Annotated in this window: 53 protein-coding genes, 1 tRNA gene and 3 pseudogenes (1 of these 57 running past the window's edge); 19 read left to right on the forward strand and 38 right to left on the reverse strand. The window is 61.5% G+C overall.

Going from position 1 to position 57,671, the window contains the following annotated elements:
* The 6 genes and pseudogenes from QF629_00005 (at position 1) to QF629_00030 (ending at position 7,482) form a co-directional block, all read left to right on the forward strand.
* Positions 1-526: pseudogene (locus tag QF629_00005) on the forward strand (uracil-DNA glycosylase family protein).
* A 36-nt stretch (positions 527-562) separates the two neighbouring features.
* A tRNA-Ser gene (locus QF629_00010) sits at positions 563-655 on the forward strand.
* 235 nt (positions 656-890) lie between these two features.
* Positions 891-1,568, forward strand: a complete 678-nt coding sequence (locus QF629_00015) for a CDP-alcohol phosphatidyltransferase family protein (protein ID MDP6011923.1) — start codon at positions 891-893, stop codon at positions 1,566-1,568.
* Between the two features lie 55 nt (positions 1,569-1,623).
* On the forward strand, positions 1,624-2,967 hold the full coding sequence (locus tag QF629_00020; GenBank protein ID MDP6011924.1) for a DNA repair exonuclease: 1,344 nt from the start codon (positions 1,624-1,626) through the stop codon (positions 2,965-2,967).
* Positions 2,964-6,434 carry an AAA family ATPase gene (locus QF629_00025; protein ID MDP6011925.1) on the forward strand — a complete coding sequence of 1,157 codons (3,471 nt, stop codon included), beginning with the start codon at positions 2,964-2,966 and terminating at the stop codon, positions 6,432-6,434. The genes QF629_00020 and QF629_00025 overlap by 4 nt, the downstream gene beginning before the upstream one ends.
* Positions 6,435-6,507: 73 nt before the next feature.
* A complete protein-coding gene (locus QF629_00030; protein MDP6011926.1) occupies positions 6,508-7,482 on the forward strand; it encodes a nitrilase-related carbon-nitrogen hydrolase in 975 nt (324 codons plus the stop codon).
* A 77-nt stretch (positions 7,483-7,559) separates the two neighbouring features.
* Here QF629_00030 and QF629_00035 read toward each other — a convergent pair whose 3' ends face one another.
* The 5 genes and pseudogenes from QF629_00035 to hemN all read right to left on the reverse strand — a co-directional run bounded on the left by QF629_00035 (position 7,560) and on the right by hemN (position 13,723).
* On the reverse strand, positions 7,560-10,082 hold the full coding sequence (locus tag QF629_00035; GenBank protein MDP6011927.1) for an MMPL family transporter: 2,523 nt from the start codon (positions 10,080-10,082) through the stop codon (positions 7,560-7,562).
* 158 nt (positions 10,083-10,240) lie between these two features.
* Positions 10,241-10,486, reverse strand: a pseudogene (locus QF629_00040) (transposase).
* Positions 10,487-10,733: 247 nt separating this feature from the next.
* On the reverse strand, positions 10,734-10,871 hold the full coding sequence (locus QF629_00045; GenBank protein MDP6011928.1) for a hypothetical protein: 138 nt from the start codon (positions 10,869-10,871) through the stop codon (positions 10,734-10,736).
* Between the two features lie 381 nt (positions 10,872-11,252).
* Positions 11,253-12,374: an epoxyqueuosine reductase gene (locus QF629_00050; GenBank protein ID MDP6011929.1), complete on the reverse strand. Its 1,122-nt coding sequence runs from the start codon at positions 12,372-12,374 to the stop codon at positions 11,253-11,255.
* A complete protein-coding gene (hemN, locus tag QF629_00055; protein MDP6011930.1) occupies positions 12,374-13,723 on the reverse strand; it encodes an oxygen-independent coproporphyrinogen III oxidase in 1,350 nt (449 codons plus the stop codon). The genes QF629_00050 and hemN overlap by 1 nt, the downstream gene beginning before the upstream one ends.
* A 337-nt stretch (positions 13,724-14,060) precedes the next feature.
* On the opposite strand from hemN, the gene tcuA reads away from it, so the two are divergent.
* The 6 genes from tcuA to QF629_00085 all read left to right on the forward strand — a co-directional run bounded on the left by tcuA (position 14,061) and on the right by QF629_00085 (position 21,095).
* The gene (tcuA, locus tag QF629_00060; GenBank protein ID MDP6011931.1) at positions 14,061-15,548 is read left to right on the forward strand and encodes an FAD-dependent tricarballylate dehydrogenase TcuA; all 1,488 of its coding nucleotides are present in this window, start codon (positions 14,061-14,063) and stop codon (positions 15,546-15,548) included.
* Positions 15,545-16,450 carry an NAD(P)-dependent oxidoreductase gene (locus QF629_00065; GenBank protein ID MDP6011932.1) on the forward strand — a complete coding sequence of 302 codons (906 nt, stop codon included), beginning with the start codon at positions 15,545-15,547 and terminating at the stop codon, positions 16,448-16,450. Before tcuA ends, QF629_00065 begins: the two co-directional genes overlap by 4 nt.
* 92 nt (positions 16,451-16,542) lie before the next feature.
* Positions 16,543-17,523 carry an NAD-dependent epimerase/dehydratase family protein gene (locus QF629_00070; protein MDP6011933.1) on the forward strand — a complete coding sequence of 327 codons (981 nt, stop codon included), beginning with the start codon at positions 16,543-16,545 and terminating at the stop codon, positions 17,521-17,523.
* Between the two features lie 2 nt (positions 17,524-17,525).
* Complete coding sequence (locus QF629_00075) at positions 17,526-17,753, forward strand: hypothetical protein (GenBank protein MDP6011934.1); 228 nt, start codon at positions 17,526-17,528, stop codon at positions 17,751-17,753.
* Complete coding sequence (locus tag QF629_00080; protein MDP6011935.1) at positions 17,750-18,613, forward strand: CoA ester lyase; 864 nt, start codon at positions 17,750-17,752, stop codon at positions 18,611-18,613. Before QF629_00075 ends, QF629_00080 begins: the two co-directional genes overlap by 4 nt.
* A 214-nt stretch (positions 18,614-18,827) precedes the next feature.
* The gene (locus QF629_00085; GenBank protein MDP6011936.1) at positions 18,828-21,095 is read left to right on the forward strand and encodes a xanthine dehydrogenase family protein molybdopterin-binding subunit; all 2,268 of its coding nucleotides are present in this window, start codon (positions 18,828-18,830) and stop codon (positions 21,093-21,095) included.
* 171 nt (positions 21,096-21,266) lie between these two features.
* Here QF629_00085 and sucD read toward each other — a convergent pair whose 3' ends face one another.
* The 13 genes from sucD to QF629_00150 form a co-directional block, all read right to left on the reverse strand.
* On the reverse strand, positions 21,267-22,142 hold the full coding sequence (gene sucD, locus QF629_00090) for a succinate--CoA ligase subunit alpha (GenBank protein ID MDP6011937.1): 876 nt from the start codon (positions 22,140-22,142) through the stop codon (positions 21,267-21,269).
* Positions 22,139-23,311, reverse strand: a complete 1,173-nt coding sequence (sucC, locus tag QF629_00095; GenBank protein ID MDP6011938.1) for an ADP-forming succinate--CoA ligase subunit beta — start codon at positions 23,309-23,311, stop codon at positions 22,139-22,141. Before sucC ends, sucD begins: the two co-directional genes overlap by 4 nt.
* A gap of 135 nt (positions 23,312-23,446) precedes the next feature.
* Positions 23,447-24,490 carry a malate dehydrogenase gene (gene mdh, locus QF629_00100; GenBank protein ID MDP6011939.1) on the reverse strand — a complete coding sequence of 348 codons (1,044 nt, stop codon included), beginning with the start codon at positions 24,488-24,490 and terminating at the stop codon, positions 23,447-23,449.
* Positions 24,491-24,563: 73 nt separating this feature from the next.
* Entirely contained in the window at positions 24,564-25,700 is a 1,137-nt protein-coding gene (gene zapE, locus QF629_00105) for a cell division protein ZapE (protein ID MDP6011940.1), read from the reverse strand.
* Between the two features lie 7 nt (positions 25,701-25,707).
* Complete coding sequence (locus QF629_00110) at positions 25,708-27,204, reverse strand: CoA-acylating methylmalonate-semialdehyde dehydrogenase (protein ID MDP6011941.1); 1,497 nt, start codon at positions 27,202-27,204, stop codon at positions 25,708-25,710.
* Positions 27,205-27,244: 40 nt separating this feature from the next.
* On the reverse strand, positions 27,245-28,372 hold the full coding sequence (locus QF629_00115) for a TRAP transporter substrate-binding protein (protein MDP6011942.1): 1,128 nt from the start codon (positions 28,370-28,372) through the stop codon (positions 27,245-27,247).
* Positions 28,373-28,486: 114 nt separating this feature from the next.
* On the reverse strand, positions 28,487-29,437 hold the full coding sequence (locus tag QF629_00120; protein ID MDP6011943.1) for a calcium/sodium antiporter: 951 nt from the start codon (positions 29,435-29,437) through the stop codon (positions 28,487-28,489).
* Position 29,438: 1 nt separating this feature from the next.
* The gene (locus QF629_00125; GenBank protein ID MDP6011944.1) at positions 29,439-30,215 is read right to left on the reverse strand and encodes a succinate dehydrogenase iron-sulfur subunit; all 777 of its coding nucleotides are present in this window, start codon (positions 30,213-30,215) and stop codon (positions 29,439-29,441) included.
* A 26-nt stretch (positions 30,216-30,241) separates the two neighbouring features.
* Positions 30,242-32,032 carry a succinate dehydrogenase flavoprotein subunit gene (sdhA, locus tag QF629_00130; GenBank protein MDP6011945.1) on the reverse strand — a complete coding sequence of 597 codons (1,791 nt, stop codon included), beginning with the start codon at positions 32,030-32,032 and terminating at the stop codon, positions 30,242-30,244.
* A gap of 12 nt (positions 32,033-32,044) precedes the next feature.
* A complete protein-coding gene (gene sdhD / locus QF629_00135) occupies positions 32,045-32,410 on the reverse strand; it encodes a succinate dehydrogenase, hydrophobic membrane anchor protein (protein MDP6011946.1) in 366 nt (121 codons plus the stop codon).
* Positions 32,407-32,802: a succinate dehydrogenase, cytochrome b556 subunit gene (gene sdhC, locus QF629_00140; GenBank protein ID MDP6011947.1), complete on the reverse strand. Its 396-nt coding sequence runs from the start codon at positions 32,800-32,802 to the stop codon at positions 32,407-32,409. The genes sdhD and sdhC overlap by 4 nt, the downstream gene beginning before the upstream one ends.
* A gap of 59 nt (positions 32,803-32,861) precedes the next feature.
* A complete protein-coding gene (locus QF629_00145) occupies positions 32,862-33,890 on the reverse strand; it encodes a MaoC family dehydratase (GenBank protein ID MDP6011948.1) in 1,029 nt (342 codons plus the stop codon).
* Positions 33,887-34,768, reverse strand: a complete 882-nt coding sequence (locus tag QF629_00150; protein MDP6011949.1) for a CoA ester lyase — start codon at positions 34,766-34,768, stop codon at positions 33,887-33,889. The genes QF629_00145 and QF629_00150 overlap by 4 nt, the downstream gene beginning before the upstream one ends.
* Before the next feature lie 277 nt (positions 34,769-35,045).
* On the opposite strand from QF629_00150, the gene pdxY reads away from it, so the two are divergent.
* On the forward strand, positions 35,046-35,837 hold the full coding sequence (pdxY, locus tag QF629_00155) for a pyridoxal kinase (protein MDP6011950.1): 792 nt from the start codon (positions 35,046-35,048) through the stop codon (positions 35,835-35,837).
* A 424-nt stretch (positions 35,838-36,261) separates the two neighbouring features.
* On the opposite strand, the gene QF629_00160 is transcribed toward pdxY, so the two are convergent.
* The 5 genes from QF629_00160 to QF629_00180 form a co-directional block, all read right to left on the reverse strand.
* Entirely contained in the window at positions 36,262-36,747 is a 486-nt protein-coding gene (locus tag QF629_00160) for a hypothetical protein (protein MDP6011951.1), read from the reverse strand.
* 4 nt (positions 36,748-36,751) lie between these two features.
* Positions 36,752-38,017, reverse strand: a complete 1,266-nt coding sequence (locus QF629_00165; GenBank protein ID MDP6011952.1) for an FtsX-like permease family protein — start codon at positions 38,015-38,017, stop codon at positions 36,752-36,754.
* The gene (locus QF629_00170) at positions 38,014-38,670 is read right to left on the reverse strand and encodes an ABC transporter ATP-binding protein (protein ID MDP6011953.1); all 657 of its coding nucleotides are present in this window, start codon (positions 38,668-38,670) and stop codon (positions 38,014-38,016) included. The genes QF629_00165 and QF629_00170 overlap by 4 nt, the downstream gene beginning before the upstream one ends.
* 117 nt (positions 38,671-38,787) lie before the next feature.
* Positions 38,788-39,147: a hypothetical protein gene (locus QF629_00175; GenBank protein MDP6011954.1), complete on the reverse strand. Its 360-nt coding sequence runs from the start codon at positions 39,145-39,147 to the stop codon at positions 38,788-38,790.
* A gap of 242 nt (positions 39,148-39,389) precedes the next feature.
* A complete protein-coding gene (locus QF629_00180) occupies positions 39,390-40,955 on the reverse strand; it encodes a long-chain-fatty-acid--CoA ligase (protein MDP6011955.1) in 1,566 nt (521 codons plus the stop codon).
* Positions 40,956-41,114: 159 nt separating this feature from the next.
* Here QF629_00180 and QF629_00185 point away from each other — a divergent pair, with 159 nt between their 5' ends.
* Positions 41,115-41,960, forward strand: a complete 846-nt coding sequence (locus QF629_00185) for an enoyl-CoA hydratase (protein ID MDP6011956.1) — start codon at positions 41,115-41,117, stop codon at positions 41,958-41,960.
* Positions 41,961-42,044: 84 nt separating this feature from the next.
* Here the strand turns inward: QF629_00185 and QF629_00190 are convergent, their stop codons facing one another.
* The 3 genes from QF629_00190 to QF629_00200 all read right to left on the reverse strand — a co-directional run bounded on the left by QF629_00190 (position 42,045) and on the right by QF629_00200 (position 45,095).
* Positions 42,045-42,821: an SDR family oxidoreductase gene (locus tag QF629_00190; protein MDP6011957.1), complete on the reverse strand. Its 777-nt coding sequence runs from the start codon at positions 42,819-42,821 to the stop codon at positions 42,045-42,047.
* 337 nt (positions 42,822-43,158) lie between these two features.
* Entirely contained in the window at positions 43,159-44,232 is a 1,074-nt protein-coding gene (locus QF629_00195; protein ID MDP6011958.1) for a TRAP transporter substrate-binding protein, read from the reverse strand.
* Positions 44,229-45,095, reverse strand: a complete 867-nt coding sequence (locus QF629_00200) for a polysaccharide deacetylase family protein (protein ID MDP6011959.1) — start codon at positions 45,093-45,095, stop codon at positions 44,229-44,231. The genes QF629_00195 and QF629_00200 overlap by 4 nt, the downstream gene beginning before the upstream one ends.
* 195 nt (positions 45,096-45,290) lie before the next feature.
* Between QF629_00200 and QF629_00205 the strand changes: the two genes are divergently transcribed.
* The gene (locus tag QF629_00205; protein MDP6011960.1) at positions 45,291-46,172 is read left to right on the forward strand and encodes an MBL fold metallo-hydrolase; all 882 of its coding nucleotides are present in this window, start codon (positions 45,291-45,293) and stop codon (positions 46,170-46,172) included.
* Here the strand turns inward: QF629_00205 and QF629_00210 are convergent.
* The 3 genes and pseudogenes from QF629_00210 to QF629_00220 form a co-directional block, all read right to left on the reverse strand.
* Positions 46,159-46,875: a cobalt-precorrin-6A reductase gene (locus QF629_00210; protein ID MDP6011961.1), complete on the reverse strand. Its 717-nt coding sequence runs from the start codon at positions 46,873-46,875 to the stop codon at positions 46,159-46,161. The genes QF629_00205 and QF629_00210 overlap by 14 nt on opposite strands.
* Positions 46,860-47,912 (reverse strand): cobalt-precorrin-5B (C(1))-methyltransferase, encoded by a 1,053-nt coding sequence (locus tag QF629_00215; GenBank protein MDP6011962.1) that lies wholly within the window; start codon positions 47,910-47,912, stop codon positions 46,860-46,862. Before QF629_00215 ends, QF629_00210 begins: the two co-directional genes overlap by 16 nt.
* 8 nt (positions 47,913-47,920) lie before the next feature.
* Positions 47,921-48,232, reverse strand: a pseudogene (locus tag QF629_00220) (ABC transporter ATP-binding protein).
* A gap of 52 nt (positions 48,233-48,284) precedes the next feature.
* On the opposite strand from QF629_00220, the gene cobA reads away from it, so the two are divergent.
* Together cobA and QF629_00230 are read left to right on the forward strand one after the other, a co-directional pair.
* Positions 48,285-49,097 carry a uroporphyrinogen-III C-methyltransferase gene (gene cobA / locus QF629_00225; protein MDP6011963.1) on the forward strand — a complete coding sequence of 271 codons (813 nt, stop codon included), beginning with the start codon at positions 48,285-48,287 and terminating at the stop codon, positions 49,095-49,097.
* Complete coding sequence (locus tag QF629_00230; protein ID MDP6011964.1) at positions 49,094-50,395, forward strand: cobyrinate a,c-diamide synthase; 1,302 nt, start codon at positions 49,094-49,096, stop codon at positions 50,393-50,395. The genes cobA and QF629_00230 overlap by 4 nt, the downstream gene beginning before the upstream one ends.
* On the opposite strand, the gene QF629_00235 is transcribed toward QF629_00230, so the two are convergent.
* The 3 genes from QF629_00235 to QF629_00245 are packed head-to-tail and all read right to left on the reverse strand — an operon-like array spanning position 50,370 to position 51,434.
* A complete protein-coding gene (locus QF629_00235) occupies positions 50,370-50,531 on the reverse strand; it encodes a hypothetical protein (protein MDP6011965.1) in 162 nt (53 codons plus the stop codon). The two genes, QF629_00230 and QF629_00235, sit on opposite strands and share 26 nt — an antisense overlap.
* Positions 50,532-50,548: 17 nt before the next feature.
* On the reverse strand, positions 50,549-51,241 hold the full coding sequence (locus QF629_00240) for a CbtA family protein (GenBank protein ID MDP6011966.1): 693 nt from the start codon (positions 51,239-51,241) through the stop codon (positions 50,549-50,551).
* A 4-nt stretch (positions 51,242-51,245) separates the two neighbouring features.
* On the reverse strand, positions 51,246-51,434 hold the full coding sequence (locus tag QF629_00245) for a CbtB domain-containing protein (protein ID MDP6011967.1): 189 nt from the start codon (positions 51,432-51,434) through the stop codon (positions 51,246-51,248).
* 119 nt (positions 51,435-51,553) lie between these two features.
* Between QF629_00245 and cobU the strand changes: the two genes are divergently transcribed.
* Positions 51,554-52,093 carry a bifunctional adenosylcobinamide kinase/adenosylcobinamide-phosphate guanylyltransferase gene (cobU, locus tag QF629_00250; GenBank protein ID MDP6011968.1) on the forward strand — a complete coding sequence of 180 codons (540 nt, stop codon included), beginning with the start codon at positions 51,554-51,556 and terminating at the stop codon, positions 52,091-52,093.
* On the opposite strand, the gene cobT is transcribed toward cobU, so the two are convergent.
* Positions 52,080-53,081: a nicotinate-nucleotide--dimethylbenzimidazole phosphoribosyltransferase gene (gene cobT, locus QF629_00255; GenBank protein MDP6011969.1), complete on the reverse strand. Its 1,002-nt coding sequence runs from the start codon at positions 53,079-53,081 to the stop codon at positions 52,080-52,082. The two genes, cobU and cobT, sit on opposite strands and share 14 nt — an antisense overlap.
* 20 nt (positions 53,082-53,101) lie before the next feature.
* Between cobT and cobS the strand changes: the two genes are divergently transcribed.
* Positions 53,102-53,860, forward strand: coding sequence for an adenosylcobinamide-GDP ribazoletransferase (gene cobS, locus QF629_00260; protein MDP6011970.1), 759 nt, complete (start codon positions 53,102-53,104; stop codon positions 53,858-53,860).
* Here cobS and QF629_00265 read toward each other — a convergent pair.
* The 5 genes from QF629_00265 to QF629_00285 all read right to left on the reverse strand — a co-directional run.
* Positions 53,850-54,392 (reverse strand): histidine phosphatase family protein, encoded by a 543-nt coding sequence (locus tag QF629_00265; GenBank protein MDP6011971.1) that lies wholly within the window; start codon positions 54,390-54,392, stop codon positions 53,850-53,852. The genes cobS and QF629_00265 overlap by 11 nt on opposite strands.
* A complete protein-coding gene (cobD, locus tag QF629_00270; GenBank protein ID MDP6011972.1) occupies positions 54,389-55,372 on the reverse strand; it encodes a threonine-phosphate decarboxylase CobD in 984 nt (327 codons plus the stop codon). The genes QF629_00265 and cobD overlap by 4 nt, the downstream gene beginning before the upstream one ends.
* A gap of 1 nt (position 55,373) precedes the next feature.
* Positions 55,374-55,766 carry a cytochrome c gene (locus tag QF629_00275; GenBank protein ID MDP6011973.1) on the reverse strand — a complete coding sequence of 131 codons (393 nt, stop codon included), beginning with the start codon at positions 55,764-55,766 and terminating at the stop codon, positions 55,374-55,376.
* Positions 55,767-55,822: 56 nt separating this feature from the next.
* A complete protein-coding gene (locus QF629_00280; protein MDP6011974.1) occupies positions 55,823-56,098 on the reverse strand; it encodes a hypothetical protein in 276 nt (91 codons plus the stop codon).
* A gap of 122 nt (positions 56,099-56,220) precedes the next feature.
* Positions 56,221-57,671, reverse strand: partial view of a heavy metal translocating P-type ATPase gene (locus QF629_00285; protein MDP6011975.1) — the 3' portion only. It continues 835 nt past the right edge of the window; only the last 1,451 of its 2,286 coding nucleotides appear in the window; the start codon falls outside the window, past its right edge — the gene reads right to left on this strand; its stop codon occupies positions 56,221-56,223.

The raw sequence follows: 57,671 nt of genomic DNA on the forward strand, positions 1-57,671 counted from the left end.
CTCGGCCCGCGCCCGGTGCTGCGGGCGAGTGCAAGCGCATGCCTGCTTATCGTCGGCCAGGCGCCAGGCACCCGCGTGCATGCCTCGGGCTTCCCTTTCGACGATCCCTCGGGTGACCGCCTGCGGGGCTGGCTCGGTATCGCCAAGACGCCCTTCTACGACCAGAGCCGCATCGCGATCATGCCCATGAGCCTGTGCTATCCAGGCCGCAACCCAAATGGCGGCGACGCGCCGCCCAGGCCTGAATGCGCGCCTGCCTGGCATGCGCGCGTGCTGGCAGCGCTACCCGGGCGTCGACCTGACCTTGCTCGTCGGTGGCTATGCCCAGCGGTATTATCTCGGTGATGCCGGCAGGGCTGCCGTTGGTGCCACGGTCGCCAACTGGCGTGAGCACCTGCCCACCTATCTGCCGCTGCCCCACCCGAGCTGGCGCACCCGTGCCTGGGTTGCCAGGCGCCCCTGGTTCAAATGCGAGTTGCTGCCGGCGCTGCGCCACCGCATCGCCGCCCTGCTCGCCCCTCGTTGACAGCACTGGGAGCGCTGCGTAAGTAAGCGGTTCTGCGGAGAGGTGGCCGAGTGGCTGAAGGCGGCGGTTTGCTAAACCGTTATACGGAGACAATCCGTATCGGGGGTTCGAATCCCCCTCTCTCCGCCAATTACCTTGGATTTACGATGCTGCTACAGTGACCATGTGACTGATTGATATTGTATCAGAAATATTATCTCTGGGCCAGTCGGCCGCGGCTCACAGATATGCGTTCTTTGCTGTTTCGGCTATACTTCTGGCATGCGCCGCATAGCCGCCACACTCGCCGTCGCCGGAGCGCTTTTGTTTAGCGCCGGATCGGCATGGGGAGATTTTTATGATAGCTTAGCGGCGGCTCAACGAGGTGATCAATATCAATCAACATGGTGAGCCAGAGCCTCCTGTAGTTCAGGACACAAGCTGTCTTAAATCTTTTGACCACGGACACGATACCTGGGTCAATCGGCTGGCGGCGCTTCTCGCCAAGGACCTGGCGCGGACGTCCTTATCTCCCGATCATTTGAGCTGGCTGGGTCTCGGCTTCGGTTTGACCGCAGGGGTCTTGTTTGCACTCGGCGGACAGGCGCTCAATAATGCAGGCTCCGTTATGTTCATGCTGGCCGTGTTCATGGACGAGCTGGACGGCGCGCTGGCGCGGGATAGCGGACGCATTACCCGCTTCGGCCACCGCCTCGACTACATTGCCGGTACGATGTCTTTCTGTGCCCTATTTATTGGCGCTGGGATTGGTGCCCGCCAACTTATCGGGACTTGGGGCCCTATACTCGGCGTCATGGCGGCGGTTGCCGCTTTGCTCTCTATGCGGATTCGCATGGGGATGGAGGACCGTCACGGCTCCAAAGCGGTGAGCCACAAGCGGTTTGGTCCCTTCGAACTCAAGGACGGCATCTATTTGGTCGGCCCAGTCACTTGGGTTGGAGGCCTATACTGGTTTTTCGTTGCCGCAACGCTGGGCACCTTTGGCTTCGCTTTGTGGACCCTGTCGCACCGAAAGCTTTGGCTAAAGGGTGCGGCGAGGTAAATCGAGCTGACCTGATATAGTTCGCTGTACTGAGCAATTAGCGAGGCAGGTCGGATTGGACGAAAGCGCAGCAATCCTGGCGATTGGTGATATCCACCTTGGCACCGTTTGCTCGAGCGTACCTGACGAAATTTCGTCCTGGGGGCTCGACCGGAGTGAGTTGACGCCTGCGGGCGCTCTCAATCTGTCAGTTGATTTTGCCATTGAACAGAAGCTGGATGCAGTGCTGTTCGCGGGCGACGTCGTCGAAAGCACCAATGCCAGGTTTGAGGCAATGGCGCCACTCGAAGACGCTGTTCGACGTCTGCTGGATGCAAAAATTCAGGTTATTGCTGTCGCCGGCAACCATGATGTCGACGCCCTGCCGAGACTAGCGGCTCTGATAGAGGGGTTCACCATAGTGGGTGCCGGCGGCCATTGGGAATCGCGAACCATATTGAAGAACAAGGCCCCCATTGCCGAGGTCATAGGCTGGTCCTTCAACGAACAGAAGGTGCGTCGAAGCCCAGTTGCTCAGCTCTTGGCAGAGCCGTTGGATGAACCGTCAACCCGTATTCCCAGAATTGGCTTGCTGCATGCCGATCTCGATGCATCCGAGGGGCATTACGCACCCATCCGACAGGCAGAGCTCGATAACACCGGCTACGATGCTTGGCTTCTTGGTCACATTCACAAGCCTTCGCTCGACGGCCTGGCTGCGGCGGGGAGGTCCCGGCCATGTGGCTATCTCGGATCGCTGGTTGGGCTCGACCCATCTGAAACAGGCCCACACGGTCCTTGGCTTCTGAGGGTGCCCGATAGCGGCCCGCTGCGCATGACGCAGGTGCCGCTCGCGCCGCTGCGATGGGAACACATCTCGGTCTCGGTAGAGGGGCTCGAGCACGTAGAGGATGTACCTGATCGATTAATGGACGAGGCCACAAACATTGCTCAGCAAGTCACCAAGTCGGGTCCTGCGCCGCGCGCGCTCGGTTTGCGTGTTCGCCTGACAGGGGCAAGCCCCCAATATGAAAAAATCCGCCAGGCGATTGGCGCCGGCGCATGGAACGGTTTGGGGCGCAACGTCGACGGGACCACGGTCTTCTTCAACAAGATCATCGACACCATGGAACTGTCGCTGGATCTCGTGGAGATTGCCAAGGGAGACGACCCGCCCGCCTTGATGGCGCGACGGCTCTTGAGCCTTGAGCACAACGATGACCAGTCGAGGGAATTGCTCGAGAAGGCGCGCGCTGAGCTGAGCAATATCGCCCGCGAAGACCGCTGGTCGCCCCTTCAGGATCATCGCAACGCGACCGACCCTCTCTCCGAAGATGCCATGCGCGAGCTTCTCCACCGATCCGGAAAGGCAGCCCTGAACGCCATGCTCTCCGGTAATTCGCAGGTCGATCCGTCGTGAAGCTCAAACGTCTTGCCATTAATCTGCTGCCTGGGATCAGCCCGCCATTCGAGATCCAAGCGGCAGGTGCCGGGTTCCACGTCGTTGTCGGGCCTAACGGCATCGGCAAATCGAGCCTTTGCCGCGCGGTTGAGAGTCTGTACTGGGACGACCGTGGATCGTCACAAAAAACCTCGATAAATGGCGAGTTCGAGTTGGATGGTGAAGCCTGGTGGGGGGAACGAGAGGGTTCACGTGTGCGATGGCAACGCAGCGGCGAGGACAGTAAGCCGCCCAATCTGCCGGCATCCCATAATCATCGCTATTTTTTTCTGCATCTGCGAGATCTGATCGATCCGTCGTCGGACGGCACGCAAGACATTGCCTCTGAGATCCGGCGCCAGATGTCTGGTGGGTTCGATCTGGATCGTATCGCGGCTGACTTGTTCGGTGGCGTGAGCGCACAGCATGTCCGCCGCGAGCGGAGCGATTTTAACAAGGCATCGGAAGATGTGCGAAATGCGGAAGGAACGCAGTTGGGCCTTCAGCGGCGTGCGGATCAGCTGGATATCCTCAGCGAGCAACTCGCCGCGGCAGAATCCGGCGCGCGCCGTCTCATATTAGTCGAACGTGCCCTCGAGCTTACCGGACGCCTTCAGGAGAACTCAGCCATTGCGGAGGAGATCGCTATCCTGCCGCAGGGGGTGGCGAAACTTGCCGGCAATGAGCTCGAGCAGATCGAGCGGTTCCAGGATCAGATTGCCGGGTTGAACGAGCGAGGCCGTAACTGGGAGGCACAGCTTGACGCTGCACGCAAGACCAAACAGGCCACACGCCTGTCGGCGCCTCTGGATCAGGCAGAACTGTCTATCTTGCGAGAGAATGCAAACGCGGTGGGCCGGTTGGAACTCGAACTACAGGCAGCAAGAGACAAGCGTAGCGAGTGTCTAACGGCTGTAGCGGTATCCCTGAAGGCGCTAGGCGGCGGCGAGGTCGATGAGACCGGTCTGACCCTGCCCGACAATCACCAGCTGTTCGAATTCCTGCGCGACGCCGAAGGGCACAGAGCTGAAATCAATGCCATAGAGAAAGAACTGGGTGTCCTCGCCTATATCGAGAAACCGGAAGCCGAGCAAAGTGCGCTAGGTGACATGCGCCGCGCGGGCGATATGTTGCGTGCGTGGCTGCGCGCGCCAGAGCTGCAAGCACCTGTACTGCCACGTCGGGCGTGGATCCTAGGCGGCGTGGGCGTCGTCGCTGTCGGCCTTGGTCTGGCCGCCTTGGCTGACCCGCTGTTTGCGGCGCTGGCGGCCTTTGGCGCCGGGCTCGCCGTGCCGGCCTTGCTGCGGGGCCGTGGGCAACCCCATGGCGGCACACGGGACGCCGCACAGCAAGCGTTCGCGAGGCTCGGCATTGCAGAACCCGAAGCATGGGATATTGCTTCCGTCGATGCGCGATTACGCAGCCTAGAGGACGACATATCCCGCATGGTGCGAGCGCGAGATCGTGATGTGGAGCGGCAAAAACTCAACAGTCGATTGGAAGGCTTGTCCAAGGACGGAAAAGTACTTGATGAGAGACGTCGGGAGCTGGCGGATAGTTTACGGCTCGATGAGATCCCGCCCGACGCGGAGCTTGTCGAAACGGTTCGCTCGCTCGCTCAATTGGCCACGGCTCGCAAGGATGACGAACGCGCCCGTAGCAAAGTCGAGACCCTCGAGACCCGGTATACAGCACTGCTATCCGGGCTCGCCGACGTATTCGAACGCCATGGTGAGGCGCAGCCGGCAGACGCCACAGAGACGGCGGCCTACCTCGATAGTCTCATCTATCGCGATGCGGGGTTGGCTGGGGCGCTTTCCGACGAGCAAGGTGCAATCTCCGGATTGGAACAGGTTTCAGACGATCGCAGCGCGTATCTCAGTTCGATAGAGCGAATCTATTCAGAAGTCAGCCTGGACGATGGCGATTTGCAAGGGCTCACGCTGCTGCTGAACTCATTGCCGAGTTATCGCGACAGGAAGGAAAAGGGAACGAGGCTTGAAGGGCAGATTGAACTCGATAGGGCCGAGCTTGCGAAGGCTGGCGAAGCCGAGCTCGCCGAGTGCGACGGACCGATGCTCGAACGGCTACAAGGCGACCTTACTCAGACGGCGAGTAAAGCGGCCGGTTTGCGCGACGAGATCGCCGAGATCAATGCTCAGGTGAAGGAGGCTCAACGCGGTAGCAATGTACAAGACTTCATTGCTGTGCGTGATGAAGCCCGAATGAAACTGTCAGACTGCCGCGACGAAGTGCTTTTCGCAAAGGCCGGAAAATTTCTCATTGATGCGGCCGAGGCAGAATATGAGCAAACGCAGATGCCTCATGTGTTCCAGCGTGCGCGTAGTCACTTGTCTGCCTTTACCCGTCACGGCTATGAACTTCATTTGGGCAAAGACACCACGTCACCGGGATTGCTGGCGATCGAAACGAGCAGCGGAGAAAGACGAAACCTGGATGAACTTTCGGACGGTACGCGAGCGCAGTTATTGCTGGCCGCACGTCTCGCTTTCGCCGAGGAAGTGGAGCAGGGTGGGATACTTCCGCTGTTTCTCGATGAGGCGCTCGATCAGAGTGACCCTGCCCGTTTCGAAGCCATCGTGCGCAGTCTCGGCCAAATTGCGAAGGATCAGGATCGCCAGATCTTCTATCTCACCAGCGACCCGGTGGATGTTGATCGCATCGGCAACGCGCTTGCCGAAGAGGGGTGCGACATAGCAGCCACGATCGATGTCGGCTTGATCCGCCGGAATGCCGCAAGCTGTAGCGATCCCGCCGCACTTTGTGTTGAGCCAAGACCTGAGATTCCGTTGCCCGACGAAATGTCAGCCGAGGACTATGGTATCGTTTTGGGGGTGCCGGCATTCTTGCCGGGAGCCGGGCATGAGCCACAGCACGTCTTCTATGTCCTATCGGACGCGCTTGACCAACTGCGCGACTTCCTCGCGGCCGGAATCGAGCGTGTCGGTCAATGGCGGACAGCCTCCGATACCGGGCTCGCCGAGCAGCTGTGCGCAGGCTCGCTCTCTGCGCAGGAGGTTACCGCCCGCGTGGCTTTGCTCGGGCATTTCTGCGCGCTATGGAAGCAGGGGAGAGGCCGGTCTGTCGATCGTGACACACTCGAGCAGAGCGGCGCTGTAAGTGGCACCTTCATCGACAAGATAACGGCGGCTAACGATGAGCTTGGTGGGGACGCGGAAAGACTTCTCGCGTCCCTTGATGCCAAGAATGATACCCGGCTGAAGGGGTTCAGGCGAAACAACCGTGATAGCCTTGAAAGCTATCTCAGGAGCGAAGGTTATCTCGATGACCAACCGGTGCTGAGCGAGAGCGAGTTACGGCTTCAGGCCATGGCGACGCCGGCCGCAAACACCCTGCCAAGAGACAGCGCCGGAGATCTGTTACATCGTTTGTGGACCTGGGCAACACGGTCTTCAGACGCATAGAAGACGTCGATGGGGATGTGTGCGGGCCTAGCAAACCTCCGTTGAGAAATACCCGCCAAAGAGGGACCATCCAATGACAATCGTCAGAGCATCCGTCGTCCAGGCCGCGCCCATCGCCTTCGATCGCACCAGGACACTTGAGAAAGTGCGCGCCCTGGCCGCCGATGCGGCCAGCCAAGACGCCAAACTGGCATTGTTTCCGGAAGCCTTCGTTTCGGCCTATCCCAAGGGCCTGGATTTCGGTGCCCGGATCGGCATGCGCTCGCCCGAAGGCCGCGACGACTTCCGTCGCTATTATGACAGCGCCGTCGATGTTCCCGGGCCGGATGTGGATTTCCTAGGGTCTATCGCCCGGGAAAACGACCTGCATCTCGTCATCGGTGTGATCGAACGCGATGGCGGTACTCTTTATTGCACCGTTTTGTTCTTCGCGCCCGACGGAGAATATCTTGGCAAGCACCGCAAGCTCATGCCGACGGCGCTTGAGCGCTTGGTCTGGGGCTACGGCGATGGTTCGACCCTGCCTGTCTTCGATACGGATTTGGGAAAACTGGGAGCAGTCATTTGCTGGGAAAACTATATGCCGATGATGCGCATGGCCATGTACAACAAAGGTATCCAAATTTACTGTGCCCCGACGGCCGATGATCGAGACACCTGGATAGCGACCATGCAGCATGTTGCCATGGAAGGCCGTTGTTTTGTCCTGTCTTGCAATCAACGCACGCTGCGCAGCGACTTTCCTGCAGACTACGACGCCATTCAGGGTGATGATCCGAACACCGTACTCTCGCGGGGAGGGAGCTGTATCGTCAACCCCCTGGGGCAAATTCTCGCCGGTCCCGATTTCGAGTCCGAGACGATCCTAAGCGCCGACCTGGATACCGGGGACATCGCCCGAGGCAAGTACGACTTCGATGTAACCGGCCACTATGCACGGCCCGACATTTTTCAGCTCAGCGTCAACGAAAGAGCGACACCGGCGGTAACCACAAACGCCCCGGCCGTCAGCGGGGATGAATACGAGACTTTTGACGACGGGCAATAGGACGATTTTTCCCCTACGGTCCGGCTAGAGCATATTTATACTAGCCGCCTTTAACCTTTTGTTCTTTCGATGCTGGATCAACCGAACGGTTTCCAAAGTAAAATTAGCTTTGGCAGTACAGTGAGTGCTGCCAAAAACGCGATGAGCATTGCCGACGCGACTAGCACACCAAAATAGATAGTGGGGATGAAGTTTGAAAGGACCAAGATAGAGAAGCCAAAAATTATGGTCATGGCCGTATAGAACACCGCTTTGCCGATATTGGAATGACAAACATGCAAGGTATCCACATAACTGTGAGTAAGTGCATACTCTTCTCTGAAGCGATAGATATAGTGAATACCATTATCCACTGCGATACCGATGGTGATGGCAGCGATCGTGATGGTCATCATATCCATGGGGATTTCCGCCCACCCCATTACCCCCAAAACCACCGCGGCACCTAGCAGGTTTGGCAGAATGCCGATAATTGCCAAGGTGACTGACCGGAACAACACTAGGAACATTATCGCAATCCCCAACATCACTACACCTATGGTTTTGATCTGCGACTTGAATAGGCTCTGCAGCATGTTGTTGTAGAGAACCAGTAGTCCACTCACGATCACTTCCTGCTCCTCAAATCCGAGCTTCTCCCCTAAATCACGGTGTACTGTCTCGAGCAACTCATTGCGACGTAAATTCGGTTTTGAATCCAATACACGTGCAAAAATCCGTGCCTCATTGTCATCGATGGAGACATAAGGGTCGATGAGCATCTTTTTTACATCGGGGGGAATTTTGGTGTACAGGATTGCCAGCTCGAATGCGCCCAATTCCTCTTCGGCTATGCCTTCCGCAACCCGCACCGGTGACACGAGCGAAAGCACCTTGCCGATTTCGGGCAGTCCATCGAGGTAGTCGTGTACTTTTTTGATGAGTTCGACCTTGTAGGCGGTAAACCAATACTCCGGTAACTTGGCGTTTTTTGCGAATTCACGCTCCATTTCCGCGTACTCAAGCTCCATTTGTATCTCTTCCTCGCTCAACCCCTCGAGGTCCTCTGGGGTCGGGAAGTAGTCGGAGCCATCGTCGTCGAGATCATCTCCAAAATTTATCAGTATTTCCAGTGGAGTAGTGCCGCCAAGGTTCTCATCAATGTGCTTGAGACCTTGATAAATCTCGGTGTTGTCGCTGAAGTAGTTGATGAAACTGTTCTCCACACGCAACCGGGTTATTCCGGCTACACTCACGACGGTTAAAATTAGCGCCAACACCAGGATCTTGTTGCCCTGTATCTCGGTCATTCGGGCCAGATATTCAGGCAAAAGAAACCGGCCACTGTCGGAGGTGGGTTTGGACTCGGTTTTTCCCGTCACCATCAGCAACGTGGGGAACAGTAGAAACGAGGTGACAAATGTTACCGCCAAACCGGCACTCATCATCCACCCGAAGTCAATGACCGGCTTGATTTCGCTCACGACCAGGGAACTAAAACCTATGATCGTAGTTAGCGCGGTATAAAGACAGGGTTTCACCATCTTATGCGTGGTAGTTTTGACCAGCGCTAATTGATCGTCACCAGGATGATCTCGATTGAGTTGTCGGTAACGCACGATCAAATGAATGTTCATAGAGATGGTAATGATTAGCATAAGAGCGAGGAAGTTTGATGAAATTACGGTGACCTTCCAACCCATCAAACCCAGTACACCTACCATGGATAACCCGGCATAAAAGCAACTGAGAAGTGGGAGCGCTATCCAGCGAAATTCTCGGAAGATAGCGGTGAGAATAATGACAAGAAATGCTAGAACACCACCGCCAAAGACGATCAAGTCGTTGCGTACAAATGTCACCATATCATCGGTAATCATCGGCAGGCCGCCGAGATATAAAACGCCATGCTGACGGTACGGCTTGATGATGTTCCTGATGTGTGCAACATCGAGGTGGCGTTGCTTATTCAACGCATCATGAGCCTGATCGAATTCAGCGTTGATGTGTTTCAGGGCATGCGCTTCTTTGACGGAGAGACCGCTATTTTGTTGTTTGGCCCGCAGCTCATTTCGAGATCGAAGTAAACTGTCGTACTGCTGCTCCTCGACTAATCCCAACAGTAATGCGGTGGTTCGACCATCTGCACTTATGATCAGTTCGCGGTAAATGGGGCTATTGAGAAGCTCGTCTTTGGCCTTGGCTCGATCGATCCCGGGTTTCTCCAGGCTTGGAATATCGTCGATCATTTCCGTGAACGGTGCGTCTGAAATGTTCAACAGGGGAGCGTCCAGTATCGTAAACACCGTGTCCACGCTGGTGATTTCCGCGAGTTCTTCACGGAGTTGCTTCAAAGAGGCTAAAGCCTGGTCCGAGAAGAGATCCTCATCGGGAGTGAACGTCACGACGAGCAAGTCGCCACTCGGATATCGCTCGTGGATTTTCCGGAACACCTTGAGGTCTACGTCGTCTTCCAGCAACAAGGAGTCGGCTGATGCGTCCAACTTGAAGTCTTTTGCGTGGTAGCCGAAAAAAACTAGAATCGAGAGCAGCACGACCAGGACTAACTTGGGATAGTGGAGCACCAGAGTGTCATAGGCCTGCACGGTACGAGACGACATGGAGTTTCCTCTTTGAGTAACGCTAATTCAACCGGGGGTACAACAGTGTCACCCAGCTCTGCTCCTTCGACGTAGAATGGTCCATTCTGCAGATTGGCTCGCCGCAAGTCCAACTTCGAGAATATCGTGCAGCCATGCCTCACTAGGCTCCAGACTCGTAACCAATAGCATATCGGAGCAACGAGACAGACGGCAGCGAGGAAACTCTGGGCGAGCCGGTCGTATCGGGTAGTGATCCTTTAGAAGTCCTTTATGCGCCCGAACATGCCCTCGATGGCATTGCGATCGCGATAGAGGACAGGCGAGAAGCAGTATTTCCGGCGCCCGTTCACCTTTGGCGGAATGTTAGCTGCCGCGCCTCGGGCCTCGATTTTGCGGCGCACCGCATCGCTGTCGTAGCCCTTGCCGCCGTGAACGAGGTCGCTGCCGAAGCGCTGAAGTGGTCTCGCAAGGCTGCCGAGCAGGGTCATGCAGGAACCCAGTACACCGCGTCGGAATCATGTACGCCAACGGCGAGGACGTTCCTGTAAATAACGTTAAGATTTGTGCGTGGTGATCACTTACCAAAGTGTAGGGCGAAGAGGCCGCGGCGAAGAATCTAGATTTAGTCAAAACATAAATGACCAGCGCCGACATATCCAAAGCCAAGCATTAGCCGCCGGTAGAGCCGGGGCAGCCAACGCTTTCACGACGCTGGCCGGCACGGTCGCGCTTGGCGATGAAATTCTCAATCTTGTCCTGGTCGAGGGGCAGGGCGAAGGCCACCGCAGAGCGTGCGCTGGGCAGCACGTATTCGAGAACGGTCGAGGGCGCCCCCGGCCAGGGTCTGGCGCATCGTGATACCCACCGCGCAGGCGCCGTAGTCCCTGACGATCTCCTTGACTTTGGTGGTGAGCCAGCGGCGGCGGAGCGGTAACTGACATGATTGTACCCCGTCAGCGCTTAGTGGACAGATTGGGTTGATTTCCTTGTACCCCGTCAGCGCTTAGTGGACAGATTGGGTTGATTTCCTAAGGGAGTGTTTCTGTCTCATCTTCGTTCCCTTCGGTCACTACGATGAGACAGAAATCCTCCCTTATGCAATCCGACTAGTGTGTCCCATAGGCGCTGACGTCAAACACTTACGTTATTGGAAATACGAAAAGGCAGAATAACAGGTACCTATCACCGTTATGAGCGCCGCCGGCGGCGGCCGTAGAGCTCGATGTCGGAGTACGCCTCCTGGTCCGGCTCGTAGAGGGCGCGACGGGCGGGCGTCATCTCGGCCAAGCGGCGCTCACCCTCTTCCGGTGACACTGCCTCCAAGCTGCCGTCCGGGCTCTGCACCACAACGCCGCTCGACTGCAGCAGCTTGAGGCGGCGCTGGCGCTCCTCGGAGGTCGGGGCGCAGACCAGCATGCAGCTGCCGCAGGTCAGGTTTACGTCCTTGCCCGTATTCTCGTAAACCAACGGCTGGTGCAGCACGCCTCCGTCCAGCTCGGGCCGCCGCTTCCAGGCTTCGACCGCGTCCACCAGCACCCGGCGCAAATCTCCGTCCTGCTTGGGAATGGGAAAGCGACCCGGCGACCAAGTCGACCATTTGCCCGAGGGGTGCAGCCCGGAATAGCCGGCGCAGACATAGCCGCAGCGATTGTAGTGGCGGCGCCTAGCGTAAGTGAACGTGAGGCCACCCATGGTGACGCTCGCCATATCGCTCTTACCTTCGTGCAGAAAGGCCGAGGGGCAGGCGGCAGCGCACTCCATTTGCTCGCATTGGCAAAAATTATCCTCAGCCGGCAGCGGCTCCGTGGGCTCGAGTTCCGCGGTGGTGACCGCCGTGGCCAGGCTGACCATGGCGCCGTTTTCGGGCGTCAGCACATTGCCCGAGAAGCCGAACCAGCCGACGCCACCGCGCACCGCCAGCATGCGATGCGACAAGTCGGGGCGCAGATGGCGGGGCTGAGACTCGGCGTCGTTGCGGTAGACCTCGTTCGACAGCACGCCCACCGAGGCGTAGCCGAAATGAGCGATGTAGCCAGCGATCTGCGCCGCGATGCCGCTAGCCATGGTGCCGGTGCGGCTGTAGTCGTCCTGATGGCCGGAACGGTCGCGCTTGGCAATGAAATCCTCGATCTTGTCCTGGTCGAGGGGCAGAGCGAAGGTCACCGCCGAGCAGGCGCCGGGCAGCACGTACTCGAGATCGGTCGAGGGCGGTCCCCCGGCCAGGGTCTCGCGCGTGGTGATACCAACCGCGCAGGCGCCGTAGTCCCTGGCGATCTCCTTGACCTTGGCGGTGAGCATCGCGTTGTCCATCAGACTGCCTGTGAATGACGGCCAGCGCCACGGCCGAGATAGGTGTCGAAGCAGGCTGCGACGGTGCGCACGTAGGGGCGGCCGAGCGATGTGATGTGCAGCGTGCCGCCCTTCCGGCTCACGAGCCCGTCGCGCTCGAGCTCGGCGAGGCCGTCCACATCAGCGAGCGCGGCATCCGGATCAACGTCATGCTGACGGCAAAGCGCCCGCACATCGGCGGCGAAATCACACATCAGACGCTCGATGATGGCACGGCAGGCGCGGTCCCGCGCGTCGAGCGCGATGCCGCGCTCGGTAGCAAACTCACCCGCCAACACGGCGTTGCGATAGGCGCGCATATCGCCGGTGTTCTGGGCATAGCCTTGCGGCAGGGCGCTGATCGCCGAGGCGCCAAAGCCTATCAGGGCGACGGCCGCATCATCGGTATAGCCCTGGAAATTGCGGTGCAGGCCGCCATCCTCAAGGTGCTTGGCCATGGCATCATCAGCGCGGGAAAAATGATCCATGCCGATGCGGCGATAGCCGTGGAATTCGAGCCGCCTTGCCGCGGTATCGGCCTGGGCGGCGCGCCCCTGCGGTCCTGCCAGCGCGGCTTCTTCTATCATTTGCTGATGCTTGCGCATCCACGGCACATGGGCGTAGCCGAACATGGCCACCCGGTCGGGCGCCAGGGCCACCGCCTGGTCCACCGTGCGTGCGATATCGGCCTCGGTCTGATGGGGCAGGCCGTACATCAAATCAAAATTGAGCGCTGCGACACCTGCCTGACGGAGCATGGTCACCGCATCGGCGACCATTTCCACCGGCTGGACACGGTTGATCGCCTGCTGCACCTCCTCGGTAAAGTCCTGTACCCCGAGACTGGCGCGGCTGACACCCTCGTGGCCCAGCCTGTCAGCCATCACCGGTGTCAAGGTGGTGGGATCTATCTCGATGGCGATCTCGGCCTCAGGCGTAATCGCGAAATGTCGGCGCAGCGCCGCCATCAAATCCGCGAAGCTCTCTTCGCCGAGCTGCGTCGGCGTGCCACCGCCGAAATGCACATGCGAGACCGGCATGTTGACGGGCAACGCCGCTACCGCGATCTCGATCTCGCGCACCAGCACATCTGCATAGGCAGCGATGCGCAGCGGATCGTTGGAGATCGTGGTGTGGCAGCCACAATACCAGCACAACCGGTCGCAAAAGGGCACATGGATATAGAGCGACAGCGGAGCCGTAGCGTCGAGCGCCTCCAGCCAGCCGCCAAAGGCCGCCCCGTCGACGCCGTCATGGAAATGCGGCGCGGTCGGATAGCTGGTGTAACGCGGCACGCGCGCGCTACCATATTTCGCGACAGAATCCACCATGCTTGGCTTATCCCTATTCCACGCCGTTGGCACCTTGATTGAGGTCAACCACCACTGCCGAGATGGCCGCGTCCCGATCGCCGCGCCGACTTCGCCGATAGATACACATGTTCGCATACCACAAGGCGCGCTCGCCTGCGAGTTGTCAGCGCCAATCGGACACCAGCGGCGGCCTCACGCAGCACAGCATGCCGAGAGCGCGGACTTCGCCAAAATTCTGGCTCGATCCAGCATGGCAGCGGTGGTAGCGGCAAAGGCGGCAAAGGCGCAAGTGCATCATTTGCCACTCACCCCTCCTTGTGATCATAATCCGCGCTTCGATTCAGGAGGGCCGAGCATGGGCGATGCGGGCGTGATAGTGGTTGGCGGCGGCAACGCCGCCATGTGTGCAGCCCTAGCGGCCCTTGAGAAAGGCGCCTCGGTGTTGGTGCTCGAACGGGCGAACGAGGACGAGCGCGGTGGCAACACGCGCTTTACCGCCGGTGCCATGCGTGTCGCCTATGACGGCCTCGACGATCTCTTGCAGATCATGCCAGACCTCAGCGAGGACGAGCGCGCAAACACCGATTTTGGCAACTACCCGGCCGACCAGTTCTTCGACGACATGGCGCGGGTCACGGAATACCGGGCCAATCCGGACCTGGTCGAGGTGCTGGTGCGCCAGAGCCAACCGACGCTCGTCTGGATGCGTGAACAAGGCATCCGCTTCATGCCCATGTATGGCCGCCAGGCCTTCAAGATCGACGGCCGCTTCCGCTTCTGGGGCGGGCTGACGGTGGAGGCCTGGGGCGGTGGTGCGGGACTCTGCGAAGCCGAGTTCCGGGCAGTCGAGAAAGCGGGCGCCGAGATCCGTTACGGCGCCCGCGTGATCTCGCTGGTGCAGGACGGCCCGCGGGTCTGCGGTGTGGTTCTCCGCCAGGGCGGGTACGAGGAGACGCTGCACGCCAAGGCTGTCGTGCTCGCCTGCGGCGGCTTCGAGGCCAATGCCGAGTGGCGGACGCGCTACCTCGGGCCCGGCTGGGACCTCGCCAAGGTGCGCGGCAGCCGCTTCAACACCGGTGACGGCATCCGCATGGCGCTCGATGCAGGTGCCGTGGCGGCAGGTAACTGGTCAGGGTGCCATGCGGTAGGCTGGGATCGCAACGCACCGCCCTTCGGCGATCTTGCGGTCGGCGACGGCTTCCAGAAGCACAGCTATCCCTTCGGCATCATGGTCAATGGAGAAGGCAAGCGCTTTGTCGACGAGGGTGCGGATTTTCGCAACTACACCTATGCCAAATATGGCCGCCGTATCCTCCAGCAACCAGGACAATTCGCCTGGCAAATCTTTGATGCCAAAGTAGAACACTTGCTACGCGATGAATATCATATACGTGAGGTCACCAAGGTCACGGCTGACACCCTAGAGAATCTGGCAGCTCGGCTCGATGACGTTGACACCCAGGCCTTTCTGGAGACGATCGCCGCTTTCAACACAGCGGTGCGCGACGACATCGCCTTCGACCCGACGGTCAAGGACGGCCGCTGCACCGAAGGGCTGACCCTGGCCAAGAGCAATTGGGCCAATGCCCTAGATACACCGCCCTACAGCGCCTACGCGATAACCTGCGGTGTGACCTTCACATTCGGGGGCATCGCCATCACGCCAGATTGTGCCGTGGCCGAGACCGACGGCGGCACCATTCCCGGCCTCTTTGCCGCGGGGGAACTGGTCGGCGATCTCTTCTATTTCAACTATCCCGGCGGTACCGGGTTGACCTCGGGCTCGGTCTTCGGGCGCATCGCCGGTTGCGGCGCAGCCGATTTCGCGAAGGGGAACGGATGATGGCGAGCCCACTTGGCTTCATCGGCCTCGGCGTCATGGGCGGGCCCATGTGCCGCAATCTGGTGACCAAGTCGGGACTGCCGGTAATTGCCTACGACATCCGCCAGGAGCCTCTCGACCGGCTTGCCGAAGCCGGCGCGCGCGCTGTCGCAGGCATCGTTGAGGTAGCGGCCGAGGCGGACGTGATCTTCCTGTCACTGCCCGGGCATGCGGAGCTGGAAGCCGTTGGCTCCGAGTTGCTCTCGGCCGCACGCCGGGGATCGGTCGTTGTCGATACCAGCACCGTTCCAGTGGCGCTGACCCGGGACATGGCGGCCCGCTTTGCAAAACAAGGCATGGACTACGCGGATGCTCCGGTAGCGCGTACGCGCGCGGCAGCCGAGGCGGGCACGCTTGCGGTCATGGTCGGTGCCAAGGATGCTGTGCTTGCACGCATTCGCCCGCACCTCGCCTGTTTTGCCAGCGACATCAGCCATTGCGGCGGCATCGGCGCGGGCCAGGTCGGCAAGCTGATGAACAACATGGTACTGTTCCAGAGCGTGGTCGCATTATCTGAAGCGCTAACCATCGCACGGCGCGCGGGCGTCGATGGCGAGCGCTTGTTCGAGACCCTGTCAACTGGCTCTGCCGACAGCTTCGCGCTGCGCAATCACGGCATGAAGGCGCTGATGCCGGGAGACTTTCCGGAACGTGCCTTCTCCGCCCGCTACGCCCTGGAAGACTTGCGCTATGCCATGCAGCTCGCAGCCGACGGCGGTGTCGCAGTGCCCGGCGCCGAAACCGCCGCGAGCATGCTGGAAGCCGCTATCGCCGCCGGCCATGGCGACGAATACCACCCAACGATATTGAACGTGGTGGAAAAGCGTTCGGGCGTGTCCAACAGCCCCGCCAACGCCCGCTGAACTTCCGCTCGAACCGCCATGACCACTCCTTCCGAATACTGCAACCCGATCTGGTTGGCCGCAGAGTATGACGCCATTCGGCAGGCCTCACGATGACGACGCTGATCACGGGAGCGACCGGCTTTGTTGGTGCCGCGGTCGCACGCCGCGTGCTGGCAGAGGGCCGCCCGGTGCGCGCGCTGGTACGCCACGACAGCGACCGCAGCAATATCGAGGGCCTGGACGTAGCGGTCGTCGAGGGCGACCTCACCGATGCGGCGTCCCTAGCGGAGGCAGTGCGCGGCTGCAAGTCGGTCTTTCACGTGGCCGCCGACTACCGCATCTGGTGCCCTGATCCGGCGGCCATGATGGCAACCAATGTCGAGGGATCGCGGGCCCTGATGCGGGCGGCAGCCGAGGCTGGGGTACAGCGCGCCGTCTATACCTCCAGTGTCGCAACGATAATGCCGCACGCCGACGGGACGCCCGCCGACGAAAACACACCGTCCTCCGTGGACAATATGATTGGCTCCTACAAACGCTCAAAATATCTGGCCGAGCAGGTGGTCCTGGCGGTGGCCGAGGAGACGGGTCTAGAGGTGGTAGTGGTCAACCCCTCGACCCCGGTCGGCCCGCGCGACATCAGGCCGACGCCGACCGGGCGCCTAATTCGCGATGCCGCGGCGGGACGCGTGCCCGCTTATGTGGAGACCGGGCTCAATATTGTGCATGTTGACGATGTCGCGGACGGCCATTGGCTTGCCCATAAGCGGGGGAATGTGGGCAGGCGCTACATTCTCGGTGGAGAGAACATGAGCCTACGGAAGATCCTCAGCACGGTGACACGCCTAGCCGGGCGACGACCGCCGACACTACAGCTGCCGAACCCTTTGGCGATGGGCATCGCCCACATGTCGGAGGCCGTCGCCCGGCTGACCGGACGCGAGCCGATGGCGACTATGGACGGGGTACGCATGGCTCGCCACAAGATGTATTTTTCGAGCCGCCGGGCCTGCGACGAGCTCGGCTACGCGCCGCGTCCGGCACACGAAGCCCTGGCCGATGCTGTGGCCTGGTTCTCCAAGGGCGGGTGAGCATGAGCAATCCGACGGTTAGGTTGGTACACCTCGCGATCCAGCGCCACCACGACAAGGAAGCGGTTGCGTATCCCTATTTCGGCGACTTCGAGATCGAGGATTTCGTCTATCTCGTCGGCCCCTTCGCCTGGGTTGGTGTCTTTGAACGATTTTTTCTGGCCTTCGGCCTGGGAGGAATCGGCTATCTTAGCTGGCAGAGCTGGGAGCTACCTGGCAGGCGCCGATGAGCGAACGCAAGATCAGGGCAAGGCGCAGCCTACTGTTCGCACCAGCCGACAGGCCCGAGCTGTTCGCCAAGGCGCTGGCGACAGGCGCCGATATGGTCTGCATCGATCTCGAAGATGCGGTGCCGCCGGGCGACAAGGCAGCGGCGCGCGCCACGGCGATGGCGCTTCTCGCCACGCCCTGCGCCGACGACGGCGTGGAGCGTCTGTTGCGCATCAACAACCTGCGTGGGAGCGAGGGTCTGCGCGACATCGAGGCCATTCTGGAAAGTCCGGCGTCGCCTGGTGCATTGCTGCTACCCAAAGTCGAATCAGCGGACGAACTACGTCTGCTGGGCGAACTGCTCTCAACAGGTCCGCAGGCTGATATCCGCCTCCATGTCATCATCGAAACCAATGCCGGGCTGGAAGCGGCGCACGAGATCGTCCAGGCCAGTCCGCGGCTCGACCTGATGGCTTTCGGTGGCGTCGACATGGCGGCGGAGCTGCGCTCGCGCCCGACCTGGGAGGCTTTTTTGTACACCCGCTCGCGCCTGGTAACCGCCGCCGCGGGCGCTGGCGTCGACCTGCTTGACGTACCTCACCTCGATTTGTCGGACAGGGACGGAATGGTCGCGGATGCCGAGCGGGCACGCGACCTCGGCTTTACCGGCAAGGCGGCGATCCATCCGAGCCAGGTCGCGGCCATCAATGCGGTGTTCAGCCCGCTCCCGAAAGAGGTGTCGCGGGCCCGCCAGATCATCGCCGCCTTTGAAGCCAGCCCCAACGGCGTCGTGGTCATCGATGGCAAGCTCATCGAGGCTCCGGTCCTACGCTCCATGCGGCGCCTGATCGCAGTTGCAGAGCGTATTGCCGCCAGCTAACCGCCATGTGCCCCGACATGCAGACGCCGTCGTCAAACACCTTGCTAAAACCGTACGTGAGTGCCGTTCTGGCCGGGGTGTTGCAAGCCGAACTCGGCATTCTCGTCTACGACAGTATCGTCGTGACCGTGTGGAATTACTTGCGGCAACACCAAATGATGAGTGATTTTGCTGTATGGTCTTTCGCGACAGCAGCCCAGATAAGGCACGTGCCATGAATACACCAAACAAGTCCTACAAGTGGGTCGGAACACGGCCGGTACGTCCCGACGGGGTGGAGAAGGTAACGGGTGCTGCTCGCTTCGGCGCCGATCTGTCACTCCCAGGCATGCTAGTTGGAAAAATGCTGAGGAGCCCCCACGCCCATGCGCTCATTCGCGGTATCGACGTGAGCAAGGCGGCAGCGCTGTCCGGCGTCAAGGCAATCGTCACGGCAGCGGACTTCCCCGACCACGTGTCGGCCTATGCCGGCCCCGACCGTCTCGAGCGCAACATGGCTCACCTGACGCGCAACGTCATGGCACGGGAGAAGGCGCTTTACGAAGGGCACCCGGTCGCCGCTGTTGCTGCCACCACGAAAGCTGTGGCCAATGAAGCTCTGTCGCTGATCGCGGTGGATTACGAGGTGCTGCTCCACGTCATCGGCGTCGAGGAGGCGATGGCGCCGGATGCGCCGCTGCTGTTCGAGGACATGATCAGCCGCGGCGATGGCCCCGAGACCGATACGCCCTCAAACATCGCCAAAATCCGCGTGATGGAGATCGGTAATATAGAAGCAGCCTTCGCCGAGGCTGACATGGTGGTCGAGCACAACTTCACCACCGAGCCCGTGCACCAGGGCTATATCGAGCCCCACGCCTGCGTCGCCAGCTACACCCAGGACGGCAAAGGCGAGGTCTGGTGCTGCACCCAAGGGCATTTCGCGGTGCGCGCCTTAACCGCCAACCTACTCGGTATGGAGCTTGCCGACATCACCGTTACGCCGTCCGAGCTTGGCGGTGCCTTCGGTGGCAAGACCGTGGTCTATCTCGAGCCAGTCGCCTTAGCATTGGCGAAGAAGTGCACCAGGCCCGTGAAGATGGTCATGAGTCGAGAGGAGGTCTTTAAAGCTTCGGGTCCCACCTCCGGCAGCATCATGACCGTCAAAATCGGTGCCAAGGCCGATGGCACCATCACGGCGGCGGAAGGCAATTTCGCCTATTCGGCAGGTGCCTTTCCCGGTTCGCCCGTTGTCAATGCCTGCATGTGCGCCTTCTCGCGCTACGACCTCACCAACGTCAAAACCACAGGCATCGATGTAGTCGTCAACCGGCCCAAGGCCGCGGCCTATCGCGCGCCTGGCTCACCGATTGCCGCCTACGCGGTAGAAAGTGCCATGGATGAGCTTGCTCGTAAACTCAACATGGACCCGCTGAAGCTACGCCTCCAAAATGCAGCGCGCAACGGTAGCACGACAATCTATGGACAGAAGTTTAGCAGCATCGGCTTTGCCGAGACCGTGGAGGCACTGCTCGACCATCCCCATTACAAGGCGCCACTCGGTCCTAACCAGGGGCGTGGCGTCGCCTCTGGTTACTGGTTCAACGCCGGCGCGGAATCCTCGGCTACTTTGCAGATCAACGAAGACGGGACGGTGGAGGTCGCCACCGGAAGTCCCGACGTGGGCGGCTCGCGCGCCTCGATGGCGCTCATGACAGCAGAGACCCTTGGTGTCGATTACGGCAAGGTTAATGTGGTTGTGGCGGATACTGCTTCGGTCGGCTTCGCCTTCGTTAGCGGCGGTAGCCGCGTGACCCTGGCTACGGGTCTTGCGGTGATCAACGCCGCCGAGGACGTCATTGGCCAGTTGTGCACCCGGGCCGCCATGATGTGGGGTGTCGATCCCGAAGGCGTAACCTGGGAGAACGGCTACGCCAAGCCATCGAGCAGCAATGTAGGCGAACATGAGCCCTTATCGTTGCGCGAGATCGCCGCCAACAAGGCTGCGACCGGAGGGCCAATCGGTGCCAGTGCGGGTGTTAACGCGACTGGGGTCGGCCCCGGCGTCTCGACACAGATCTGCGATATCGAGGTCGATCCGGACACCGGAGGCGTGACCGTGCTGCGCTACACCGTAGCCCAGGATGTCGGCTGCGCCGTGCACCCCTCTTACGTCGAAGGGCAGATGCAGGGTGGCGTTGTGCAGGGCATCGGCTGGGCGCTCAACGAAGAGTATGTCTACGATGATCAGGGGTGTATGGAGAACGCGAGCTTTCTCGACTACCGCATGCCGCTGGCCTCCGACCTGCCGATGATCGACACGGTGATGGTGGAGGTAACCAACCCCGACCATCCCTACGGCGTAAAGGGCGTCGGCGAGGCCAATATCGTACCCCCCATGGCGGCCGTCGCCAACGCTGTGCGTGATGCAATCGGCAAGCGCCTGACGGATCTTCCCATGTCGCCGCCGCGCGTGCTTGCGGCCATGGAGGAACATGACTGACAAGGCCCCGGGCATGGCCGTCCGCACCCGGGCGAAGGTCGATTTAAAGGCCCCAACAGCCAGTATTTCTATGAACTCGCCTCTGCTCGCTTCGGCTATCGCGAAGAGGTACCGGAGGTCTTCAGACCTTCTACGTCAAGGGCTACCATCTTTTACTCCGCTTTGCGGCAGTTACCCTTGCATTACATCCAACATGGTGGTGCCAAGGCTTGCCGGCGAATCGGCAACCACGACACCAGCTGAGTTCAAGGCCTCAATCTTCTCGCCGGCACCGCCTTTGCCACCGGCAATGATTGCTCCAGCATGCCCCATGCGCCGGCCCGGTGGCGCGGTGCGTCCGGCAATGAAACCGACCACGGGTTTCTTCACCTTAGATGTCTTTAGGAACTCCGCCGCTTCCTCCTCGGCACTGCCACCGATCTCTCCGATCATAACGATGCCCTCGGTGTCCGGGTCGGCCAGAAAGAGATCCAAGCAATCAATGAAATTGGTGCCGTTGACGGGATCGCCACCAATGCCGATGCAGGTGCTTTGGCCAAGGCCTACCGCACTGGTCTGGGCGACCGCCTCGTAGGTCAGCGTACCCGAGCGTGAGACGATGCCGATGCGCCCCGGCGCATGGATATGCCCCGGCATGATGCCGATCTTGCAGGCTTCCGGTGTGATGAGGCCGGGGCAGTTGGGGCCGATTAAGCGCGTGTCAGAGTTGCCGAGAAGCCGCTTGACCCGCACCATATCGGACACCGGAATCCCTTCGGTGATGCAGACCAGAAGCGTCACGCCGGCATCGACGGCCTCGAAGATCGCGTCAGCGGCGAAAGGCGGCGGCACGTAGATGACGCTGGCGTCTGCGCCGGTCGCCGCGACCGCCTCGTAGGTGGTGTCAAAGACTGGCAGATCGAGATGGGTGCTGCCGCCCTTGCCAGGGGTCACACCACCCACCATGCGGGTACCATAGGCGATCGCCTGCTCCGAATGGAAGGTGCCCTGACGGCCGGTGAAACCCTGGCAGATCACCTTGGTCTCGGCATCGACGAGAACTGTCATCGCGAGACTTCCTTTACCGCGTGAACCATGTTCTCGGCAGCATCGCCGAGGTCGTTGGCGGAAATAATAGGCAGACCGGAATCGGCCAAAATCTTCTTGCCGAGATCGACATTGGTGCCTTCGAGGCGGACGACGAGCGGCACATGCAGGCTGACTGTGCGCGCCGCGCCGACGATGCCCTCCGCAATCACGTCGCAGCGCATGATACCACCGAAAATATTGACCAGCACACCGTCCACGTCTGGGTCCGAGAGGATGATCTTAAAGGCCTCGGTCACGCGCTCGCCGGTGGCACCGCCGCCGACATCGAGAAAATTGGCAGGCTCGCCGCCGTGCAGCTTGATGAGATCCATCGTCGCCATGGCGAGGCCGGCGCCATTGACCATGCAGCCGATATTGCCGTCGAGCTTTATGTAGTTGAGATCATAGCGGGCCGCCGCCAGTTCGCGCGGATCCTCCTCGCTCTCGTCGCGCAGGTCCGCGATATCCGGCTGGCGATAGAGCGCGTTGTCATCGAAGTTCATTTTAGCGTCGAGCGCTAGCACATCACCACTGCCAGTGACCACAAGCGGATTGACCTCGATGAGGTTGGCATCGGTCTCGAGATAGGCCTTGTAGATGGCAGCCAGAAACTTGATCAGGGAAAAGACCTGGCGCCCTTCGAGGCCGAGCCCAAAAGCCAGGCGCCGAGCATGGAATGGCTGCAGCCCGCTAGCCGGGTCGATGGCAGCGCGGAGAATTCTTTCCGGCGTGCTTGCCGCCACCTCCTCGATATCCATGCCGCCCTCGGTCGAGGCCATAATGGTGATGCGGCTGGTAGCGCGGTCGAGCAGCACACCAAGATAGAGCTCGCGCGCAATATCACAGCCTTCCTCGATATAGACGCGCTTGACTTCTTTTCCTTCTGGCCCGGTCTGATGGGTAATCAGCGTCATGCCGATCATCGCCTTGGCGGCCTCGACCACCTCGTCGATAGACTTGGCAACCTTTACGCCGCCGCCCTTGCCCCGCCCACCGGCATGAATCTGTGCCTTGACCACCCATACGGCGCCGCCCAGCGTCTGCGCGGCTTCTTCAGCCTCCTGCGGCGTATAGGCGATCTGGCCACGCGGGACAGCCACGCCATACTTAGCGAGCAATGCCTTCGCCTGATATTCATGGATATTCATGAAGCACTTTCGTTGTCGACAGCCGCAGCGATGGTGTCGAATCCGTCTTCGGAATGTATCACGTTAGCGGTATTGGCCAAGGCCTTCCCTGCCATTGTGTAAAAAGATGACCCGGATCGTTTTGCCGAGATTACGCTATTTGGCGCGCCCGCGGCCCCTGGTAGCCACCCTGACCTTGACGCCGCGACGCGGCGGTCTCGCTGTTTTTGCCTTACTGCGGGCGCTCTTGCGCATCATGTTGCGCACCACCCCCACCAACTCGCGCACGGCGCCGGCTGACTTGTCGAACTGGGCTTTCTCGCGCCGGTTTAAGGTGATCTCGACGACCCGCTCGACGCCATCCCCCCCGATCACCGCCGGCGTGCCAACATAGAGTCCGTGCACGCCATATTCGCCGTCGAGATGTACGGCGCAGGGCAGAACCCGCTTCTTATCGCAAAGATAGGCTTCGGCCATCTGGATCGCCGACGAGGCTGGGGCATAGAAGGCTGATCCCGTCTTTAGCAGACCAACGATCTCAGCTCCACCGTCACGAGTGCGCTGGACGATCTCGTCGAGCTTGGCCTTGCTCAGCCAACCCATCTTGATCAAATCTGGCAGCGGAATACCAGCTACCGTCGAGTAGCGTACCAGCGGCACCATGGTATCACCATGCCCGCCAAGCACAAAGGCGCTGACATCCTCGACCGAGACGTCAAGCTCCTCGGCCAGAAAATATCGGAAGCGCGCAGAGTCGAGAACACCCGCCATGCCAACCACGCGCTTGTGCGGTAGACCACTGGCTTCGCGCAACGCCCAGACCATCGCATCGAGCGGATTGGTTATGCAGATAACGAACGCCTTGGGACAGTATTTTTTGATACCCGTGCCAACAGCCTGCATGACCTTTGTATTAATGTTCAGTAGATCGTCACGGCTCATGCCTGGCTTGCGCGCGATGCCCGCTGTCACGATGACGACATCCGAGCCGCGTAGCGTGGCATAACTATTGGTGCCCGCAACCACGGCATCGAAGCCCTCGATGGGTGAGGATTCGGCAATGTCCAGGCTTTTACCCTGGGGCAGGCCGTCGACGATGTCGAACATCACCACATCGCCAAGCTCCTTGAGGCCGGCAAGGTAGGCCAGGGTGCCACCGATATTTCCGGCGCCAACCAGCGCGATCTTGTTGCGAGCCATACTGAAATCTCCTTTATATTTCGGCCCGAAAATGCCGGCGCTTTATAGTCCAAAACGTGCCACGCGCGCAAACTTAGGCGGGCCGGTGGGGTGCCGCGAGATAAGCCTCGCTCTGCATCTCCACCAGGCGCGAGGCGGCGCGCCGAAACTCAAAGGCACCAGTGCCTCTAGCGTAAAGAGAGTCGGGCGGACCGTCACCGCTAACAAGCAGCTTGACGTTGTGATCGTAGAGAATGTCGATCAGCATCGCCAGGCGACGAGCCTCGTTGCACTGCTCCGGCACCATCACCGGCACGTTGGCTAGCACCACGGTATGGAAATGATTGGCGATGGCAAGATAATCGGCAGCACCGAGCGGCTGCTCGCAGAGATCGGCGAAGACGAAGCGGGCGATGCCGCGATTAGCCGCCGGCACGGTGACCTCACGTCCCTGGACCAGCAGCGTCTCGGATACTGTGCATGCACCACCAATAAGACGCTGGAAGGTCTCATCGAGCGCCGTCTCAGAAGCCTCACCAAGAGGCGTGAAATAGACTTTTGCTTCCGTCATGCCCACGAGCCGGTAGTCGCTCGGGCCGTTGAGATGCACGATATCGAAGCGCTCTTCGACCAGATCGATGAAGGGCAGAAAGCTATCGCGCTGAAGACCGTCGAGATAGAGTTCACGCGGCGGCCGGTTGGAAGTGGCGACGATCACCACGCCGGCCTCGAGCAAGGCGGCGAATAGCCGACCCAGGATCATTGCGTCGGTAATGTCACGCACCTCGAACTCGTCAAAGCAGAGCAACCAGGCTTTATCGGCCAGCGCCACGGCGAGCGGCGGGATAGGATCGGCGGCACTATGGCGGGCGGGCCCTGGCGCGACACCGCGCCAGCGATGAATTTGTGCGTGCACGTCCTGCATGAAGGCATGGAAATGAGTTCTGCGGCGGCGCCCCACCGGGGCGCAATCATAGAACAGGTCCATGAGCATAGTCTTGCCACGCCCCACCCCACCATAGAGGTAGAGGCCGCGCGGCGGCAGCCGCTTGTCGCTGCCGCCGCCGAGGCCGAGACGATCGCGCCAGCCGCCACGCTGCATCGGCTGCCAGTGCCGCAGCCGTGCGTGCAGGACTTGCAGCGCCTGCGCCGCCAACTCCTGCGTCGGGTCTGGGTGCAGCTGCCCGGCGGCAACCCGTCGCCGATAGGCGGCGATGGGGCCGTCGCTCACCGGGTCTCTACCGCAACGTCGGGATGGTGTACTCTACGCCTTCCCGGATGCCACTCGGCCAGCGCGCGGTCACGGTCTTGAGTTGGGTGTAGAAGCGCACCCCGTCCATACCATGGGTGTTGTGGTCGCCGAACTTCGAGGCCTTCCAGCCGCCAAAGCTGTGATAGGCCACTGGCACCGGGATCGGCACGTTGACGCCGACCATGCCGATATTGGCGCGGTTCACGAAATCGCGCGCCGCATCGCCGTCACGAGTAAAAATAGCTGTGCCATTGCCGTAGGCGTTCTCACGCACCAGGTTCAACGCACCCTCATAGTCGTCGGTGCGGACCACGGACAGCACCGGGCCAAAGATCTCTTCCTTGTAGATATCCATCTCCGGCGTCACCTTGTCGAACAGGGTGCCGCCCATGAAGTAACCGTTTTCATAGCCCTGCAGGGTATAGTCGCGGCCGTCGACCAGCAAGTCAGCACCTTGCGCCACGCCGGAATCAATGAGGCCGCCGATACGCTGCTGCGCCTCGGCCGTGACGATCGGACCCATATCCGCTTCCGGATCATTGTATGGCCCGATTTTGAGACTCTCGATGCGGGGCCTGAGGCGCTCGATCAGGGGCTGAGCAGTGCCGCCGACGGCAACCGCCACCGAGACCGCCATGCAGCGCTCGCCGGCCGAGCCATAGGCCGCACCCATCAGGGCATCGGTGGCCTGATCGAGATCCGCATCCGGCATCACCACCATATGGTTCTTGGCGCCACCGAGCGCCTGCACCCGCTTGCCGGCGGCGGCGGCCATGCCATAGACCGTTTGCGCGATGGGTGTGGAGCCAACGAAGCTGATCGCCGCCACGTCTGGATGCACGAGTAGCGCGTTCACCGCGTCCTTGTCGCCGTTTAGCACGTTGAACACGCCATCCGGCACGCCGGCTTCGGAGAACAGCTCCGCAAGCTTGAGCGGGCAGCTCGGATCGCGCTCGGAGGGCTTGAGGATGAAGGTGTTGCCGCAGGCGACCGCCAACGGCGCCATCCACAAGGGGATCATGGCCGGGAAGTTGAACGGCGTGATGCCAACACAGACGCCGACGGGTTGACGCACGGAGAAGCTGTCAACGCCGGTGCCCACGGCCTCGGTGTACTCGCCCTTGAGCAGGTGCGGGATGCCGCAGGCGAACTCGACCACCTCGAGGCCGCGAGTGATCGAGCCCTTGGCATCGGGAATGGTCTTGCCATGTTCGCTGCCGACCAACTCGGCCAGCTCATCCATGTTGTCCTCGATCAGGGACTTGAGGCGAAACATGCAGCGGGCACGGGTGATTGGCGTCGTCGCCGCCCAGCCGGGAAAAGCCGCCTTTGCCGCTGCCACAGCCTCGTCCACATCCGCGGCGTCGGCCAGCGGCACGTGTTTTTCGGCCTCGCCCGTCGCTGGGTTGAACACGTCGCCGAGGCGACCGTTTTTATCAGCCACTTTCTGGCCATTGATGTAATGGTGAAGCGTCGTGGTCATGATGCTCGATTCTTGTTTTCTTAAGTTCCGGACCAGGTGTTTATTTCAGATAGCCGAGTTCGCGCCAAGTGGCGTAGCGGGTACGGAACTCGCTGAGAGATTGCCATACGCGTGCAAATGTCTCGTCGGCGGCGACCTCCTCGGTCAACACTTCGCCCCACGCCACCTTGAGCGCGGCGAGGATTTCGGGCGACCATTCGTGCAGCGTCACGCCTTGCGATTGGAAGAACTCCATCGAAGGTACCTGCTTGGCCTCGCTGAGCGCGATCGTACGCGTCACCATGCGGCCGCAGGCAACCTCGATGATACGCTGTTGCTGGGCGCTAAGCGCGTTCCATTTATCGAGATTCACCATCATCTCGACCCAGGTAGATTGCTGGTGCCAGCCTGGAAAATAATAGTGTTTGGCGATCTGGTGAAAACCCAGGCTCTGGTCAATCGCCGGGCTCGCCAGCTCGGTCGCGTCAATCGTCCCCAGCTCGAGCGCAGGAAAGATATCGCCGGGCGCCAGAAGCTGGGTGGAAACGCCGAGCTTTTCCATCACGCGCGCGCCGAGGCCGAAGAAGCGCATTTTCAACCCCGACAGCTCCTCGACACTGGTTATCTCGGTGCGGAACCAGCCCGATGCCTCCGGCGCAAACAAGCCGCAAAGATGCGACTTTATATTATGCTGGACATAAATCTCGTCGAACAACGCTTCGCCGCCACCGTAATAGTACCAGGCCATATACTCGGCCGACGCGGGGCCAAAAGGCACGGCGGCGAAAAGCTGCAGAGCGGGAACCTTGCCCGACCAAAAGCCGGGCGTGGCATACCCTGCATCTACCGAGCCGGTGGAGACCGCGTCGAAGACCTCAAAGGCCGGCACCAGTGCGCCGGGCTCGAAGAACTTGAGCTTCATGTTGCCGCCCGAAAGCGCATCAACATCGTCGATGAAGGCCTGGCCAGACGGCCCCACCAGCGCCAACGTCGAGGTATAGGTGCTGGCGAGCTTCCAGCTTACCGGCTCGCCGAGCCCACTGTCGGCGGCGGGCGCGGTTGTCTCACTCGCCGGCGCCGATGCGGTCTCCGCACCAGGGACCGGCGCCTCTGTCGACCGGTACGTCCGACCGTAATAACCGACGCCCAAGCCGATCACCAATGCGATGATAATGCTCAATCCACGCATGACGTCCTCCCGCCCGAGTAACAAAGAAAGGTAGAATAGCGCAGAAGCAGGACCTTTGCCCATGACCCTAGAGTATGTATTGGCTAATTGGGGCCAGTTTGACCGAGACATGCTCTAGATTGTGCCGGGGCTTACGATCAACGTAATGTAGAGGCCATAGCCCGCAACCAGCGCCGCGCCTTCAAGACGTCCGATGCGCCGGCGGACGGTTATCATCAGCGACAGGCCCACGGTCACCGCCAACATTACCCATAAGTCGAAGGCGAGCAGTTCCGCGGCTACGGGCACGGGCACGACCAGCGCCGTGATGCCGGCAATCGCCAGGATATTGAACAGGTTCGAGCCCAGCACGTTGCCGATGGCGAGATCGCTATGTCCGCGCCAAGCGGCCATGCCGGCGGTGGCAATCTCGGGCAGCGACGTGCCGAAGGCGACCAGGCTGAGACCGATCACAGCCTCCGACAGACCGGCCAGCCGCGCCACCTCTACCGCGCCGTCTATCAAGAGGTCAGCGCCAATAATCACGCCCGCGATGCCGCCGACGGTGAACAGCATCGCCTCCCAGGGTTTAGTCGACGCCTCCTTAATCTCATCGCCAAGATCGGCGATAGCAGATGCCGCAGCCCGGCGCGCAGCCCAGAACGACCATACCGTATAGCCGACCAGCAACAGCACCATAAGTACGCCAATTGGGCGATCGATGGTGCCACGCAAACAAAGGCTGACAAAGACCAAGCTTACCAGCAGTAGAATGGTGCCGTCGCGGCGCACCGTCCTGCCGACGATGAGGATCGGGGTGAACAATGCGGCGACGCCGATCATGGCCAGCACGTTGGCGATGTTGGAGCCGACCACATTGCCCAGTACGATATCCGGGTGGCCGCTGAGCGCCGCGTTGAGGCTGACCACGAGCTCCGGCGCCGAAGTGCCGAAAGCCACCACTGTCAGGCCGATGACCAAGGGTGAGACGCGCCAGCCGCGCGCCAGTCCGACGGCACCGTTCACCAGCATCCCGCCCCCCACCAGCAACAGCAGTAGGCCGGTAACGACAAAGACAATCATCATATCACCGGCGCTCGACCATCAGCTTCTTGATCTCGCCGATCGTCCGGCCTGGATTGAGACTTTTCGGACAGGTTTTAGTGCAGTTCATGATGGTGTGGCAGCGGTAGAGCTTAAAGGGATCCTCCAGCGCGTCGAGCCGCTCGCCGGCCGCCTCGTCGCGGCTATCGGCGAGCCAGCGATAGGCCTGCAACAGCGCCGCCGGGCCCAGATACCGCTCGCCGTTCCACCAATAGCTGGGACAGCTGGTGGAGCAGCAGAAGCAAAGGACGCATTCGTAAAGGCCGTCGAGCTTCTCGCGCTCCTCGGGGCTTTGCAAACGCTCGCCGGCGGGCGGCGGCGTCTCGGACTGCAGCCAGGGCTCTATGGAGGCATATTGGGCGTAGGCGCGGTTGAGGTCGGGCACCAGGTCCTTGACCACCGGCATGTGTGGCAGTGGGTAGACCGGCACCTCGCCATCAATCTCGTCGATGAACTTAGTGCAGGCGAGCGTATTAGTGCCGTCGATGTTCATGGCACAGCTGCCACAAACACCTTCGCGACACGAGCGGCGGAAGGTAAGCGTCGCATCGATCTCGTTTTTGATCTTGATCAGCGCGTCGAGAACCATCGGCCCGCAGGCGTCGAGATCGATCTCGTAACGGTCCACACGCGGATTCTCGTCATCGTCCGGGCTCCAGCGATAAACCGCGAAGGTACGCACATCTGTCGCCCCTTCCACCGCCTTGTGCGTGGTGCCAACACCGACCCGCGAGTTCTTCGGAAGTGTGAATTCTACCATGGGTTCAGCCTCTCGAATGGCAGCGTTTAGTACACCCGTATCTTGGGCGGGATGGACTGGACCTCGTTGGTCAGCGTGTTCAAGTGGACGGGGCGGTAATCAAGACGCGGCGTGCCATCGCCATCGAGCCAGGAAATGGTGTGCTTGAGCCAGTTCTCGTCGTCGCGGTCGGCATAGTCTTCCCGCGCGTGGCCGCCGCGGCTTTCGGTACGGTTGGCAGCGCCGGCCAGCGCGACCACAGCCTGGGCCATGAGGTTTTCCAGTTCCAGGGTCTCGACAAGATCCGAGTTCCACACCAGCGAGCGGTCGGAGACGCCGATGTCGTCGAGCCCACCCCAGGCCTCGGCGAGCTTCCGTACGCCATTCTCCAGCACCTCGCCGGTGCGGAAGACAGCGCAATGGTTCTGCATGATGCGCTGCATCTCAAGACGCATGGCGGCCGTGCGCGTGCTGCCCTTGGCATGGCGCCATTTGTCGAGGCGGGCGATAGCATGCTCACCGGCAGCTGCCGGCAGGTCCTTGTGGGACTCGCCAGGGCGCACCACCTCGGCGGCGCGAATGGCCGCAGCGCGGCCGAAGACCACGAGATCAAGCAACGAGTTGGAACCAAGCCTGTTGGCGCCGTGCACCGAGACGCAGGCCGCCTCACCGATCGCCATCAGCCCCGGCACCACCGCGTCCGGATCACCGCCGCGCAGCGTCACGGCTTCGGCGTGATAGTTAGTCGGAATGCCGCCCATGTTGTAGTGGCAGGTCGGCAGCACCGGGATCGGTTCGCGGGTCACGTCGACCCCACCGAAGATGCGCGCGGTCTCGGCAATACCCGGCAAGCGCAAATTGATCAGCTCCGCATCAAGATGCTCGAGATGCAGGTGGATGTGGTCGGCCTCGGCGCCTACCCCGCGGCCCTCGCGGATCTCCATGGTCATGGAGCGGCTGACCACGTCGCGGCTGGCCAGATCCTTGGCCGACGGCGCATAGCGCTCCATGAAACGCTCGCCCTCACCGTTGGTGAGATAGCCTCCCTCGCCGCGCACCCCCTCGGTGATTAGGCAGCCGGCGCCGTAGATGCCGGTCGGGTGGAACTGCACGAACTCCATGTCCTGACATGGTAGGCCAGCGCGCAGCACCATGGCGTTGCCGTCGCCGGTGCAGGTGTGAGCCGAGGTGCAGGAGAAATAGGCACGCCCGTAGCCGCCCGTCGCCATCACCACCTGATGCGCACGAAAACGGTGGATGGTGCCGTCGTCCAGGTTCCAGGCCATTACCCCACGGCAGACGCCCTCGTCGTCCATAATGAGGTCGAGGGCGAAATATTCGACCAGGAACTCGGCACGAGCGCGCAGCGCCTGCTGGTAGAGCGTGTGCAGAATGGCATGGCCAGTGCGGTCGGCGGCAGCACAGGTGCGCTGGGCGATGCCCCCGCCGAAATTGGTGGTCATACCACCGAAAGCGCGCTGGTAGATCTTGCCTTCGGGCGTGCGCGAGAAGGGCACGCCGTAATGCTCCAGCTCGTAAATCGCGGGCGCCGCCTCACGGCACATATATTCTATGGCGTCCTGGTCACCGAGCCAGTCCGAGCCCTTCACCGTGTCGTACATGTGCCAGCGCCAGTCGTCGTCGCCCATATTGCCGAGCGCCGCCGAGATACCGCCCTGGGCCGCCACGGTGTGGCTGCGCGTGGGGAAAACTTTCGTCAGGCAGGCCGTCTTGAGGCCTTTCTCGGCCATGCCGAAGGTAGCACGCAGGCCGGCGCCACCGGCGCCCACGACGACGACATCGTAAGCATGATCGATGATCGGATACGCATCGGACATAGCAGCTCAGCCCTAGAAAGCGATCTTGAGCACGGAGAAGACGGCGATAGCACCGAGCAAGACGCAGCCAAAGCCGGACGCCAGCAGCATGGCATGTTTGGCGCAGGCGCTGTGCACATAGTCCTCAATCACCACCTCGAGCCCGAGCTTGAGGTGGTAGAAGGCGGCAAACAGCACCAGCACCAGCAACACCGCAACCACGGGCCGCGCCAGCCAGGCAGTGACCGTAGCATGATCGGCTCCGGCCAGCTGTGTGATCGAAGCGGTAAACCAGAGCAGCAGCGGTACCAGGGCGATCGCCGACACACGCTGCAGCCACCAGTGCTGCACGCCTTTCTTGGCAGCACCGAGCCCGCGGGCGGGCGCCAGCCGGCTCATGATCCGCCCCGCGAGGCGTAGCCGACGACGAAGGCGAGCAGTGTCAAACCGACCGAGACGACGACCACCGCCCAGCCGCTGCGATAGAACGCAGTCAGTTCGTAACCGACACCGGCATCCCAGAACAAATGCCGGATGCCATTGCAGAGGTGATAGAACAGCGCCCACACCCAGCTCAGCAGTAGCACGCGGCCGATGACAGAGCCGATGAAGGCCTGCGCACTGGTAAAGCACTCGGGACCCACGGCGGCAGCAGCCAGCCACCAGACCAGCAACAAAGTGCCGACGCCGAGCACGACACCTGTCACGCGGTGCAATATCGAAAGCACCGAGGTCAGTTGCAGTCGATAGACTTGTAGGTGTGGCGACAGCGGCCGCTCGGCTCGGCTCATCGACGGCTCCCCAGGGCGCGAAACGACGCCAATTGACCTAGACCCTGGATTCGACCAAGTCAACCGCGCGGCAGCAACACTGTGGTGTCGAGATCAAGAACCATGTCCTCTTCCGGGAAATCGACACAAGGCCGGTTGCTTGTCACCACCAGGCGCAGCCGCAAGCTCCCGAGGTCGGCGCGGCCGGGGAGGGGATCCTTTGCCAATACTTCGGACCAGGCATGGATGGTATCGCCCGCGAAGACCGGCGCCGCGTGCCGACCACCGTTGAGCGCTACCGGCCAGAAGGCATTGGCAAGACCGTTGAAGCTGAGCGCCCGGGCCAGGCTGATGACGTGGCCGCCATAGATCAACCGTTTGCCGAAGCGTGTGCCGGCGGCGTAGTGGGCGTCGTAGTGCGGCCGCGCGGTGTTTTGATAGAGCCGCGTCGCCATCTGGTGCTCGGCTTCCTCGATGGTGATGCCTACCCGATGGTCGATGCGCTCGCCGACCGTGTAGTCGTCCCAGCGATGGGGCTCGCCGGATGCCGCGAAATCGTAAGCCGCCATGTCCAAAGTGGGCGCCAACAGATCGGCCACGGCGACATGGTCGGCAAGCTCGGGCACCACGGGCTCGGGTGCCACGGACGCCGGATCGCGCTTTGCCACCATCACCCAGCGGGCAAATTGCATGACTGTCTCGCGGGCCTGGTTGGTGCCGCTGGTGCGCACATATACGACGCCCGTCTTGCCGTTGGAATTTTCCCTTACACCGATGACAGTCGAGGATACGGACAAGGTATCACCAGGATAGATTGGGGCTAGGAAGCGCCCCTCCGCGTAGCCGAGATTAGCGACGGCGTTGAACGAGACATCGGGGACGGACTTGCCGAAGACCATATGAAAGGCGAGCCAAGGATCAATCGGCGCACTCCTCAGGCCGAGAGCTTGCGCAAAGCTGTCGGCCGAGGTAACGGCAAAGCGGGAGCCAGTCAGCGCCGTATAAAGAGCCACGTCGCCCGTGTTCACGGTGCGTGGCGTAGCGTGCACGATCTCCTGGCCAACCGCAAAGTCCTCGAAGAAGTTGCCCGTCCAACTTTTCATGCTCATAGCGCCGCCTCCAGTGCTTCGATGCGTTGCGTTAGTGCCACGGTGCGATGCGCCGACGCCACGTGCAAATTCTCGATCAGCTTGCCGTCGACCAGAGCCACGCCCTTGCCGGCAACCTCGGCCTCGGCATGGGCGGCGATGATGCGCCGCGCCCATTCGACTTCCGTCTCGCTCGGCGCGAAGGCGGCGTTGGCGGCGGCGATGGTTTTCGGGTGGATCAGCGTCTTGCCGTCGAAGCCAAGTTCAGCGCCTTGGCGGCAGACCTCCGCGAAGCCTTTGTCATCGGCGAGATCGAGATAGACGCCATCAAGAATAACCAGGTCGTAGGCCCGCGCCGCCAGGATGCAGTGGGATAAGGCGGTCAGCAGGGGCAGACGCATCGTCGTGTGCGCCGCGTGCAGGTCCTCGGCCAAATCTGAGGTGCCCATAACCAGTGCCGTGAGCTTGGGGCTGGCACTGGCGATCGCTTGGGCCTCGAGGATCGCTCGCGGCATCTCCATCATGACCCAAACAGCTAGTGTCTCCGGCGCGCCCGCCTCATCGAGAAGGCTGAGCGCCTGTCGCAGCGCATCGGCGCTCTCGATCTTGGGCAAGAGAATGGCGTCCGCCCCGGCCTTGGCCAGCGCCGCGAGATCGTCCCGCCCCCACGGGGTGCTGAGCGCGTTGGCCCGCACCACGACCTCGCGCTCACCGTAGCCGCCCTCGGCGAGGGCCACCAAGATTTGCTCCCGCGCCCTCACCTTGGCATCGGGTGCCACCGCGTCTTCCAGATCCATGATGATGGCATCGCAAGCCAACCCACGCGCCTTCTCTAGCGCCCGCGCATTCGCCCCTGGCATATACAAGACACTGCGGCGCGGCCGCACGGTTGCTGGCATCAATTTCCACCTTTCCAGAAATTTACGGGCAGCCTAATCGTGCCGTGTGACGCGGACAACCTGGAGATGGGTTGGGATGAGGGATCATGCTCGGAACTCTCTTGTATCACCTCATCGCCTGAACACGTCTTGCCAGCGCGCTGATGCTGTGGGCGGAGGCGCCTGTCGGCGCTCGGCGGAGCATCGGCGCTCTTGATCGCCCAAACGATCTTGATCTGTGTCATCCTGTGATCCGGTCCGCCCTCGCCCGGCGACAGTCTAACCGAGGAACGCGTCGATGCCCGTGATTTCCATTCAGTCCCATGTGGCGATGGGCCATATCGGTAATAGCGCAGGGGTCTTTACCTTGCAGCGGCTTGGTATCGAGGTCTGGCCGGTGCATACCGTGCAGCTCTCGAACCATACCGGCTATGCTGACTGGGGCGGCGGCGCCATTGCGGTAAACCAGGTGGCGGACGTGCTGGCCGGGCTTGAGCGCCGCGGCGCCTTTGCCAAGGCTGATGCCGTCTTAAGCGGCTACATGGGAACACCGGAGTTGGTTGCAGTCGTGGCCGAGTTCGTAGTGCGGGCTAAGGCGGCCAATCCAGCCCTGCTCTATTGCTGCGATCCGGTTATCGGCAATGGCGTGAAAGGGCTTTTCGTGCCCGAGCCGGTAGCCGAGGCGATCCGCGATCGTCTGTTGCCACTGGCCGATCTCGCCACGCCGAACGTTTTCGAGCTGCGTTGGCTTACGGGCGTCGACGACCCGGCCCGTCTCGGCCCGGCACAGGTCGCCGTCACCTCGGTCGAGACGGCGCTGGGCACAGGGGCGCTGTTGCGCGACGGCGAAACGACATGGCTAGTCGAGACGCCGCGTCTCGCAGTGCCGGGCGATGGGGCCGGCGATACCTTCTGCGCGCTTTTACTTGGGCATATCTTGCACGGCAGCACGCCGGACGAGGCCTTGTGTCTTGCCGTCTCGTCCGTACACGCCCTGCTGTCCTCTGACGGCCTGTCGCTGATCGAAAACCAGGCGCAGATTGTCAACCCACGACCCGTGTTTCCCGCGAAACGCTCCGCCGCTTTCTAGGCAGATCCAGTCCAACGCCCACCATGCAACAGCTAACTGTTACTGACGTGTTACCCATCCATACTGACAGCCTTTGTTTTGGAATCGTGGGCGATATCACAGCCCACCAATAGTTCTTATAGGATTTCGGCATAGATAATATTTTAGCATATTGGTTTTCGGTATAGATAATAATTAGTCTAACTAAGAATTCTTATAGATTGATGCCTGTAGTCTTCGCACTCATGGTCAACTCCATATCCTGAGGGGGGAGCTATGGCTCTCTATCGCTGTATCTGGATGAGGGGACGATAGGCCAGAAAACAGGGGATAGACATGTGTGCTTCTAAAAAATCTATATGCCGCTTGTTGGCGTTATTATTCGCTACCGGCGCAGCCGCACGCCCGTCATAAACGAAACAGCAGGCGACCCTAACGACGGTCATCATTGTGCAACCTCGTGGACCTCCTCCATGCGATAATAGTAGCCGTTCCAGTCGTCTATACGGATCTTAAATACGCCTGTTACCACCACAGGCTCCGTAGTGAAACCAAGTGGTTCATCACAACTAAGTTCCACAAAACCTTCCGGTCCTGAAGGCAAACAAAACGGACAATGAGGAGAATTGAGGCTAAGCAATTGACGCTGGCCCGTGCTATCCAATGGCATCAAGAAACCCACCATCTTAACACGCTCACCATCCAACGCCCGTATCTCATCGGCGTAATCCGGCACAAGATCGTTTTCATCCCAGGCTAAATCCACCTTGGAAAGAATGTCCCACGAAACAGCACCATCCACCTCAGGCAAAGGCACTCCCGCATAACCGCCATCAGCCCAGGGGTTGACATTGCTTTGCGCCAAAGCAGAACCTCCAAAAGGCACCGCCAAAGCTATCTCCAGTATACTCAACGCGACAATCCGATTCACGATATTACCCTTTAGATAGAACCTCCGAGACATCCACACGATAGGCCTGAATCGCTGGCAACAAGGCAGCCATCATACCAGTGCCAAGCGAAAGAACTACAAGATAAAATTCACCAGAAAGCCAAGTTAAGCCCGACAAATGCAACTGATGTTCACGCCAGAGCCACTGACCTGTCAACTCCGCAATTAGATGGCCAAGCATGAGCCCAATAAGCGCCCCTGCAAAGCTCAACAACAAACCCTCTACTAAGAACTGCCAAAGCACACGTCTCCGACTTGCGCCAAGAGCACGAAATACAGCTATATCATAACGACGCTCAGATAGAGCATTGTACAAAGCAACAAAGATACCGATACCGGCGCTGATCACCAGCACCATAGAGAAAGCTCGAAAGCCGTCTATGCCCGCGCCCACAAGCTTGAACATGCGCGAAATTTCGTATCCAGGCAACGCCGCCTGCATAGAAGTCTCCGCATTTATTACTCGCGGCAGCGTAACAACTGCGATGGGACTAGAAAATCGAACCAGCAATGCGGTGATCTCCTGAGTATCATTACTGTGCATTTTGTTAGCCTTTCCCGCTCCCTCCTCATTATCGTGAAGGATCTCTGCATGATTCCCGTGATTTTCCATGGCTAAGTCCGTACCGAGCGACACCCCGTGCGCAATCCAAACACTCTCAATCGAGGTCAAAATTAGTCGGTCGACAACGGTACCGCTGCGGGCAAAAATACCTGTAATCAGATATGGGCTCTTAGCATGGGCACTGCCTCCATCAGCAAAACCGTGGCTGGGTATAAAACGGTCGCCAACTATCAGTCCCAGATCTCGGGCAACCAGTGCGCCCAGCGCTACTTCCTGGGGATTCTCCCAGAGAGCACCTGCTGCAATAACCGCCTTGTAGTGACGAGGGTAATCATGGCTCGTGCCTACAATACGGAAGCCTCGAAAACTATCACCAAGCGCAAGCGGAAAAGTTTCTTTCACCATAGGATTGGCTGCGAGTGCCTCTGCATCAGCTAGACGAATATTCCCTGTTGGCACGTCGACATGATATATGCCCGACAAAATAAGTTGTATCGGACTTCCCTTCGCACCGACTACCATGTCGATACCCTCCGCGTCCCGGGTCATTTGCCCTTCCAGTTGCTCCGTGAAGAGCATCAATAAGGTAATTGCCGCAATCCCCAGAGCCAACAGCATCACATTTAGGCACGTGTGCAGCGGGCGCGATCGTATGTACGCTAACGCAATGGTAAATACGTTCATGTCCCGTCCGCTACAGCCGTTAAGTCAAGTCTGTATGAGAATCGATGGCGAACACGGCTATCATGAGTCGCCACAACCAAAGCACTTTCATTCAAAGTAGCTTGTTCAAGCAGTAACTCGATGACACGGTGCGCATTCACATCATCAAGATTCGATGTGGGCTCATCAGCCAGAATAATTTTTGGTTGATTAACCAAAGCGCGCGCCATAGCAACTCGCTGAGCCTGTCCATAACTAAGTTGCCGAGGGTAACAATCTGCCTTGTCGGAAATACCAAGTCGTTCAAGCAATTCATAGGCTTCTTGGGAATCGGCCATACGTTCAGCCAGAGTCTGTACAAGAACAAGATTTTCTATAACAGTTAGGGCCGCAATTAAATGCAGCTTCTGAAAAACAATGCCAACCTGCCGGCCACGCAACGAATCCCGTGCCGAGCTAGACAATGAGGCAAGTTCCTGTCCTACCACGCTCACGGTACCTGCACTCGGAGTCAGAAGACCCGCGAGGATATTCAACAAGGTAGTCTTGCCGCTACCCGATGGCCCAAGGAACAGCCAGTGCTGGCCCTCGCCGGCAGACCAATCCGGCAGCGCCAATACGACTGTGCCCCCGTAGGAGTGTTTCAGTCCTTCAAATTTAAGTGCATCCGCCACGGGTTCTCTTCCCTTTCGGCTCTACAAAAGGCCCGCACAGCGCGAGTATCCTGTTAACACTACACGGGTAGCCTTACAGTTTTCTGCAGAAACACTTATGCTGGCCAGAAGCCAGTGTTACATATGAACTTGGCTTTCACCGGTTGCCTCTCCATTTACGTAACACTGTACTCCCTCTACGAGCACCTCATCATCGATATCAGCTTCGCAAGGAATATAGAACGTCCCGAGTTCAAACTGGAGTAACGCAGGAGGATTGGTCGGAGTAAAGACAGCACTATCACCAGGGTTGATACGACGTTCCCATTTCTCAATTGTTACCTTCAAAGTCTCATCTGTACCATTCGTAATCGTCAACGCACTCGCTTTTGACGCTACAGTCAGAACCAACAATATGCTCGCTAAGCCTACACTAATTGAATTCATAACTTCACTCCAAAACGGCATCGCGTTCGACAGCTCTACTTCTCGATCCAAGCAAGCATCCAACTTTGGTGGGCCAGTCGTATGACCTGACCATGTAGTGATAACCTGGTCACAAGCTTGGCCTTGTGTCTCTAGGAGGCATACCGCTAGAATCTCTCGAGATCAATAATTTTTCTACCGGCCACGGCCTGATGGAACAGGCTGAGCTGGCGCATCGTCAGGGGCCTGCCCGTACGGCCCCCGTGTGGCCGATCCCACAGCCGCCGACCTCGACCGATGCGACCATGGCAGCGTCAGCTGACCTGTTTCTCGTGGCCCTCCCAATAGGGCTTGCGCAGCTCTGTTTTGAGGATTTTGCCGGCACCAGAGAGCGGCATGGCTTCGTCGCGGAAGGCGACGCTGCGCGGGCATTTGAAGCCGGCGATCAGGGTGTGACAGTGGGCGATGACGGCGTCTGCGTCGAGTGCGTTGCCGTCCTTAAGGCGAACGATGGCGTGTACGCGCTCACCCCACTTGTCGTCGGGCACACCTATCACCGCGCATTCGGCCACGGCTGGGTGCTGGTAGACGGCGTCCTCAACCTCAGCCGAATAGACGTTCTCACCGCCCGAGATGATCATGTCCTTCATGCGATCGACGACATAGACGAAGCCGTCCTCGTCCATGGTGCCGCCGTCGCCGGAATGCATCCAGCCGCCGCGCAGCGTCTCAGCCGAAAGCTCGGGCTGGCGCCAATAGCCGAGCATGACGTTCGGCCCGCGCACAGCGATCTCGCCAACCGTGCCGCGCGGCACCTCGGTGTCGTCCTCATCGACGATCTTCACCTCAACGCCGGGCACGGCGTGCCCTACCGAGCGAAAGCGGTAGGCGTTAGGCCCCTCGAGCACATGGTATTGCGGCCCGCAGGTGGTCGACAGCGGCGCACACTCCGTCTGGCCGTAAGCGTGCACGAACTGACAGTCGGGAATGATCTCCAGCGCACGCACGATCACCGCTTCCGGCATAGGCGAGGCACCATAGGTGATAGTACGTAGCGTCGACAGGTCATAGTCCTCGACCCCAGGATGGTTGACCAGCATGTTGCACATGGTTGGCACCAGCAGCATGTCGGTGATACCCCAGCGCTGCACTGCCTCAAGCACACCTTCAGGCGTAAAACCGGGAATGAAATAGTGGCTGCCGGCGATCTGCGTGCCGGCGAACACCGCCGTGCAGTCAGCAATATGGAACATCGGCGCCGAATGCAGCCAACGCGAATCCTCCCGCAGGCCCAGGGTCGGCATGGTGTTGAAGGCGTTGAAAACCAGGTTGCGGTGGCACAGCATAACGCCCTTGGAGCGCCCGGTGGTGCCGCCCGTGTAGAACAGTCCAGCGAGGTCATCATTGCCACGACCCGCGTCTGCCATGGGCTCCGCTGCCTGCAGGATCTCCTCAAAGGCCAGCATGCCCTCGGGCGCTCCAGCGTCGCCGACATAGACCATATGCTTAACGCTCGGGATGTCGCCCGCGGCCTTGAGACTGGCGGCAATAGCGGCGAAGGCATCGTCGACTAACAGCACGCGGCTCTCGCTGTCGCTGAGCCAGAAGGCGATCTCGGGCAGCGCCAGGCGCGTGTTGATCGGCACAAACACACCGCCAGCCCAGACCGCGGCGTAAAGGAACTCGTAATAACGATCGGAGTTATGAGCCAGGATCGCCGAGCGCTCGCCGTCAGTTATACCCAGCTTAACCAGCGCGGCGGCCAGCCTGGCGATGCGGTCGACGCATTCGGTCCAGGTATGGACCCGAGTGCCATCATAGGTGGCGACGGCCTTGCCACGCACTTGCACTGCACGCCGTAGTGCCTGGGTAATATACATCCGTTCCTCCGAACTCACGATCGTTTGAGCGTAGCTTCAACGCCACAAAATCCTTGTCAAGAGCCAAGCCGGTTAAATCGGCTTCCCTGCCGCCCAAGCCGTGACATCGGCGGGGCATGACCGTACATATTGACGACCTCAACTGACCTGGAGAGCCGAATGTCCTATGACGAGATCGAGTATGCGGTCAGGGACCGCATCGCCACCATCGCGCTCAACAGGCCCGACCGCCTCAACGCCTGGACCACGGTGATGGAGGGTGAGATCCGCACCGCCATGGTGGCCGCGGCGGGTGACGACGCAGTGCGCGTCATCGTCCTCACCGGCACCGGCCGCGGCTTCTGCGCCGGTGCCGACATGTCGCTGCTACAAAGCACCGATGCGGTGGACCCCGAGGAACGCCGCGCCAAGGCGCTCTTGCCGCCGGGCGACGCCCAAATTCCCGGTCGCCTTGACGTGCCGGAGGACTATTCGCTCCGCTACACCTACTTCCCCTCGGTGCCAAAACCGATAATCGCCGCCATTAACGGCCCCTGCGCCGGCTTGGGTCTGATCATGTCTCTCTATTGCGATTTTCGCTTCGCTTCTGAGGCAGCGGTGCTCACCACCGCGTTTGCGCGGCGCGGGCTGATCGCCGAGCACGGTATCGACTGGATCCTGCCGCGCATTGTCGGCTTCCCCAATGCCCTCGATCTGCTCATGACTGCGCGCCGAGTAAGCCCCGAGGAAGCGCTGGCCAAGGGCCTAGTCAATGCTGTCTATCCGCCCGAGACCTTCGCCAACAATGTGCGCGACTTCGCCCTGGACCTGGCGCAGGCGGTCTCGCCGCGCTCGATGCGGGTGATGAAGACGCAACTTTACACCACCGCCGGGCTCGGCCGCAGCCTCGCCGACGCGGTGCGCAACGGCAACGAGGAGATGTTCGCCAGCTTCGGCACTGAAGATTTTAAGGAAGGCGTAGCCCACTTCGTCGAGCAACGCGCCGCGAACTTCAAAGGGTGCTGACTTAATTCGTGACCGTTTCTAATTTACCTGCGTTTGGGTGCAAAGTGCTGGCTGAAAATGGTAACCGCCGTCAGTGAGAACGCCTCAGTTCCCACGTAGGATACCCATGCCGGCATCGACAGAAATGATCTCCCCGGTGACCTTGGGCGCAGCGGCGAGTAAGTAGACGATATTTTCGGCGATGTCCGTGGGATTGTTGACCGCACGCAACGGCGTGCTTCGCTCGAGACGCGTCTTGGTCGCCTCGTAGGGCGCATCGCCCATACCTTGGCGCAGCCAGTCGCCGGCGATGAAGCCGGGGCATACGGTATTGATCTGGATCTCCGGGCCAAGTGCGCGCGCGAGTCCCATGGCCATGGTGTTGAGCGCGCCCTTCGATGCCATATAGGCGACGGAGGAACCAAGTCCGTGCAGACCCGCCACCGAAGAGACGTTGACCACCGAGCCGCAGCCCTGGGCCTTCATGGTGGCTGCGACGGCGCGGATCATCTGGAACGGGCCGATAGTATTGACGGCGTAGATGTTGTGGAAGTCCGCTGCGTCGAGACCGTCGAGATCGCCATGGGCAACAAACTTGGTGGTGCCGGCATTGTTGACCAGACCGTCGATGCGACCCCAGTTGTCAAGCGCCGCTTGGGCCAGACGCCGGCAATCGGCATCCTCGGCGACGCTGGCCTGGCAGACGATGGCCTCGCCCCCCGCTGTCCGGCATTCCTCGGCCACGCCTTCGGCCTCGGCCACCGAACTCGAGCAGTTGATCACCACCTTGGTGCCTTTGCCAGCGAGCATCAGCGCCGTCGCCCGGCCGATACCTCGCGACGACCCCGTGACGATCACCACACCACCGTTCAAATCGATCATGGCTTCCTCCTGTTGACCGTGCCGCGCCTGCTTCGCCCAAAGCCGACGTCACGTCAAGGCAGAAACCGGTACGTGGCGCGCTTGACCATAGCATCACGCAGGCACACTGGCGTTAAGTTAGCAAGCGATTACCATAGATACAAGTAGCGTAACTAGACAAGAATTTTTGTATTTATAGCAACAGAGTATCGTGAGTTTTGCCAAGGCTCTCCACGAGCACGCCGTGACGATCTGCACGGTGATCGAGAAACCTCTACAAGAACCTTTTCCTTGGTGCGATAACAGCCATTGAGGCGCACTGCAGCGTACTTACGCCGATCAATCAGATTCGAGCACCTTAGAGGCCCTCGGAACGCCCCCGCAGATAGCCGTAGGGGCCGTAGGGGGCGTAGGCATGCATGGTGTCGCGGAAGGCCAACCAGGTCTCATAGATGCGAGCGGACAGCGCATCGTGCTCAGCAACCTCCGCCACCACCTCATGCGACACCGCGTGCAGGCGCGACACCACCTCGGCAGGAAAATGTCGCAGTTCAACGCCGTAGCGCGTCAACAGGGCCTGCAAGGCGACGGCATTGCCGTTGAGTATCTCCGCCGGCATGCGCGCGGTCTCAGCCGCCGCCGCCAGACGCACGACGGCCTGCAAGTCTGCCGGCAAGGTCCGCCAAGCCTCTCGGCTGATCATCAGCGAGTTGGCGGGGCCGGGCTCGTGCACGCCTGGCCCATAATAATACTTGGCCACCTTGTGAAGTCCGAAGGCAAGATCCGCATAGGGCGCTATCCATTCTGCCGCGTCGATGACACCGGTCTGTAACGCCGTCACGATCTCACCGCCCGAGAGATTGACGGTGGTAGCGCCGAGACGGTTGAGCACCTCCGCGCCGAGGCCCGGGATGCGCATACGCAGACCCTCGAAGTCGCCAGGTTCGATGATCTCACGGTTGTACCAGCCACCCATGTTGGTGTGCGAATTTCCGGCGAGAAAGGCGACGAGCCCGAAGCGATCGTAAAGTTCATCCCACAGTGCCTGACCGCCGCCGAAAGTGATCCAGGCCGTGTGCTCCGCCGGCGTCAGCCCCCCCGGCACGGTACAAAAGAAGGCCGCGGCTGGGTGCTTGGCAATCCAGATATAAGGCGCGTCGTGAGCACATTCGGCGGTGCCGTCGCGCACCGCGTCAAAGGCTTCGTAGGCCGGCACCAACTCACCAGCGCCATAGATCTTGATGGTCAGGCGGCCGTCTGAGGCAGCCGCCACGGCGTCCACCAGACGTTGCGAACTGGTGCCGAGGCCGGGGAAGTTACGCGGCCAGAGCGTCACCATGCGCCACTCGATGCGTCCTTGTGCGATTGCCGGCGCTGCCAGCGGCGAGGCTGCCGCTACACTGGCACCGGCAAGAAACTGCCGCCGCTTCATGGCGCCGGCTCCGCCGCGGCGTACCAGTCGGCGATCTGGCTGCCGGTCAAGAACGCTACATCATCATGCGCCTGCAGAAGATCAAGAATGCGCGTCAGAATGGCGATGCGGTGGGGCACGCCGATCAGATGCGGATGCAGGCCGATGGCGAGCACGTGTGGACCCGGCTCGACCACGAAACACGACAGTGTGTCGCGCAAACGCCGCTCCATTTCCGGCCCGGCGTGATGCTCGACCGCATAAATGACACTGTCGTTCACCTCCAGCGCATAGGGCATGGCGATGAGCGGCCCGTGGGCCGTGGTCATCCAGCAGGGCAGGTCGTCGAGCACCCAGTCGCAGACATAGTCGATGCCCGCGGCCTTGAGGTTGTCAGGGCTGTCCGCAGTTTCGCGCAGACCGGGGCTAAGCCAGCCGCGCACGGGGGCGCCCGTGAAGTTTCTGAGGATGCCGAGCGCCTCGTCGATCAGCATCGCCTCGTCGTCCTCCCCCTGCACAGCGCGCTGGTGAATACCATGGCCGATGAACTCCCAACCCGCTTTCAACATGGCCTCCGCCGCCGTCGGATAGGCGGCGATGGCGCTGGTGTTGATGCTGGTGCTGGCGGCGAGCCCGCGCGCGTCGATCGTTTTCAGGAGCCGCGGCAGGCCGCGCCGCATGCCATATTCGGCCCAGGCGAAGTTGGGCACGTCCGGGACCTGCTCGATGCCGTGCGGCGCCGGGATCACCTTGCGCGGCATGGCGGCGTCAAAGCGCCAGTGCTCCACATTGACTACCAGGTGCACCAGGATAGTCTTGCCGGCGGGCCCCGCCAGCGGCGCCCGCTCGCTGGCCATAACAAAGGGAATGCGTGGATTGCTCACGCTACTAGACTGGCAGACGCGAATACCACCCGCAACCCTCGCCGTCACCTCGCTTGCGCGGCTTCGGCAGTCCCAAGGCAAGACCAGCGAAGCCCGTGACCTGCTCAGATTTGTCTATGATTGATTCGCCGAAGGCTTCGATACGCTCGACCTGATCGAGGCAAGAACCCTGTTGGATGACCTGGAGAAAACCGCATGACACCGCTGCATCTGGGCGACGTGAGCATCACCCGCACCATCGAGGCGGAAGGCCCGAGCTTCTTTCCGGGCTTTCTGCTGCCCGACTCGACGGAAGAGGCTCTGGCTGGCGAGCGCCACTGGCTGGTGCCGCGCCATCTCGATCCCGCCAGCCAGCGTTTTGTCATGAGCCTACACAGCTATGTGATCCGCACGCCGCGGCACACCATCCTGGTCGATACGTGCGTCGGCTCCGACAAGGAGCGGCCCTCGACCAAACTCTGGCACCGCCTGCAATCGCCCCTGCTCAACCAACTAGCGGTGGCGGGCGTGGCGCCGGAAGCGGTGGATTTCGTACTTTGCACCCATTTACACGTGGACCATGTCGGCTGGAACACGCGGTTGGCTGAAGGCCGCTGGGTGCCGACCTTTCCCAACGCACGCTATCTCTTCCACGCAAATGAGTATGCCCATTGGGAAAGTATGGAAGCGGGCGAAGCCGAGCGCTCCGGCGGCCAGGACGGCTGCTTCGCGGACAGCGTGCTACCGTTGATGGAAGCGGGCCAGGCGCTGCTGGTGCGCGACGGCCACCAGATCGAAGACGGGCTCACCATCGAGCCCTCGCCAGGCCATTCGCCGGGGCATGTTTGCCTCGACCTGCAGAGTGGCGGCCGGCGTGCGATATTCTCCGGCGATGTCATGCACCACCCGGTGCAATGCGCTTATCCAGAATGGAACAGCCGCTTCTGCTTCGATCCCGCCCAGTCCCGCGCCACCCGCCAGCGCTTTATCGCGGACCACGCCGACAGCGACACGCTCATCCTCGCCGCCCACTTCGCCGATCCCGTCGCCGGGCGCATCGTCGGCAATGGAGAGCGTTGCAGGTTCACAACACTCTGACCCAATCGACGGCTTCCGCCACCGTCCTGACAGCCGAGCCTGGCGGCGGCGGCGGACGGGCGATGAGGATTACCGGGATGTTGCCCTCACGCGCAGCGTCGAGCTTGGCGCGATCGCCGCCGGCGTTCTTGGCCACGACAACATCGATATGGTGCTCCGCTAGCAGCGTTCGCTCGGCGGCGAGCGCGAAGGGACCTCGACCGACCACAACCGTTGCATGTGCAAGCGGCACGGTCTCCGGCAACTCAACCACGCGCACCACGAAGGCGATATCGCGGCAGTGGCCGAAGGGGGCAAGTCCCTGACGGCCGACGGCGAGAAAGGCCTTGGCGTAGCCGTCGAGCGCATGCGCGGCAGCCTCGGCGTCGGTGACCTCGGTCCAACGGTCACCGAACTCGGCTTGCCAGGGCGGGCGCACCAGCGCCAGGCGCGGAACATGCTCCTGCACACAGGCCGCGACCGCATTAGCGGAGATCTGTGTCGCGAAGGGATGGGTGGCATCGACAACCGCCTCGATCCCGACCTCTCGCAGATAGGTGGCGAGAGCATCGGTGCCACCAAAGCCGCCGACGCGCATCTCGCCGGCTGTCTGCGCGGGGTTACGCGTGCGTCCGGCGAGCGATGTGATAACCGCGTGATCGCCGAGGCAATCGGCCAAGCGCCGCGCCTCCGCCGTGCCTCCGAGGATCAGGATGCGGGACACTGCCCCACCAGTTCTCCCTGGCGATTGCAGATCAGCACCTCGATGGCGACGGCATCGCCCGCCACACCCAGCGCCACCTCTCTCGCCAGAGCCGCGACACGGTTTGCCAGGGGTCTGCCGACGAGCTGCAGCGCTTCATTAGCGCTGTTGGCAGTTGCCAGTGCTTGCGGATTGTCGCTAAGTGATGCCAGCCAGGCCATATCGATGCGGCTTCTCGCCGAATGCAGGTCGAGCTCACCGTTGGCTAGCTTAGCCATCTTGGCAAAGCCCCCAACAATGGTAAGTCTAGCAACAGAGTTGCGGCGAAGATATTTTAGCATGCCGCCAGCGAAATCGCCCATGTCGACCAGGGCCTGCTCTGACAAGTCATAGCGTGCCCGCACAAAATTCGCGGAGGTTGAGCCCGTGGCGGCAGCAATATGCTCGAGGCCGGCAGCGCGGGCAACGTCGATACCGCGTTGGATGCTGGCGACCCAGCTGGCGCAGGAGAACGGCACGACGATGCCGGTGGTGCCGAGGATCGACAGCCCCCCGCGGATACCGAGGCGGGGGTTGAGAGTGCGCTCGGCCATCTTTTTACCGCTCGGAATCGCCACCTCAACATCAATATTGCCGCTGCCACCATGGGCCGTTGCGACACTGGCAATGGCGTCCCGCAACATTTGGCGTGGCCCCGGATTAATAGCTGGCTCACCGACCGCCAACGCCAATCCGGGCAAGGTCACTGTGCCGATGCCTTCGCCGGCGCGAAAACGGATCCCGCCGTCGGCCCGCGAGCGCACGATCACCTGCACCAGCGCTCCGTGGGTCACGTCGGGATCGTCACCCGCATCCTTGACGATGGCGGCACTGGCCACACCGTGGCCGAGCGTCTCGCGGGCCAACGCGAAGGCCGGACGCTGGCCGCCGGGTAAGGTGATGGTTACGGGATCAGGGAAGTCTCCGGTTAACAGCGCCTCGTACGCCGCTGCTGCCGCGGCGGCGGCACAGGCGCCCGTGGTCCAGCCCCGGCGCAACTCCCGCTCTGATCTTCTCATGGGATGAATTATACAGTGAGGTAGCGGCTGCGCACCTCGTTATCGGCTTTCAAGGTCTCGTTGCTGTCGCGATAGATCACGTGACACTTGTCAATGATCACCGCTTGGCTGGCGTTGCCGAGGCAGAAATGCATGTTCTGCTCGGCCAGCAGCACGGTGACACCCATATCGCGCAACCGTCGAATGAGATCGCCGATGGCGCGTAAAATGAGTAGCGCAAGACCTTTCGAGGACCCGTCGAGCAACGGAATCTGTGGATTGCCCATCAGCGCGTGGGCGATCGCCAGTATCTGCTGCTCGCCACCCGAAAGACACTCGCAAGCTGATTTCCGCGTTCGGCGGGCTGCGGCAGTCTGCTATAAGACGGCGATCATGACCGACTTTCCCTTGGATATGCCAACCCTTGAGCCGGGCTGGGTGTGGCTGGTGGGAACCGGACCGGGCGATCCCGGTCTGCTCACGCTGCATGCCTGGAACGCCATGCAGCAGGCCGATGTAGTGGTTTACGACGCGCTGGTTGGCGATCCCGTCATGGACATAGTCCGCGCCGACACGGTCATAGAATTCGCGGGTAAGCGCGGCGGCAAGCCCTCGGTGCGCCAACCCGACATCTCACGCCGCCTGGTCGAGCTGGCCAAGGCGGGCAAGCGGGTAGTGCGCCTCAAGGGCGGCGATCCTTTCGTCTTCGGCCGCGGCGGCGAGGAAGCTCTGGCGCTGGTCGCTGCTGGGGTGCCGTTTCGCGTCGTCCCTGGCATCTCCGCCGGTATCGGGGCACTAGCCTATGCCGGCATTCCGCTCACCCACCGTGCCACCAATGCTGCCGTCACCTTCATTACCGGCCACGCGGCCGATGGCGAGATGCCCCGCGCCCTCGATTGGACGGCCATCGCCAGCGGCTCGCCGGTGATCGTACTCTACATGGCGATGGCCCATTTGGCGGCCATCGCAGGGCGCCTGCAGGCCGGGGGGCGCGCAGCGGACGAGCCGGTCGCCGTGATCTCGGCCGCAACGACCCCGGCGCAAGTGGTGCTGGAAACCACGCTCGGAGCCTGCGCTGCTGAGGCCAATACGGCCGGTGTCGGGCCGCCTGCTATCGTCGTCGTCGGCGATGTAGTGCGCCTGCGGGCGGGGCTCGACTGGCTGGGGGCGGCGGCGGGCAAGGCTCTCGACGCCAATCCCCTGTGACTGCGCCGGCGCTAATCCTGGCCGCGCCAGCTTCGGGCAGCGGCAAGACCACACTCACCCTCGCATTGCTGCGCGCCTTTCGCAACCGCGGCGTGCGTGTCGCTTCGTTCAAGATCGGGCCCGATTATATCGATCCTGCCTTCCATGCCGCGGCCAGCGGCCGGCCCTGTCCCAACATCGATACCTGGGCCATGCGGCCAGACACAGTGGCAGCAATCATCGCGGATCTCTGCGCCGATGCCGAACTAGTCATCGGGGAAGGGGTGATGGGGCTGTTCGACGGCGCAGCAGGCGGCGGCGGCTCGACCGCCGATGTGGCGGTGGCACTCGGACTACCCACAGTCCTGGTGCACGACGTCAAAGGCCAGTCGGCAAGCGCCGCAGCGGTGGTCGAAGGCTTTGCTAACCATCGGGACGACGTGCATGTCGCTGGCGTGATCTTCAATTACGTCGGCAGCGAGCACCACGCAGCACTACTGAAAAAAGCTTGCGCGAACCTGGAGCCGATCCATGCTGGCGCTGTTCCCCGCGCCAATCGCCTGGCCATACCTGACCGCCATCTGGGCTTGGTACAGGCGGTTGAGCACGATGGCCTGGAGCGCTTTCTCGACAGCGCCGCGGAACTCGTCGCTGCACATGTGGATCTCGACCGTCTCACTGCCATGGCCCGGGTGCCGACGACACCAGCACCGAAGGCGCAAAACTCTATCGCACCGATCGGCCAGCGCATCGCCATCGCCGCCGACACGGCCTTCGCCTTCGCCTACCATCACCTTGCTGAAATCTGGCGCGCGCAAGGGGCTGAACTATCGCGCTTCTCTCCGCTCGCCGACGAGGCGCCATCGGCGGCCGACGCCATCTACCTCCCGGGTGGTTATCCCGAACTGCATGCAGGCCACTTGGCCACTAATGCGCACTTTCTTGACGGCCTCAGGACGGTCGCCGCGAGCGGCACCGCAGTCTACGGCGAGTGTGGCGGCTATATGGTTCTTGGCGAAGGGCTGGTAGATGGCGACGGCGCCCGGCACAAAATGGCCGGACTGCTACCACTAGAAACGTCGTTTGCGCGCCCGCGTCTGCATCTCGGCTATCGCCAGCTCACGCTCGCCGCAGATACCCCGCTGGGGCCGGCAGGTGCATGCTTCCGCGGGCACGAGTTCCATTACGTTGAGGGCAACCCCGGCGACGCGGCGCCGTTATTTGAGGCCAGCGATTCGCTGGGCCAGCCGTTGGGACCCGCGGGTCTGCGGGCCGGCAGGGTCATGGGATCGTTCATACACCTCGTCGACGCAGCGTGAGCGTGCGCAGCATCAGGCCGCCCGCAAGCAGCAAAAGGATCGCGACCAGCAGGCCGGGCTGGGTCTCATGACCAGGATGGGCGAAGGCGGTGCCGGGCACGAGCGCGAGCACGATGATTAGAGAAAAGTTACGCATCGTCGAGAATCCTTTCGTTAGGCGGGATGGGTTTCGCTGTGACCCAGCCGCGCCAATGCAGTTGCAGCGAGCGTCCCGAGCACCAGCCAGAAAACGAGATTTGCCACCATCGTCGCACTGACGAAGGCCGCCGCCATCTCAGGCGGCACGCTGCCCACGACGGCCGGTGCTTCGGGCGCACCTACGCCATGGGGCAAGGCGATGAGCACGACGCCGATGGCCTTTAACCAGACCGCGGGAACCAAAAGCAGGATCCAGAGGCCGATCGCCGTGGCGACGACGGTGCCAAGCCACCAGGCCTGCCGCTCGGTCAGCTCGCCGCCGGCCATACCAGGCAGCTCGGGCGGCATACCAAGCGCCGGCGCCAGCGAAAACACGACAAAGCCAGCAAGACCCCAAAGCGCCCCCTGACCCCAGTCCAGCCGGCGCCCGGTCAGTACCAGCGTCGCACTCAGCAACAGAGCAAAACCGACGCCGAGCAACACGTTGGTGCCGAGGCGTAGTATCAGACGCTCGCCGTCATCTACCGGCGTTCCAGCTTCGTGCGCTTCGCCATCGCCATGACCGTGCGCGTGACTGTCAGCCGCCTGCAACTCATAGGTCTCGGCTGCAACGATAAGTGGCTGCACCTTGTGCGCCTGTAGCGCCGTCAGCAAGGCACCAGACAGCACGCCGGCGATGATTGCCGAAAGCGCGATTCTCAGAAACATGTGCTCAGTGGCAGGGGAACGCCATGCCATGCCGCCCGTCATGGGCGGCATTGTGCAGGAGCGAGGGCTGGGCGAATCCCGCCCCATACAGAATAAAGACGCCAAGCAGGGCCGCAGCGACCACTGCTGCCAGAGTCCCGAGGCCTCGTGCGGCCTGTGGGCCGCTCTCGACACATGCGCCAATTGCCGTCATCGTCTTCTCCCTGCGATTTGAGCCACCGACTGTGCGGCGGCGCGAATATGGCGAGCCCAACTATAGGCAAAGCTCGTGTTCGCGACAAGGTGATCCGTACCGTGACGGAGAAGGAAACGATGACAGGCTTAGCCCTACCGCCGCTGACGCTGGTGCTGGGCGGTGCGCGCTCGGGCAAGAGCCGCTTCGCCGAGGCTCTCGTGGAAACGAGTGGCCTTGATGCCGTTTACATCGCCACAGGAGAGGCGGGTGATACCGAGATGGCGGCACGAATCGCTCACCATCAGATCCGCCGTGGCAGTCGCTGGCGCACCCTGGAAACACCGCTGCAATTGGCCACCATGCTGGCACGCGAAGCCGCGCCGCAGCGTGCTTTGCTCGTCGACTGCCTGACGCTGTGGCTCGCCAACATCATGGCTGAGGGCCGCGACATCGAAGACGATACGACGGACCTTGTCACGGCGCTCGGCGAACTCTCCGGACCCGTGGTGCTGGTCAGCAACGAAGTCGGCCAGGGCATCGTCCCCGACAACCTGCTGGCCCGCGCCTTCCGCGACCATGCCGGGCGACTGCATCAGGATATCGCGGCAGTCGCCGACAGGGTCCATTTCGTCACCGCCGGTTTGGCGAATACCCTGAAGGGGGCTAGCCCTCGCTGACGCCGGCGTCGGCGAAGGTGGCCATGCCGGCATGGGTCTTGACGGCGGCCTTGACGACGTGTGCGGCAAGCGCAGCGCCAGAGCCTTCGCCGAGGCGCATGCCGAGGTCGAGCAGCGGTGTCAAGCCGAGCACCTGCAGCATGCGGTCATGACCAGCCTCAGCTGAGCGGTGGCTGGCCAGACAATGGTCGAGGCCGCCGGGAGCGGCTCGCTGCAGGACGGCGGCGGCAGCGCAGCAGATGAAGCCGTCAAGCATCACCGGCACACGGGCGCGGCGGGCGCCGATAATGGCACCAGCGATGGCCGCCAACTCGAACCCGCCCAGGCGGCGCAAAACCTCCAGTGGATCGCCGAGCGCGGCGCCGTGAAATGCCGTGGCGGCGGCGATAGTATCGCACTTGCGCGTCAGGCCAGCGTCGTCAACTCCAGTGCCACGTCCCACCCAGTCGGCCGGGTCGCCGCCGAATAGCGCCGTCGCTAGCGCCGCTGCCGAAGTGCTATTGGCGATGCCCATCTCACCCAGGCAGAGCAGGTCCGTCCCCGCCTCGACGCGCGCCATACCAGTAGCGATCGCGGCGGCACACTCAGCTTCGCTCATTGCCGCGTCGGAGGTGAAGTCGGCGGTCGGTCGGTCAAGATCGAAGACCTCGACGCTGAGTTCGGCACCTAGGCTGTCGCAAAGCTGATTGATGGCGGCGCCACCGGCCTCGAAATTCGCCACCATCTGCGCCGTCACTTCCGCCGGAAACGCCGACACACCACGCGCAGCCACGCCGTGATTGCCGACGAAGACGATTGTGCGCAAGATCTCAGCGCGCGGCGGATAGCGGCCCTGCCAGGCGGCCAACCAGGCGGCGACGTCCTCGAGTTTGCCGAGCGAGCCGGGCGGCTTGGTGAGCTGCGCGTCGCGAGCGCGGGCCGCGGCCACAGCATCTTCGTCGGCGGGTGCCAAATCACTAAGCAATTGGCGTATGGTGGCAAAATCCAAGATGAGGGCTCCGTTCGTTCATGTACTCCCGGCAGGTCATATCACGGTTCGACGATTTGCGCGTCGCTGCTGCATTCCTCACGCGCCTACCGCTGCCTGTGCCGGAAGGCCGCGGCATAGCGGCGGTCGCCGGCGCCTGTCGCGCCTTCCCGCTGGTTGGTGCAGCGATCGGCCTTGCCGCCGGCGCAGTCTGCCTTGCGTCCCAATTCCTCGGTCTCGGTGTTTGGCTGGCAGCGGCTCTCGCCGTGACCTGCCAGGTGCTGCTGAGCGGGGCCCTGCACGAGGACGGTTTGGCGGATGTTGTCGACGGTCTCGGGTCCTACGAGCGCGCAAGACGCCTGGAAATCATGCGCGACAGCCGCATCGGCACCTATGGCGTGCTAGCCTTGATTCTTGCCACGGTCTTGCGCATCGCCGCCGTCGCCGGCCTGGCCGACAATGCACTGGCGGGCTTGGTGGTGGCTGCGGCTCTCTCGCGCGCCATCATGGCCTGGCCCATGGCCCTGTTGCCGCCAGCTCGCGATGACGGTCTTGCCGCCAGCGCCGGCACACCGCCATGGGGGGGCGTGATCGAAGGCGCGCTGATCGCGCTTGTTCTTGCGCTGGTCATATCCGGTCCTGCCGGAATACTTGCCGCGGCGACGGCGGCATTTGCCGCGCTATTGGTTGCTTGGTTGGTAGGACGCGCCATCGGCGGCATGACCGGTGATGTCATCGGCGCTGCTCAGGTGCTTGCCGAGATCGCCGCCCTTTTGGCTCTGGTCGCCCTCAGCGATTGACGAATTCCACCAACCAGGCATCGCTGTGGCGCACCAGACACGTAAGCGACAGCGGATCGATGCGTAACGATAGGGCACCTGCGGGCGTGAGATCCAATGCCTTGGCGAGTGCAGCACGGATCGGCCCAGCGTGTGCCACAACGAGAATCTCGGCCCCTTCGATACGGTCAATTGCTGCGCCGACGCGCGCCAACACATCGATGAAGCTTTCGCCGCCGGGCGGACGCAAGGTGGCCGGGGACGACAAATCGATATCGATGTGCTCGTAAAGCTGCCCTTCCCAGGCGCCAAAGTCCTGTTCGGCAAAGGCTGGCTCGGCATCGGCAAGCGCGAAGCCGGGCAAGGCCGCAAAAGTGCGTCTGGCACGCAGGCGCGGGCTGGTCAGACAAATGGCGGTATCCGGCAGAAGCGCTGAAACCCGTGCCAGGGTCGCGGGGTCCGGGTCGAGACAGTCCACATCGCTGGAGCCGACGCATACACCCTTGCCGACCGCACTCGCCGCATGGCGCAGCCACCACCAACGGCTGCTCATGCTAGAGCCTTCTCAAGACGGGCCAGCGATGTTCTACATCCAGGCAGACCGAAGCGCAGCCATCCGGGTTGCTCGACAAAGCGCCGCACCAGGATACCGTGATTCCCTAGGCGCTCGAACACGGCATCAGCTTGGTGGCTTTCGACGAGGCGGAACAGGTCAGTGCCGCCGACAACGCCAAGACCAGCTTTGGCGAGAACGGCATCGAGCGCGGAAATCTCGCCAGTCAGTTGCCCACGCATAGCATCGGCCCATGCGGCATCCGCGAGCGCCTCTCGCCCCACCGCCACCGCCGGGCCGCTCACGGGCCAGGGTCCAAAGGCTTCGCGAACTCGCGCCGTCACGTCTGGTGCGGCAACGGCAAAGCCGAGGCGTAAGCCGGGGAGCCCGTAGAACTTGCCGAAGGAGCGCATCACCAACGTTTGTCCGGAGACCCGCCCGGCAAGGCTGAACTCCGACGCCACGTCAGTATAGGATTCGTCAATCACTACGCGCCCGGCGAGTTCCGCCAGCAAATCCGGTGCGTGACACGTGCCATCGGGATTGTTCGGATTGGTGACGACGATGGTGTCGAAACGATTCACAAGGTTGGATATGCCGCTAACAATCTCAACCGCATGTCCAGCAGCCGCCCAGGCGCGCGCATGCTCTGCATAGGTTGGCCCGACCACCGCTACGCGTCCCGGATCGCACAGGCGCGGTAGCAACTGGATGAGCGCCTGGACACCCGGCACCGCTGCAACGTTCTCCACGCCTGCCGCGCCATAGCAGACCGCGGCCACCTCATTCAGCGCAGCGATATCCACCGACTCCGGCAGACGCGTCCAGACCGTATCGCAGGGCGCCGAAAAGGGATACGCGTGGGGATTGATGCCGGTGCTAAGGTCGAGCCAGGGCGCGCCAGCGGCCGGAAAACGGCGCCTAGCCCAGGCCAGTTCGCCGCCATGGGCGGGATCGTCAGCCAGCGATCCCGCTGCCACCTCAGTAGCCTCCGCGCTGGTTAATCTCGTCGTGACGTTGGCGCACCTCGAGTGGCCAGCTCTCTTTTATGAAAGAGAGTACGGCAACGATATCGTCGTCACTCAAGATCTTGCTGTAGCCGGGCATATCGCTTTGATAGTCATTGCCGACGAGCGCTGCCGTGCCGTGCTTGGTGATGGCGAAGAGATCCGCGTCCGTATGGTGCCAGGTATGCCCGGCCTCGTCATGGGGCGGCGCGGGCATCCGGCCGTTGGGCAGCTTCTCGCCCCAGTTTGGCTGACCCTGGAGCGCATCGCCATGGCAGCTTGCGCAGACTTCAGTGTATATCTCGGCACCGCGCGCGGTAATTGCCGGATCGTCCGGCTTCAGCAACGTGCCGTCATCGCACAAAATCCACCAGGCAGCGCCGGCAGATGCTACAACAGCCAGGGAGATAACGAGCCTGTACGTCAATGTTCTGAGCCCGCCTCACCGGCCAGACCGTCGAAGATTGGACAAACGGACATCTCGTCGCCACGGCAGGCGCAACCCAGACGGGCGAGCACGCCGCGCAGACTTTGTAGGCCGGCGAATTTGTCGTCTATCTCGGCAAAATATGTTCCGACAATACTCTTAACGTTGACCGAGACACGCTCCCTGTCTTCGTAGAGTATGAGCAGTAAGAGGGAGTCACCGATGGAAAGGCTGAGATTGCGGGCGCGCTGCAGGACGCAGAACTCGTGCATATCGCAAGAATCGTAAGTCCCACAACCATTAGTCCAGCGCTCTGAAACAACCAAATTGACATCTTCATCATGGCGGATGGTTCGGGCGCTAAGGCCTGATTGCTGTCCCGCCTGGCCAAGATTCATAGGCTTGCTCTCCTCAGCCGCGACGCGTTGCTAATAACCGAGACCGAACTCAGGCTCATCGCCGCGGCAGCGATCATCGGGCTCAGCAGAAGCCCAATCACAGGATAAAGCGCGCCCGCCGCGATGGGTACCCCGAGCGCATTGTAAAAAAACGCGAAAAACAGGTTCTGGCGGATATTGGCCATAGTGGCGCGGCTCAGGCGACGGGCACGCACGATGCCGAGCAGGTCTCCCTTCACCAGAGTTACGCCGGCGCTCTCGATGGCGATATCAGTGCCGCTGCCCATGGCGATGCCTACATCAGCTTGTGCCAATGCCGGAGCGTCGTTGACACCGTCGCCGGCCATGGCCACGACGCGCCCATCTGCCTGCAAACACCGGATGACTTCACTCTTGCGCTCTGGCAACACTTCGGCCTCGACTTCCGCAATGCCAAGTTCCCGCGCCACGGCCTCAGCCGCGCCGCGGCCATCCCCGCTCAGCATAACCACACGCAGGCCCTCCTCGCGCAGAGCTTCGAGCGCTGCCGGGGTTGTTGCCTTGATCGGATCAGCAACGGCGATTAGCCCAGCCGCAGTGCCATCGATAGCCACGAACATGATCGTCGCGCCTTCGGGCGGGTGCTCAGACAAACCGGTAATATCGATACCGAGGTGACCCATTAGCGCTGCGTTACCGAGGCCACAGGCCATGCCCTCGACCTTTCCACTCACGCCCTTGCCGGTGACGGAGACAAAATCTAAGGGCCCGGTCAGCACCAGGCCGCGCTGCTTCGCGGCGTCGACAATGGTGGTGGCCAATGGATGCTCGCTGGCGCGCTCCAGACTTGCGGCGAGCCGCAGCAGCCGGTCCTCATCGCCGTCAAGGGCGACGACTTGGCGCAGTCGTGGTACGCCCTCGGTAAGGGTACCTGTCTTGTCAACCACGAGCGTGTCTACGCCCTCCAGGCGCTCAAGCGCTTCGGCATTACGAATTAGGACGCCCATGCTTGCACCGCGGCCGGCGCCAACCATGATCGACATAGGCGTAGCCAAGCCGAGGGCGCAGGGGCAGGCAATGATTAGTACAGATACCGCCGCCACCAGCCCGTACGCGAGCGCCGGCGGCGGGCCCCATATAGCCCAGGCGGCAAAAGCGAGAACAGACCAGACGAGCACGGCGGGCACAAAATAACCCGCGACCGTGTCGGCCACGTGCTGGATCGGCGCGCGGCTGCGCCGCACCTCACCCACCATACGTACGATGCGCGCCAGCAGGGTCTTGTCACCAACCGCCTCGGCCCGCATGACCAAGCCACCCGCGCCGTTTAGCGTACCGCCAACGAGTGTGTCGCCAGCACGCTTCTCAACCGGAATGGATTCACCCGTAACCATAGATTCGTCAACCGCGCTACTGCCTTCGAGAACGATGCCATCGACGGGCACGCTTTCACCTGGTCGGATGCGCA

The sequence above is a fragment of the Alphaproteobacteria bacterium genome, assembly GCA_030739735.1.
Lineage (GTDB): Bacteria > Pseudomonadota > Alphaproteobacteria > UBA7887 > UBA7887 > UBA7887.

What these genes read in the sequence shown, in the direction of transcription:
- QF629_00030 (MDP6011926.1), top strand. Translation starts at nt 6,508, where the DNA reads ATGACAATCGTCAGAGCATCCGTCGTCCAGGCCGCGCCCATCGCCTTC.
- QF629_00035 (MDP6011927.1), bottom strand. Translation starts at nt 10,082, where the DNA reads ATGTCGTCTCGTACCGTGCAGGCCTATGACACTCTGGTGCTCCACTAT.
- QF629_00050 (MDP6011929.1), bottom strand. Translation starts at nt 12,374, where the DNA reads ATGGACAACGCGATGCTCACCGCCAAGGTCAAGGAGATCGCCAGGGAC.
- hemN (MDP6011930.1), bottom strand. Translation starts at nt 13,723, where the DNA reads ATGGTGGATTCTGTCGCGAAATATGGTAGCGCGCGCGTGCCGCGTTAC.
- tcuA (MDP6011931.1), top strand. Translation starts at nt 14,061, where the DNA reads ATGGGCGATGCGGGCGTGATAGTGGTTGGCGGCGGCAACGCCGCCATG.
- QF629_00065 (MDP6011932.1), top strand. Translation starts at nt 15,545, where the DNA reads ATGATGGCGAGCCCACTTGGCTTCATCGGCCTCGGCGTCATGGGCGGG.
- QF629_00070 (MDP6011933.1), top strand. Translation starts at nt 16,543, where the DNA reads ATGACGACGCTGATCACGGGAGCGACCGGCTTTGTTGGTGCCGCGGTC.
- QF629_00075 (MDP6011934.1), top strand. Translation starts at nt 17,526, where the DNA reads ATGAGCAATCCGACGGTTAGGTTGGTACACCTCGCGATCCAGCGCCAC.
- QF629_00080 (MDP6011935.1), top strand. Translation starts at nt 17,750, where the DNA reads ATGAGCGAACGCAAGATCAGGGCAAGGCGCAGCCTACTGTTCGCACCA.
- QF629_00085 (MDP6011936.1), top strand. Translation starts at nt 18,828, where the DNA reads ATGAATACACCAAACAAGTCCTACAAGTGGGTCGGAACACGGCCGGTA.
- sucD (MDP6011937.1), bottom strand. Translation starts at nt 22,142, where the DNA reads ATGACAGTTCTCGTCGATGCCGAGACCAAGGTGATCTGCCAGGGTTTC.
- sucC (MDP6011938.1), bottom strand. Translation starts at nt 23,311, where the DNA reads ATGAATATCCATGAATATCAGGCGAAGGCATTGCTCGCTAAGTATGGC.
- mdh (MDP6011939.1), bottom strand. Translation starts at nt 24,490, where the DNA reads ATGGCTCGCAACAAGATCGCGCTGGTTGGCGCCGGAAATATCGGTGGC.
- QF629_00110 (MDP6011941.1), bottom strand. Translation starts at nt 27,204, where the DNA reads ATGACCACGACGCTTCACCATTACATCAATGGCCAGAAAGTGGCTGAT.
- QF629_00115 (MDP6011942.1), bottom strand. Translation starts at nt 28,372, where the DNA reads ATGCGTGGATTGAGCATTATCATCGCATTGGTGATCGGCTTGGGCGTC.
- QF629_00120 (MDP6011943.1), bottom strand. Translation starts at nt 29,437, where the DNA reads ATGATGATTGTCTTTGTCGTTACCGGCCTACTGCTGTTGCTGGTGGGG.
- QF629_00125 (MDP6011944.1), bottom strand. Translation starts at nt 30,215, where the DNA reads ATGGTAGAATTCACACTTCCGAAGAACTCGCGGGTCGGTGTTGGCACC.
- sdhA (MDP6011945.1), bottom strand. Translation starts at nt 32,032, where the DNA reads ATGTCCGATGCGTATCCGATCATCGATCATGCTTACGATGTCGTCGTC.
- sdhD (MDP6011946.1), bottom strand. Translation starts at nt 32,410, where the DNA reads ATGAGCCGGCTGGCGCCCGCCCGCGGGCTCGGTGCTGCCAAGAAAGGC.
- sdhC (MDP6011947.1), bottom strand. Translation starts at nt 32,802, where the DNA reads ATGAGCCGAGCCGAGCGGCCGCTGTCGCCACACCTACAAGTCTATCGA.
- QF629_00145 (MDP6011948.1), bottom strand. Translation starts at nt 33,890, where the DNA reads ATGAGCATGAAAAGTTGGACGGGCAACTTCTTCGAGGACTTTGCGGTT.
- QF629_00150 (MDP6011949.1), bottom strand. Translation starts at nt 34,768, where the DNA reads ATGCCAGCAACCGTGCGGCCGCGCCGCAGTGTCTTGTATATGCCAGGG.
- pdxY (MDP6011950.1), top strand. Translation starts at nt 35,046, where the DNA reads ATGCCCGTGATTTCCATTCAGTCCCATGTGGCGATGGGCCATATCGGT.
- QF629_00165 (MDP6011952.1), bottom strand. Translation starts at nt 38,017, where the DNA reads ATGAACGTATTTACCATTGCGTTAGCGTACATACGATCGCGCCCGCTG.
- QF629_00180 (MDP6011955.1), bottom strand. Translation starts at nt 40,955, where the DNA reads ATGTATATTACCCAGGCACTACGGCGTGCAGTGCAAGTGCGTGGCAAG.
- QF629_00185 (MDP6011956.1), top strand. Translation starts at nt 41,115, where the DNA reads ATGTCCTATGACGAGATCGAGTATGCGGTCAGGGACCGCATCGCCACC.
- QF629_00190 (MDP6011957.1), bottom strand. Translation starts at nt 42,821, where the DNA reads ATGATCGATTTGAACGGTGGTGTGGTGATCGTCACGGGGTCGTCGCGA.
- QF629_00195 (MDP6011958.1), bottom strand. Translation starts at nt 44,232, where the DNA reads ATGAAGCGGCGGCAGTTTCTTGCCGGTGCCAGTGTAGCGGCAGCCTCG.
- QF629_00205 (MDP6011960.1), top strand. Translation starts at nt 45,291, where the DNA reads ATGACACCGCTGCATCTGGGCGACGTGAGCATCACCCGCACCATCGAG.
- QF629_00215 (MDP6011962.1), bottom strand. Translation starts at nt 47,912, where the DNA reads ATGAGAAGATCAGAGCGGGAGTTGCGCCGGGGCTGGACCACGGGCGCC.
- cobA (MDP6011963.1), top strand. Translation starts at nt 48,285, where the DNA reads ATGACCGACTTTCCCTTGGATATGCCAACCCTTGAGCCGGGCTGGGTG.
- QF629_00235 (MDP6011965.1), bottom strand. Translation starts at nt 50,531, where the DNA reads ATGCGTAACTTTTCTCTAATCATCGTGCTCGCGCTCGTGCCCGGCACC.
- QF629_00240 (MDP6011966.1), bottom strand. Translation starts at nt 51,241, where the DNA reads ATGTTTCTGAGAATCGCGCTTTCGGCAATCATCGCCGGCGTGCTGTCT.
- QF629_00245 (MDP6011967.1), bottom strand. Translation starts at nt 51,434, where the DNA reads ATGACGGCAATTGGCGCATGTGTCGAGAGCGGCCCACAGGCCGCACGA.
- cobU (MDP6011968.1), top strand. Translation starts at nt 51,554, where the DNA reads ATGACAGGCTTAGCCCTACCGCCGCTGACGCTGGTGCTGGGCGGTGCG.
- cobS (MDP6011970.1), top strand. Translation starts at nt 53,102, where the DNA reads ATGTACTCCCGGCAGGTCATATCACGGTTCGACGATTTGCGCGTCGCT.
- QF629_00265 (MDP6011971.1), bottom strand. Translation starts at nt 54,392, where the DNA reads ATGAGCAGCCGTTGGTGGTGGCTGCGCCATGCGGCGAGTGCGGTCGGC.
- QF629_00280 (MDP6011974.1), bottom strand. Translation starts at nt 56,098, where the DNA reads ATGCACGAGTTCTGCGTCCTGCAGCGCGCCCGCAATCTCAGCCTTTCC.